At 73.1% G+C, this 56,942-nt stretch carries 51 protein-coding genes and 1 pseudogene (1 of these 52 running past the window's edge); 33 read left to right on the forward strand and 19 right to left on the reverse strand.

Annotation, left to right across the window (positions count from 1 at the left end; genetic code table 11):
* On the reverse strand, window positions 1-179 hold a 179-nt coding region (locus ACFWU6_RS07880; protein WP_383979452.1), incomplete at its 3' end, for a class I tRNA ligase family protein.
* 625 nt (window positions 180-804) lie between these two features.
* Here ACFWU6_RS07880 and ACFWU6_RS07885 point away from each other — a divergent pair.
* The 5 genes from ACFWU6_RS07885 to ACFWU6_RS07905 all read left to right on the forward strand — a co-directional run bounded on the left by ACFWU6_RS07885 (window position 805) and on the right by ACFWU6_RS07905 (window position 5,467).
* Window positions 805-1,491 (forward strand): TraR/DksA family transcriptional regulator, encoded by a 687-nt coding sequence (locus tag ACFWU6_RS07885; RefSeq protein ID WP_383979303.1) that lies wholly within the window; start codon window positions 805-807, stop codon window positions 1,489-1,491.
* A 184-nt stretch (window positions 1,492-1,675) separates the two neighbouring features.
* A complete protein-coding gene (gene lspA / locus ACFWU6_RS07890) occupies window positions 1,676-2,236 on the forward strand; it encodes a signal peptidase II (RefSeq protein WP_383809659.1) in 561 nt (186 codons plus the stop codon).
* 52 nt (window positions 2,237-2,288) lie between these two features.
* Window positions 2,289-3,230: an RluA family pseudouridine synthase gene (locus ACFWU6_RS07895; RefSeq protein ID WP_383809656.1), complete on the forward strand. Its 942-nt coding sequence runs from the start codon at window positions 2,289-2,291 to the stop codon at window positions 3,228-3,230.
* A gap of 38 nt (window positions 3,231-3,268) precedes the next feature.
* Window positions 3,269-3,697 carry a GNAT family N-acetyltransferase gene (locus ACFWU6_RS07900; RefSeq protein ID WP_383979455.1) on the forward strand — a complete coding sequence of 143 codons (429 nt, stop codon included), beginning with the start codon at window positions 3,269-3,271 and terminating at the stop codon, window positions 3,695-3,697.
* Window positions 3,698-3,874: 177 nt separating this feature from the next.
* Entirely contained in the window at window positions 3,875-5,467 is a 1,593-nt protein-coding gene (locus tag ACFWU6_RS07905) for a Na+/H+ antiporter (RefSeq protein ID WP_383809653.1), read from the forward strand.
* Between the two features lie 62 nt (window positions 5,468-5,529).
* Here ACFWU6_RS07905 and ACFWU6_RS07910 read toward each other — a convergent pair whose 3' ends face one another.
* The gene (locus tag ACFWU6_RS07910) at window positions 5,530-6,603 is read right to left on the reverse strand and encodes a mechanosensitive ion channel family protein (protein WP_383809665.1); all 1,074 of its coding nucleotides are present in this window, start codon (window positions 6,601-6,603) and stop codon (window positions 5,530-5,532) included.
* Window positions 6,604-6,659: 56 nt separating this feature from the next.
* Between ACFWU6_RS07910 and ACFWU6_RS07915 the strand changes: the two genes are divergently transcribed.
* Window positions 6,660-7,229 carry a dienelactone hydrolase family protein gene (locus tag ACFWU6_RS07915; protein WP_383809650.1) on the forward strand — a complete coding sequence of 190 codons (570 nt, stop codon included), beginning with the start codon at window positions 6,660-6,662 and terminating at the stop codon, window positions 7,227-7,229.
* A gap of 101 nt (window positions 7,230-7,330) precedes the next feature.
* Here ACFWU6_RS07915 and ACFWU6_RS07920 read toward each other — a convergent pair whose 3' ends face one another.
* The 4 genes from ACFWU6_RS07920 to ACFWU6_RS07935 all read right to left on the reverse strand — a co-directional run bounded on the left by ACFWU6_RS07920 (window position 7,331) and on the right by ACFWU6_RS07935 (window position 12,016).
* On the reverse strand, window positions 7,331-9,004 hold the full coding sequence (locus ACFWU6_RS07920) for an alkaline phosphatase D family protein (protein ID WP_383979306.1): 1,674 nt from the start codon (window positions 9,002-9,004) through the stop codon (window positions 7,331-7,333).
* A gap of 98 nt (window positions 9,005-9,102) precedes the next feature.
* Window positions 9,103-9,897, reverse strand: coding sequence for a DsbA family protein (locus ACFWU6_RS07925; RefSeq protein ID WP_383809644.1), 795 nt, complete (start codon window positions 9,895-9,897; stop codon window positions 9,103-9,105).
* Between the two features lie 44 nt (window positions 9,898-9,941).
* The gene (locus ACFWU6_RS07930; protein ID WP_383809641.1) at window positions 9,942-10,631 is read right to left on the reverse strand and encodes a hypothetical protein; all 690 of its coding nucleotides are present in this window, start codon (window positions 10,629-10,631) and stop codon (window positions 9,942-9,944) included.
* 59 nt (window positions 10,632-10,690) lie between these two features.
* Window positions 10,691-12,016, reverse strand: a complete 1,326-nt coding sequence (locus ACFWU6_RS07935; protein WP_383979309.1) for a DUF2252 domain-containing protein — start codon at window positions 12,014-12,016, stop codon at window positions 10,691-10,693.
* A 170-nt stretch (window positions 12,017-12,186) separates the two neighbouring features.
* On the opposite strand from ACFWU6_RS07935, the gene dnaE reads away from it, so the two are divergent.
* A complete protein-coding gene (gene dnaE, locus ACFWU6_RS07940) occupies window positions 12,187-15,729 on the forward strand; it encodes a DNA polymerase III subunit alpha (RefSeq protein WP_383809635.1) in 3,543 nt (1,180 codons plus the stop codon).
* 74 nt (window positions 15,730-15,803) lie between these two features.
* Here the strand turns inward: dnaE and ACFWU6_RS07945 are convergent, their stop codons facing one another.
* Window positions 15,804-15,971: a hypothetical protein gene (locus ACFWU6_RS07945; RefSeq protein WP_383809632.1), complete on the reverse strand. Its 168-nt coding sequence runs from the start codon at window positions 15,969-15,971 to the stop codon at window positions 15,804-15,806.
* 211 nt (window positions 15,972-16,182) lie between these two features.
* Here ACFWU6_RS07945 and ACFWU6_RS07950 point away from each other — a divergent pair, with 211 nt between their 5' ends.
* Genes ACFWU6_RS07950 through ACFWU6_RS07965 form a run of 4 tightly spaced genes read left to right on the forward strand, consistent with a single transcriptional unit; the run spans window position 16,183 to window position 20,063 of the window.
* Window positions 16,183-17,505 carry an NYN domain-containing protein gene (locus ACFWU6_RS07950; RefSeq protein WP_383809629.1) on the forward strand — a complete coding sequence of 441 codons (1,323 nt, stop codon included), beginning with the start codon at window positions 16,183-16,185 and terminating at the stop codon, window positions 17,503-17,505.
* 11 nt (window positions 17,506-17,516) lie between these two features.
* Window positions 17,517-18,566, forward strand: coding sequence for an ABC transporter ATP-binding protein (locus ACFWU6_RS07955; protein ID WP_383809626.1), 1,050 nt, complete (start codon window positions 17,517-17,519; stop codon window positions 18,564-18,566).
* Window positions 18,563-19,375: an ABC transporter permease gene (locus tag ACFWU6_RS07960; RefSeq protein ID WP_383809623.1), complete on the forward strand. Its 813-nt coding sequence runs from the start codon at window positions 18,563-18,565 to the stop codon at window positions 19,373-19,375. The genes ACFWU6_RS07955 and ACFWU6_RS07960 overlap by 4 nt, the downstream gene beginning before the upstream one ends.
* A gap of 34 nt (window positions 19,376-19,409) precedes the next feature.
* On the forward strand, window positions 19,410-20,063 hold the full coding sequence (locus tag ACFWU6_RS07965; protein ID WP_383809620.1) for a hypothetical protein: 654 nt from the start codon (window positions 19,410-19,412) through the stop codon (window positions 20,061-20,063).
* Between the two features lie 33 nt (window positions 20,064-20,096).
* Here the strand turns inward: ACFWU6_RS07965 and ybaK are convergent, their stop codons facing one another.
* Complete coding sequence (gene ybaK / locus ACFWU6_RS07970) at window positions 20,097-20,588, reverse strand: Cys-tRNA(Pro) deacylase (RefSeq protein ID WP_383979311.1); 492 nt, start codon at window positions 20,586-20,588, stop codon at window positions 20,097-20,099.
* A gap of 15 nt (window positions 20,589-20,603) precedes the next feature.
* Window positions 20,604-21,341, reverse strand: a complete 738-nt coding sequence (locus ACFWU6_RS07975; RefSeq protein ID WP_383979314.1) for an LON peptidase substrate-binding domain-containing protein — start codon at window positions 21,339-21,341, stop codon at window positions 20,604-20,606.
* Window positions 21,342-21,476: 135 nt separating this feature from the next.
* Between ACFWU6_RS07975 and hisD the strand changes: the two genes are divergently transcribed.
* The 8 genes from hisD to hisF are packed head-to-tail and all read left to right on the forward strand — an operon-like array spanning window position 21,477 to window position 27,235.
* On the forward strand, window positions 21,477-22,826 hold the full coding sequence (hisD, locus tag ACFWU6_RS07980) for a histidinol dehydrogenase (RefSeq protein WP_383979317.1): 1,350 nt from the start codon (window positions 21,477-21,479) through the stop codon (window positions 22,824-22,826).
* Window positions 22,823-23,938 (forward strand): histidinol-phosphate transaminase, encoded by a 1,116-nt coding sequence (locus ACFWU6_RS07985; RefSeq protein ID WP_383809608.1) that lies wholly within the window; start codon window positions 22,823-22,825, stop codon window positions 23,936-23,938. The genes hisD and ACFWU6_RS07985 overlap by 4 nt, the downstream gene beginning before the upstream one ends.
* Window positions 23,935-24,528, forward strand: a complete 594-nt coding sequence (gene hisB / locus ACFWU6_RS07990) for an imidazoleglycerol-phosphate dehydratase HisB (protein ID WP_150520026.1) — start codon at window positions 23,935-23,937, stop codon at window positions 24,526-24,528. Before ACFWU6_RS07985 ends, hisB begins: the two co-directional genes overlap by 4 nt.
* Window positions 24,529-24,530: 2 nt before the next feature.
* Window positions 24,531-24,698, forward strand: a complete 168-nt coding sequence (locus tag ACFWU6_RS07995) for a hypothetical protein (RefSeq protein ID WP_383809603.1) — start codon at window positions 24,531-24,533, stop codon at window positions 24,696-24,698.
* Entirely contained in the window at window positions 24,695-25,363 is a 669-nt protein-coding gene (hisH, locus tag ACFWU6_RS08000; RefSeq protein WP_383979320.1) for an imidazole glycerol phosphate synthase subunit HisH, read from the forward strand. Before ACFWU6_RS07995 ends, hisH begins: the two co-directional genes overlap by 4 nt.
* Window positions 25,363-26,091 (forward strand): bifunctional 1-(5-phosphoribosyl)-5-((5-phosphoribosylamino)methylideneamino)imidazole-4-carboxamide isomerase/phosphoribosylanthranilate isomerase PriA, encoded by a 729-nt coding sequence (priA, locus tag ACFWU6_RS08005; protein WP_383809597.1) that lies wholly within the window; start codon window positions 25,363-25,365, stop codon window positions 26,089-26,091. Before hisH ends, priA begins: the two co-directional genes overlap by 1 nt.
* Window positions 26,088-26,483 carry a RidA family protein gene (locus tag ACFWU6_RS08010; RefSeq protein WP_383809594.1) on the forward strand — a complete coding sequence of 132 codons (396 nt, stop codon included), beginning with the start codon at window positions 26,088-26,090 and terminating at the stop codon, window positions 26,481-26,483. Before priA ends, ACFWU6_RS08010 begins: the two co-directional genes overlap by 4 nt.
* Window positions 26,480-27,235: an imidazole glycerol phosphate synthase subunit HisF gene (gene hisF, locus ACFWU6_RS08015; RefSeq protein ID WP_383809591.1), complete on the forward strand. Its 756-nt coding sequence runs from the start codon at window positions 26,480-26,482 to the stop codon at window positions 27,233-27,235. Before ACFWU6_RS08010 ends, hisF begins: the two co-directional genes overlap by 4 nt.
* A gap of 583 nt (window positions 27,236-27,818) precedes the next feature.
* Here the strand turns inward: hisF and ACFWU6_RS08020 are convergent.
* Window positions 27,819-28,451, reverse strand: a complete 633-nt coding sequence (locus ACFWU6_RS08020; RefSeq protein ID WP_383812138.1) for a TIGR03085 family metal-binding protein — start codon at window positions 28,449-28,451, stop codon at window positions 27,819-27,821.
* Between the two features lie 92 nt (window positions 28,452-28,543).
* Between ACFWU6_RS08020 and hisI the strand changes: the two genes are divergently transcribed.
* The 11 genes from hisI (at window position 28,544) to lgt (ending at window position 37,706) form a co-directional block, all read left to right on the forward strand.
* The gene (gene hisI, locus ACFWU6_RS08025) at window positions 28,544-28,921 is read left to right on the forward strand and encodes a phosphoribosyl-AMP cyclohydrolase (RefSeq protein WP_383812136.1); all 378 of its coding nucleotides are present in this window, start codon (window positions 28,544-28,546) and stop codon (window positions 28,919-28,921) included.
* Window positions 28,922-28,932: 11 nt separating this feature from the next.
* Window positions 28,933-30,423 (forward strand): anthranilate synthase component I, encoded by a 1,491-nt coding sequence (locus ACFWU6_RS08030; RefSeq protein WP_383812134.1) that lies wholly within the window; start codon window positions 28,933-28,935, stop codon window positions 30,421-30,423.
* 14 nt (window positions 30,424-30,437) lie between these two features.
* Window positions 30,438-31,121, forward strand: a complete 684-nt coding sequence (locus tag ACFWU6_RS08035) for a TIGR02234 family membrane protein (protein WP_383812132.1) — start codon at window positions 30,438-30,440, stop codon at window positions 31,119-31,121.
* A gap of 79 nt (window positions 31,122-31,200) precedes the next feature.
* Window positions 31,201-31,452 carry an HGxxPAAW family protein gene (locus tag ACFWU6_RS08040; RefSeq protein WP_383812130.1) on the forward strand — a complete coding sequence of 84 codons (252 nt, stop codon included), beginning with the start codon at window positions 31,201-31,203 and terminating at the stop codon, window positions 31,450-31,452.
* Window positions 31,453-31,523: 71 nt separating this feature from the next.
* Window positions 31,524-32,036 carry a DUF2752 domain-containing protein gene (locus ACFWU6_RS08045; protein ID WP_383979323.1) on the forward strand — a complete coding sequence of 171 codons (513 nt, stop codon included), beginning with the start codon at window positions 31,524-31,526 and terminating at the stop codon, window positions 32,034-32,036.
* A gap of 172 nt (window positions 32,037-32,208) precedes the next feature.
* Window positions 32,209-33,018, forward strand: a complete 810-nt coding sequence (gene trpC / locus ACFWU6_RS08050) for an indole-3-glycerol phosphate synthase TrpC (RefSeq protein ID WP_383812126.1) — start codon at window positions 32,209-32,211, stop codon at window positions 33,016-33,018.
* Window positions 33,019-33,026: 8 nt separating this feature from the next.
* A complete protein-coding gene (gene trpM, locus ACFWU6_RS08055) occupies window positions 33,027-33,239 on the forward strand; it encodes a tryptophan biosynthesis modulator TrpM (RefSeq protein WP_383979326.1) in 213 nt (70 codons plus the stop codon).
* Window positions 33,240-33,424: 185 nt separating this feature from the next.
* Complete coding sequence (gene trpB, locus ACFWU6_RS08060) at window positions 33,425-34,696, forward strand: tryptophan synthase subunit beta (protein ID WP_383812122.1); 1,272 nt, start codon at window positions 33,425-33,427, stop codon at window positions 34,694-34,696.
* On the forward strand, window positions 34,693-35,532 hold the full coding sequence (gene trpA / locus ACFWU6_RS08065) for a tryptophan synthase subunit alpha (protein ID WP_383812120.1): 840 nt from the start codon (window positions 34,693-34,695) through the stop codon (window positions 35,530-35,532). The genes trpB and trpA overlap by 4 nt, the downstream gene beginning before the upstream one ends.
* Before the next feature lie 95 nt (window positions 35,533-35,627).
* Window positions 35,628-36,545 (forward strand): DsbA family protein, encoded by a 918-nt coding sequence (locus ACFWU6_RS08070; RefSeq protein WP_383812118.1) that lies wholly within the window; start codon window positions 35,628-35,630, stop codon window positions 36,543-36,545.
* 87 nt (window positions 36,546-36,632) lie between these two features.
* The gene (gene lgt, locus ACFWU6_RS08075) at window positions 36,633-37,706 is read left to right on the forward strand and encodes a prolipoprotein diacylglyceryl transferase (RefSeq protein ID WP_383812116.1); all 1,074 of its coding nucleotides are present in this window, start codon (window positions 36,633-36,635) and stop codon (window positions 37,704-37,706) included.
* Between the two features lie 321 nt (window positions 37,707-38,027).
* On the opposite strand, the gene ACFWU6_RS08080 is transcribed toward lgt, so the two are convergent.
* From ACFWU6_RS08080 to ACFWU6_RS08120, 9 genes and pseudogenes are all read right to left on the reverse strand, one after another.
* Window positions 38,028-38,843 carry a Crp/Fnr family transcriptional regulator gene (locus ACFWU6_RS08080; protein WP_383812114.1) on the reverse strand — a complete coding sequence of 272 codons (816 nt, stop codon included), beginning with the start codon at window positions 38,841-38,843 and terminating at the stop codon, window positions 38,028-38,030.
* Entirely contained in the window at window positions 38,840-39,157 is a 318-nt protein-coding gene (locus ACFWU6_RS08085) for a hypothetical protein (protein ID WP_383812112.1), read from the reverse strand. Before ACFWU6_RS08085 ends, ACFWU6_RS08080 begins: the two co-directional genes overlap by 4 nt.
* A 786-nt stretch (window positions 39,158-39,943) precedes the next feature.
* Window positions 39,944-40,759 (reverse strand): HpcH/HpaI aldolase/citrate lyase family protein, encoded by an 816-nt coding sequence (locus tag ACFWU6_RS08090; protein ID WP_383979329.1) that lies wholly within the window; start codon window positions 40,757-40,759, stop codon window positions 39,944-39,946.
* Window positions 40,756-41,946: pseudogene (locus ACFWU6_RS08095) on the reverse strand (CaiB/BaiF CoA transferase family protein); the annotation flags it as partial. The pseudogene ACFWU6_RS08095 and the gene ACFWU6_RS08090, both read right to left, overlap by 4 nt.
* Before the next feature lie 620 nt (window positions 41,947-42,566).
* Window positions 42,567-43,562, reverse strand: coding sequence for a ribokinase (rbsK, locus tag ACFWU6_RS08100; protein ID WP_383979332.1), 996 nt, complete (start codon window positions 43,560-43,562; stop codon window positions 42,567-42,569).
* Window positions 43,559-44,998 carry an ADP-ribosylglycohydrolase family protein gene (locus ACFWU6_RS08105; RefSeq protein ID WP_383979334.1) on the reverse strand — a complete coding sequence of 480 codons (1,440 nt, stop codon included), beginning with the start codon at window positions 44,996-44,998 and terminating at the stop codon, window positions 43,559-43,561. Before ACFWU6_RS08105 ends, rbsK begins: the two co-directional genes overlap by 4 nt.
* A gap of 695 nt (window positions 44,999-45,693) precedes the next feature.
* Complete coding sequence (locus tag ACFWU6_RS08110) at window positions 45,694-46,839, reverse strand: ADP-ribosylglycohydrolase family protein (RefSeq protein WP_383810791.1); 1,146 nt, start codon at window positions 46,837-46,839, stop codon at window positions 45,694-45,696.
* A 7-nt stretch (window positions 46,840-46,846) separates the two neighbouring features.
* Window positions 46,847-48,181, reverse strand: coding sequence for an ADP-ribosylglycohydrolase family protein (locus tag ACFWU6_RS08115; protein ID WP_383979458.1), 1,335 nt, complete (start codon window positions 48,179-48,181; stop codon window positions 46,847-46,849).
* Between the two features lie 467 nt (window positions 48,182-48,648).
* Window positions 48,649-49,635: an ADP-ribosylglycohydrolase family protein gene (locus ACFWU6_RS08120; protein ID WP_383979337.1), complete on the reverse strand. Its 987-nt coding sequence runs from the start codon at window positions 49,633-49,635 to the stop codon at window positions 48,649-48,651.
* Between the two features lie 269 nt (window positions 49,636-49,904).
* Here ACFWU6_RS08120 and ACFWU6_RS08125 point away from each other — a divergent pair, with 269 nt between their 5' ends.
* From ACFWU6_RS08125 to ACFWU6_RS08135, 3 genes are all read left to right on the forward strand, one after another.
* Complete coding sequence (locus ACFWU6_RS08125) at window positions 49,905-50,636, forward strand: VIT1/CCC1 transporter family protein (protein ID WP_383810797.1); 732 nt, start codon at window positions 49,905-49,907, stop codon at window positions 50,634-50,636.
* A gap of 373 nt (window positions 50,637-51,009) precedes the next feature.
* Complete coding sequence (gltB, locus tag ACFWU6_RS08130; protein WP_383810829.1) at window positions 51,010-55,557, forward strand: glutamate synthase large subunit; 4,548 nt, start codon at window positions 51,010-51,012, stop codon at window positions 55,555-55,557.
* Window positions 55,550-56,942: the 5' portion of a glutamate synthase subunit beta gene (locus ACFWU6_RS08135; RefSeq protein WP_383810799.1), read on the forward strand. Its footprint extends 68 nt past the window's final position; the window shows 1,393 of its 1,461 coding nt (coding positions 1-1,393); its start codon is at window positions 55,550-55,552; its stop codon lies off the right edge, out of view. The genes gltB and ACFWU6_RS08135 overlap by 8 nt, the downstream gene beginning before the upstream one ends.

Below are 56,942 nucleotides of genomic sequence, written 5' to 3' on the forward strand. Positions count from 1 at the left end.
CCGGGCATGCCGTTCGCGGTGGGCGGGCCCTCGTAGAAGACCCACTCGGGACGGCCCTCGGACTGCTCCAGCGTCTTGGCGAAGGTCTTGCTCTCGCGCCAGAAGTCCAGGACGGCGTGTTCGAGGGCGGGCAGGTCGACCTGGGCGGGAACCGGGCGGTACTGCGGCGGTGTGGTCATGAGGCTGAACTCTTCCTCCGGCGGGATGTCACGTCCGTCCGGAGGGACGAGAGCCATGGCTGCTGCTCCCGCGGTACCACCCTCCTTGGCCCCCGGACGGATCCGGCGGCCCCCTCATTGGGGTGCGAAGCCGGTTCTACTCGCGCGGCGCGGGGCCGTGGGCTCCGTACGCACTTTCTTCCGGCGGCTCAGGGGTGATCCTTCGCATCGCGCTCGCCCCCGGGCTCTCACCGTCCCCGGGTCGCTCCTGGCTGCGTCCGACGCTACTCGTCCCCGTCCATGCCTCTCGCTGGGCCCAGTGTACGGGCCGGGGGCGCGGTCGGCCGACCGGTTTGCGGGGGCGCGCCCGGCGGACGCCGGAGCGGCGCGCGGGGGATGCCGGAGCGGGCGCCGGACGGGGCGCGCCGGCGCGTGCCGGGCGGTCGCCGGTGTGACCCGGACGGGCTGACGCGCCGGTCCGGGATCCGGTGGGGCGCGAGGGACGGATTACCGGGCTCCGGGATGGGCACAACGGATGCAGGTTGGCCACGATGGGAGCGTGCCCCGTTGCCGCGGGGCCGGAGTCGATTTATCGTTCCGGCACGATTCGCGAGCAATGATCACAGTATGTGAAGGGGCCGCGGCCATGGTGGCGAAGAAGTCCGCCGGGAGTACTGCGAAGAGGGCCGCCGGCACGACAGCGGCGGCCGAGGACGAGGCTCCGGCCGAGAAGGTGACCGCTGCCCGCACGACGGGTGCCGTCGAGAGGCGCAAGGCCACGGCCAAGAAGGCCGCGGCCGAGGGGGCGGCGCATGCCGCGAAGAAGACGGGAGTCCGCAAAGTGGTTGCCAAGAAGAGCACCGGTACGGCGAGGAAGACGGCTGCGGCCGCCACCAGCGGGTTGCCCAAGGCCACGGTCACGGCGGTCACCGCGCCGGGCGAGCTCGCCGTGCGGGCCGGGGAGGACCCGTGGACGCAGGCGGAGGTCGACGACGCCCGCAGCGGCCTCATGTCCGAGGTGCTGCGGCTGCGCGCCGAACTGGACGCCTCCGAGGCGGCCATCTCCGGCCTGATGCGGGACTCCGGCGACGGCGCGGGCGACGACCAGGCCGACACCGGCACGAAGAACATCACCCGGGAGTCGGAGCTGGCGCTCGCGGCGAACGCCACCTCGATGCTGGAGCAGACCGAGCGGGCCCTGGAGCGGCTGGAGGCCGGCACCTACGGCCTCTGCGAGAACTGCGGCCGCCCGATCGGCAAGGCGAGGATGCAGGCCTTCCCGCGGGCCACGCTGTGCGTGGACTGCAAGCAGAAGCAGGAGCGGCGGCACTAGCCAGGCCGCCGCTCCCGGCCGGCGGGCGCCCGCTCCGGTGGGCGGGAGGGGGGCGGGGGCGCCGGGAGCGGGCGGTGGGAGGGCGGTCGGCGGGTGCCCTGACGTAGTCTCGTGTCCGTCAGGGTCCAGGAACCTGGCAGGGCTGTCGTCGGCAACCCGGTTCGAGCTAGTTCGAGGGACTCACGTGGCAGAGGCGGAGCGCATCATCGGTACGCCGGAGGTCGGGGACGACTCCCAGCCTGAGTCCGCCGAGCCCAGGGGGCACCGGCGGATCGTGGCACTGCTCGTGGTGGCGGTGCTCGCCTACGTGCTGGACCTCGGCAGCAAGCTGCTGGTCGTCGCGAAGCTGGAGCACCAGCCGCCGATCGAGATCGTCGGCGAGCTGCTGAAGTTCGAGGCGGTCCGCAACCCGGGTGCCGCGTTCGGCTTCGGCGAGGCCTTCACGATCCTCTTCACCTGCATCGCGGCCGCCGTGATCGTCGTGATCGTGCGGCTGGCCCGCAAGCTCTACAGCCTGCCGTGGGCCATCGCGCTGGGGCTGCTGCTCGGCGGTGCGCTGGGCAATCTGACCGACCGGATCTTCCGCGCCCCGGGTGTGTTCCGCGGCGCGGTCGTCGACTTCATCGCGCCGGCCCACTTCGCGGTCTTCAACCTCGCCGACTCGGCGATCGTGTGCGGCGGCATCCTGATCGTGCTCCTGTCGTTCAAGGGCCTGGACCCGGACGGCACCGTCCACAAGGACTGACCGGGGGCCGCTCGCGGGAGGCCACGTCTGCCGAGTCCTGCATACTCGACGGGTGAGTACGATTCCCGAGATCCGCACCCTGCCCGTTCCCGATGGCCTAGAGGGCGAGCGCGTCGACGCCGCCATCGCCCGTATGTTCGGATTTTCCCGGACGAAGGCGGCCGAACTCGCGGCCGCGGGGAAGGTGTCGGTCGACGGCAGTGTCGTCGGGAAGTCCGAGCGCGTGCACGGCGGCGCCTGGCTCGAAGTCGAGATGCCCGCCCCGCCGCGGCCCGTCGAGGTCATCGCCGAGCCCGTCCCCGGCATGGAGATCGTCCATGACGACGACGACATCGTCGTCATCATGAAGCCGGTGGGCGTCGCCGCCCACCCCAGCCCCGGCTGGACCGGCACCACCGTCATCGGCGGCCTCGCCGCGGCCGGCTACCGCATCTCCACCTCCGGCGCGGCCGAGCGCCAGGGCATCGTGCACCGCCTCGACGTCGGCACCTCCGGCCTGATGGCGGTCGCGAAGTCGGAGCGCGCCTACACCTCGCTCAAGAACCAGTTCCGCGAGCGGATCGTCGACAAGCGCTACCACGCGCTCGTGCAGGGCCACCCGGACCCGATGAGCGGCACGATCGACGCCCCGATCGGCCGCCACCCCACCGCGGACTACAAGTGGGCCGTGACCCAGGAGGGCAAGCCCTCCGTCACCCACTACGACCTGATCGAGGCCTTCCGGGCCGCCTCGCTGCTCGACATCAAGCTGGAGACGGGGCGCACGCACCAGATCCGCGTGCACATGGCCGCGCACCGCCACCCCTGCGTCGGCGACCTCACCTACGGCGCCGACCCGACCGTCGCCAAGCGGCTGGGGCTCACCCGGCAGTGGCTGCACGCGGTGCGGCTCGGCTTCGAGCACCCGTCGGACGGCCGGTGGGTCGAGTTCGCGAGCACCTACCCGGCGGACCTGCAGCACGCGCTGGACGTGATCCGGGCGGAGAGCGAGTGACCGCCTTCGCGGTCCGCGTGGCCTCGGGCGAGGCCGACATGGCGGCGTGCTTCGCCGTGCGGACCGAGGTGTTCGTGGTCGAGCAGGCCGTGCCGCCGTCGATCGAGTACGACGCGTACGACGCGGACGCGGTGCACGTCCTGGCCGTGGGGCCGGACGGAGCGCCGCTGGGCACGGGCCGACTGCTGCACGGCGCCGCGGCGCTGGCCAAGACCGGGTCCCAGGAGGTCGGCTCGCTGGGACGGCTCGCCGTGACCGCGGCCGCGCGGGGACTGGGCGTGGGCGTCGCGCTGGTCCGCGCCATCGAGGCGGAGGCGGCCGGGCGGGGCCTGACGGCCGTCGACCTGGGCGCGCAGACGCACGCGCTGGGCTTCTACGAGCGGCTCGGGTACACGGCGTACGGGCCGGAGTTCCAGGACGCGGGCATCCCGCACCGCGCCATGCGGCGCCCCCTCGCGGGAAGCTGACCCCACCTCCCGCCACCCGCCCGCCGTACGGCACCCGCGGCCGGGGCGCTGTGACCGTGCCCCGCCGGTCCGGCTGAGCTCGGGGGGCCGGGGCTCCGGGGGCCGGGCGGAGTGCCGACACGGGGCGTCGGGTCCCCGCCGCCCCCGTCGAGCGCGGCGGCCTGGCAGGGTGGGGGAGTGGATCAGCTCGCCCTGTTGTTCGTACTGCTGCTCGGTGCCGTGGTGACGGTGCCGCTCGGAGACCGGCTCGGGCTACCCGCGCCCGTCCTCATGACCCTCGGCGGCGTCGTCCTCGCCCTGGTGCCGGCCGTGCCGAACGTCGACATCCCGCCCGACTACATCCTCCCGCTGGTGCTGCCGCCGCTCCTGTACGCGTCCGTCCAGCGCACCTCCTGGCGCCAGTTCGCCGCCAACGTCCGGCCCATCCTGCTGCTGGCCGTGGCCCTGGTGTTCGTCACGACCGCCGCCGTCGCCGCCGTCGCCCACACCGTCGTGCCCGGGCTGCCCATCGCCGCAGCCGTGGCGCTCGGCGCGCTCGTCGCCCCGCCCGACCCGGTCGCCGCGACCGCGGTGGCCGGCTCGCTCGGGCTGCCCCGCCGCATGGTGTCCATCCTGGAGGGCGAGGGCCTGTTCAACGACGTGACGGCCATCGTGCTCTACCACGTGGCCATCGCCGCGGCCGTCAGCGGCAGCTTCTCCTGGCCGGACGCGCTCGGCGAGTTCGTCCTGTCCGCCGTCGTCGCGCTGGCCGTCGGGCTCGCCTTCGGCTGGATCACCAACCGGCTGATGGGGAAGCTCGGCGACGCCACCCTGCAGATCGGGCTGACCCTGCTGGTGCCGTTCGTCTCGTACGTGGTGGCGGAGGAGCTCCAGGGCTCGGGGGTGCTGGCGGTCCTGACGACGGCCCTGTTCCTGGCCGAGTACGCCTCCGACGCCGACGACGTGCTGGGCCGGCTCGCCGGGCACACCTTCTGGGAAGTCGTCGACATGCTCGTCACCGGGGTGGCGTTCGGGCTGATCGGCCTGGAGCTGCACAACGTGTTCGGCACGGCGCAGGGGCAGCTCGGCGAGATGGCCGGCTGGGCGGCGGTCGTGGTCGCGGTGGTCGTGGGCGTACGGCTGGTGTGGCTGCTGCCGGCCGGCTGGGTCGCCCAGAAGCTGCACAAGCGCCGGGACTACGACGAGGAGATCCCGGTGAGCTGGCGGGAGAGCGTGGTCATGTGGTGGGCCGGGATGCGGGGGGTGGCCTCGGTCGCCCTGGCCCTCGCGATCCCCCTGGAGACCGACGCGGGCGAGCCGTTCCCCGGACGGGACGAGATCGTCTTCATCGCCTTCGCGGTGATCATGACGACCCTGGTGCTGCAGGGCCTCACCCTTCCGTGGCTGGTGCGGCGGCTGGGGGTGGAGGCCGACTCCGACGCGGACCGGGACGCCGAGCGGGTGCTGGCGGTCCGCGCCGCCAAGGCCGCCAAACGGCGGCTCAAGGAGATCCAGGAGGTGGAGGAGCTGCCGGAGGACCTGGTGGAGACGCTGTACCGGCGGGCGTACGACGTCGGGGCCCGCATCAGCCCCGACATGGTCGACGAGGAGCGCCGGGAGGCGTACGCGCAGCGGGTGGAGCGGATCCGGCACGTCCAGCGGATCCAGCGGGAGATGATGTCGGCCGCCCGGCACGAGGTGCTGGCGGCGCGCAGCGAGCCGGGCTCGGACCCGGAGATCGTGGACCGGGTCCTGAGGCACCTGGACGTGCGCAGCCTGCGGAGCCCCTGACGGGCGGGGGCCGAAGGCCCGGTCCGGTCCGGAGCCCGGCCGGGCCGGGCGCCGCCGCCGGCTCAGGGGTGGGGCGTGGGAGGGATGGCCGCGCGGAAGCCCGGAGCGGCCGCCGCTTCGGACGTCACGATGCGGGGCAGGGCGTACGGGTGGTGGGCGACCAGCCAGCTGATCATGCGTTCGCGGACCTCGCAGCGCACGGTCCAGACGTCGTCGGCGTTCTTCGCCGTGACCACCGCGCGGACCTGGACCGTGTTGGGGGTGGTGTCGGTCACCGCCAGGCCGCTGCTGCGCCCGTCCCACTCGGGGATCTCCTTCAGCAGCTCCTGCAGGTACTCCCGCATCCGTTCGACCGGTGCGCTGTGGTCGAGGTGCCAGAAGACCGTCCCGGTCATCTCCGCGCCGCCGCGCGACCAGTTCTCGTACGGCTTGCTCGTGAAGTACGAGACCGGCATCGTGATCCGGCGCTCGTCCCAGGTGCGGACGGTGAGGAAGGTCAGGGTGATCTCCTCGACCGTGCCCCATTCCTTGTCGACGACCACCGTGTCGCCGATGCGCACGGTGTCGCCGAAGGCGATCTGCAGGCCGGCGAAGAGGTTGCCCAGCGAGGACTGGGCGGCGATGCCCGCCACGATGCCGAGCACGCCCGCCGAGGCCAGCATCGACGCGCCGAACGTCCGCATCGGGGGGAAGGTCAGCAGCATCGCCGCGAGCGCCACCACGACCACGACCGCCGTGACCACGCGCTGGATCAGCGTGACCTGGGTGCGCACCCGGCGGACCCGCGCGGCGTCCTGGGCCACCGAGGCGTAGCGCGCGTACGAGGCGTCGACCACGGCCGTCGCGATGCGGACGGCCAGCCAGGCCGCGGAGGCGATCGTCACCAGGGTGAGGGCGCGGCCGATGTAGAACGCGTACTCGGGGAGGAGCCCCGCCGACCGGTAGGACCCTCTGAGCAGCGCGGTGCACAGCACCAGCTGGAAGGGGATGCGGCAGCGCCTCAGCAGACCCCACAGCGGGGTCTCCGGGTGCCGGGCGTCGATCCGGCGCAGCAACAGGTCGAGCAGCCACCCCGCCAGCAGGGTGAGCAGCAGCGAACCGCCGATGACGATCAGTGGGCGTATCACGGGCTCCATCTCCATAGGGGGAAACGTAACCGGAGGGCTCCTGCGGAAACTGGCACGATGGAGTCATGAACATCATGCTCTTCCACTCGACGTACGGGCTGCGGCCCGCGGTGCACGCGGCAGCCGACCGGCTGCGCGCGGCCGGGCACCAGGTCCAGGTACCGGACCTCTTCGAGGGACGTACCTCCGACACCGTCGAGGCGGGCATGGCGCTGCGGGACGAGATCGGCCGTGACGAGCTGCTCAGGCGCGCGGTGCTGGCCTCCGCGCCCTTCTCCGACCAGGGCCTGGTCTACGCGGGCCTCTCCTTCGGCGGCTCCATCGCCCAACACCTGGCGCTGGCCGACGAGAAGGCGCGCGGGCTGCTGCTCCTGCACGGGACGGCCGACCTGGAGGACGACGCCTCGGTGGACGGGCTGCCCGTGCAGCTGCACATCGCGGACCCCGACCCGTTCGAACCGCACGACTGGCTGACCGCCTGGTACCTGCGGATGCAGCGGGCCGGGGCCGACGTGGAGGTCCACAGCTACCCGGGCGCCGGGCACCTGTTCACCGACCCGGAGCTGGACGACTACGACGCGGAGGCGGCCGAGCAGGCGTGGAAGGCCGCACTCGGCTTCCTCGACACCCTGTAGGCGCACGCCGCGCGGCCCCCGTCCCCGGGGCCGCGCGGCGTGCGGGACGGAAAGGGGCGCCCGGCCGGACCGGACGCCCCTTCCGTACGGCCGGCCGGGCGTCAGCGCACCGGCCGGTCCACCCGCTCCACCTGCTGGGTGCCGTTCCGGGTCCGGTACGAGCGCGACCAGGCGGCGGTGGCGTCCTGCCGCCGCTTGTCGGAGACGACGTAGTAGTCCATCTGCGAGCGCTCCGCCGTCACGTCCAGCACGCCGTAGCCGTGTGCGTCCATGTCCAGCCACTTCACGTGCCAGTTGGCGGCCTTGACGGCCGACTCGGCGACCAGTGAGGCGGTGTCGGCCGGGACGTGGAGGATGTCGTCCAGGTTGTCGGAGGTGACCGAGGTGACCACGAACTCGGTCGCCGCCGTCCCCGAGCCCGGGTAGGTCGCCATGTTCACCGGAACCTCGTTCGCCCACGCCATGTGGATGTCGCCGGTCAGGAACACCGTGTTCTTGATCCCCCGGTCCTTGAGGTGGCCCAGGAGCTCCTTGCGGTCGTCTGTGTAGCCGTCCCACTGGTCCACGTTGACCGCGAGGCCGCCCTCGGGCAGGCCGAGCAGCTTGGCGAGCGGCTTCAGCAGGTGGGCGGGGAGCGAGCCGAAGGCGACCGGCGAGATCATCACCGAGGTGCCGACCAGCTTCCAGGTCGCGTCGGAGCCGGCCAGGCCCGCCTTGAGCCAGTCCAGCTGGGCCCGCCCGGTGAGCGTGCGCTCCGGGTCGTCCACCCCGCCGCTGCCGACCTTGACCTGCTCCGAGCGGAAGGAGCGCAGGTCCAGCAGGTGCAGGTCGGCGAGGGTGCCGAAGCGCAGCCTGCGGTAGACGGTGCCGGCGATGGAGGCGCGTACCGGCATCCACTCGAAGTACGCCTGCTTGGCGGCTGCCGCGCGGCCCGCCCACTCGCCCTCGGTTCCCGGGGTGTGGTTCTGTGCGCCCCCCGCCCAGGCGTCGTTGGCGAACTCGTGGTCGTCCCATATGGCGACGACCGGGTGCGCGTGGTGCAGCGCCTGGAGGTCGGGGTCGGTCTTGTACCTGCCGTGCCGGGTGCGGTAGTCGGCGAGGGTGACGATCTCGTGCCGGGGCTCGTGCGGGCGCACGACGTACTTGCCCTCCGGGTAGCCCCCCGAGGCGTACTCGTAGACGTAGTCCCCCAGGTGCAGCACCGCGTGCAGGTCGCCGCGGGCGGCCAGGTGCCGGTAGGCCGAGAAGTAGCCGGACTCCCAGTTCGCGCAGGAGACCACGCCGAAGCGCACCCCGTCGGTCGTCGTTCCGGCGGCGGGCGTGGTCAGCGTCCGGCCGGTCGGGGAGACGGCGGAGCCGACGGTGAAGCGGTACCAGTACGGGGTCTGCGGGCTCAGGCCGCGCACGTCCACCTTGACCGTGTGGTCGGTGGCGGCGGAGGCGGTGACGGTCCCGGCGGCGACGATCCGGGAGAAGGCCTTGTCCGAGGCCACCTGCCAGTCCACCTGGACGGCCGGGCCCAGGCCGGAGCCGGGCACCGCCTCGGCGGTCGGGGTGACGCGGGTCCAGAGCAGGACCCCGTCGGGCAGCGGATCGCCGGAGGCGACGCCGTGCAGGAACGCGGGAGCGCTCTGGGCGGCCTGGGCGGCGGAGGCGCCCAGCGCGGTGATCGGGGCCAGCGCGGCCGTGGCGGCCGCGGCCAGGACCACCGTGCGCCGGCGTGGAGTGGGGACACCCGTGGATGAGGGTGCGGAGGAAGGGAGATGACTGGTCACGGATGATCATGTTACTGGCGGGTATGACCCTCCGTACATCCCCCGGGACGCAACGGGCGGGCGAACTCCAGGAGTTCGCCCGCCCGTCGTGGCCTGAATCAGCCGGCGACGGCCTTGTCGATCGCCTGCGTGAACGCCTCCGACGTGGCCGGAGTCTCGATCTTCTTGCCGTCCATCTTCAGCGTCGGGGTCCCCGTGACACCGGACTTGTTGAAGGATTTGGCCATTTCCAGTGCCCACCGGTCGTACGTGCCGTCCTCGACGGCCTTCTTGAACTCGGCGTTGCCCTTGAGCGCCGGGACCGTGTCCGCGACCTTCAGCAGGTAGTCGTCCTTGGCGAAGCTGTCTACGGTCTCCTCGGGGTGCAGCTCCTTGGAGTAGAGCGCCGCCTTGTAGTCGAGGAAGGCCTGCGGGCCGACGTTCAGCGCCGCGCCCAGGGCGCTCAGCGCGTTCTTCGAACCCTCGCCCTTGACGGCGTTGTCGATGAAGGTGGCGCCGAAGAACCGGAGCTTGTACTTGCCGGCGTCGACGTCCTTCTTGACCTGCTCGCCGACCGCCTGCTCGAACGAGGCGCACGCCGGGCAGCGGGAGTCCTCGTAGAGCTCCAGGGTCTTCTTCGCGTCGGCCTTGCCGACGACGACCGTGGTGCCGTTCTCGCCCTCGGTGTTCTTCGGCTGGACCAGCTCGGCCTCGGCGGCCTTCTCCCAGTAGCCGGGCTGGTTGGCCTGGACGGCCCAGTAGCCGATGCCGCCGGCGAGGGCCAGGACGGCCAGGACCGTGCCGGCCACGGTCAGCTGGCGGCGCACCTTGTCCTTCTTCGCCTGCGCCTCGCGCTCGGCGCGCAGCCGCTCGCGGGCCGCTGCCTTGTTCGCCTGGCTGTTGCGTGAACTCATGGTGGTCTCCTGGGACGTGACGTGATGGGGGTGCCGTACGTGCGTCAGGCGCGGGCGAGCGCGCCGAGCACGGGAGGACCCCGCCGTCCCACGGAGTGCACGGGGAAGCGGGTACGGGCCCGCGCGCCCGGCAGCACCGGCCGGGGCACCCGGCGCGGCGGACCGGCGGCCGCCGCGACCGGCGCCGCCGCCAGCCGCAGCGGCCGGAACGCGAAGGCGCCCATTGCCCGCAGCAGCTGGGCCAGCGCCCGCTCACCGCCGTGCAGCCAGCCGGCCGCGACCAGCCCGACGCCGACGTGGGCGCCCAGCAGCAGCCAGGGCGTCCAGGGCCCGGGCGCGGCCAGCAGCGCGGCCGGGTCGGCGGCGGGCCCGGCCACCTCGGCGAGCGGTCCGCCCACCGGTGTGCCGCCGCACAGGTCGTCCAGGCCCAGCGCCCGCAGCGGGCCGGAGACCGGCCCGCCCGCAGGGCCGTAGCACAGGTGCTGTCCGGCGGTGAAGACGGTGTCGGCGGCCAGCTCCAGGGGCACCAGCAGGCCGGCGATCGGGCCGAAGGCCCGCGCGCGGCCCGCCAGCGCGTACGCGATCACGAAGACGGTGGCGAAGGCCCCCGCCAGCAGCGAGGGCGGCAGCGGCACCCGGGACATCAGGACGTGCGAGCCGGCCGAGAGCAGCACGACGAGCGCACTGAACAGCCCGGCCCGCAGCCCCCTCGGTCCCGTCCCTGATATGTCCATCGCCGCGAGTGTGCCACGAGTCCCTGTGGGGACGGCCCACGGGGCCCGGACCGCGGGGTCTACGGCATGATCCGGCCGTTGCGGAACAGGTCCACGAAGATCTGGTGGTCCGCCCGGGCCCGGGCGCCGTAGGTGTGGGCGAAGTCGACGAGCAGCTCCGCGAAGCCCTCCTCGTCGGCCGCGATGGCCGCGTCGATGGCCCGCTCGGTGGAGAAGGGGACCAGGGAGTGGCCGCTCTCCGCCGCGTCGGCCGCGCCGTGCATGGTGGCCGTGGCCCGGCCCAGGTCCGCGACGACGGCGGCGATCTCCTCCGGATCGTCCAGGTCCGACCAGTCCAGGTCCACGGCGTACGGGGAGACCTCCGCCACCAGCTGCCCGGCGCCGTCCAGCTCCGTCCAGCCCAGCCACGGGTCGGCGTGCGCCTGCAGCGCCCGCTGGGAGATCACCGTGCGGTGGCCCTCGTGCCGGAAGTACTCCCGCACCGCCCGGTCGGTGATGTGGCGGGACACGGCCGGTGTCTGCGCCTGCTTGAGGTAGATCACGACGTCGTTCTCCAGGGCGTCGCTGTGCCCTTCCAGCAGGATGTTGTACGAGGGCAGCCCGGCCGAGCCGATGCCGACGCCGCGGCGGCCCACCACGTCCTTGACCCGGTAGGAGTCCGGCCGCACGAGGGACTCGTCGGGCAGGGTCTCCAAGTACCCGTCGAAGGCGTCCAGCACCTTGTAGCGGGTGGCCGCGTCCAGCTCGACGGTGCCCGGGCCGGGCGCGAAGCGGCGCTCGAACTCGCGGATCTCGGTCATCGAGTCCAGCAGCGCGAAGCGGGTGCGCGACCGGGCCGCGCGCAGGGCCCCCAGCAGCGGGCCGTCGGCGGTGTCCAGGGTGAAGGAGGGGACCTCCTCGTACTTGGCCCCGGCGGCCAGGCGGTGGACGCGCTCGCGGTAGGCGGCGGCGTAGGTCCGCACCAGTGCGCTGATCTGGCCGTCGCTGAGCGCCTTGGTGTAGCCGATCAGCGCCACGGAGGCCGCGAACCGCTTCAGGTCCCAGGTGAAGGGGCCCACGTAGGCCTCGTCGAAGTCGTTGACGTTGAAGACCAGCCGGCCGTTGGAGTCCATGTACGTGCCGAAGTTCTCCGCGTGGAGATCACCGTGGATCCACACCCGGCCCGTCCGCTCGTCCAGGTACGGGCCGCCGTGCCGGTCGGCCTCCAGGTCCGCGTAGAAGAGGCAGGCGGTGCCCCGGTAGAAGGCGAAGGCCGAGGCCGCCATCTTCCGGAATTTGACCTGGAAGGCGGCCGGGTCGGCGGCGAGGAGCTCGCCGAACGCGGTGGCGAACACCTCGAGTATCTGCTCGGCGCGCTGCTCTTCGGTCGTCTCGGGAACCGCCATGGCGGATGCCTCCTGGTGGCGCTGGGTGGATCACGTTGTGGATCTTGATGGCCGGACGGTGTCCTTGTTCGTGCAACGCATGACCGTACCGGTCGGTGCCCGGAATGTGTCAGCGGGGAGACGTAGACTTCGAGGCTGCCCCCCTCACTCCCGGCCGGAGGACTCCCACTGTGACCAAGCCGCCGTTCACGCACCTGCACGTCCACACCCAGTACTCCCTGCTGGACGGTGCCGCGCGGCTGAAGGACATGTTCAACGCGTGCAACGAGATGGGCATGTCGCACATCGCCATGTCCGACCACGGCAACCTGCACGGCGCCTACGACTTCTTCCACACCGCGAAGAAGGCCGGGATCACGCCGATCATCGGCATCGAGGCGTACGTCGCCCCCGAGTCCCGGCGCAACAAGCGGCGCATCCAGTGGGGCCAGCCGCACCAGAAGCGCGACGACGTCTCCGGCTCCGGCGGCTACACGCACAAGACGATCTGGGCGGCGAACGCCACCGGCCTGAACAACCTCTTCCGGCTGTCCTCCGACGCGTACGCCGAGGGCTGGCTCACCAAGTGGCCCCGCATGGACAAGGAGACCATCAGCCAGTGGTCCGAGGGGCTCATCGCCTCCACCGGCTGCCCCTCCGGCGAGGTCCAGACCCGGCTGCGCCTCGGCCAGTTCGACGAGGCCCTCAAGGCGGCCTCCGAGTACCAGGACATCTTCGGCAAGGGCCGGTACTTCCTGGAGCTGATGGACCACGGCATCGAGATCGAGCGCCGGGTCCGCGACGGGCTGCTGGAGATCGGCCGGAAGCTCGGCATCCCGCCGCTGGTCACCAACGACTCGCACTACACCTACGCCAGCGAGGCCGGCGCCCACGACGCGCTGCTGTGCATCCAGACCGGCAAGAACCTCTCCGACCCGGACCGCTTCCGCTTCGACGGCACCGGCTACTACCTGAAGTCCACGGAGGAGATGTACGCCATCGACTCCTCGGACGCCTGGCAGGAGGGCTGCGCCAACACCCGCCTCGTCGCGGAGCAGGTCGACACCGAGGGCATGTTCCAGTTCCGGAACCTCATGCCGAAGTTCGACATCCCGGACGGCTACACCGAGGTCACCTGGTTCCGCGAGGAGACCATGCGCGGCATGGAGCGCCGCTACCCGGGGGGCATCCCCGAGGACCGGATGAAGCAGGCCGAGTACGAGATGGACACAATCATCTCGATGGGCTTCCCCGGCTACTTCCTCGTGGTCGCCGACTTCATCATGTGGGCCAAGAACCAGGGCATCGCGGTGGGCCCGGGCCGCGGCTCCGCGGCCGGCTCGATCGTCGCGTACGCCATGGGCATCACCGACCTCGACCCGATCACCCACGGCCTGATCTTCGAGCGCTTCCTGAACCCCGAGCGCGTCTCCATGCCCGATGTCGACATCGACTTCGACGAGCGCAGGCGCGTCGAGGTGATCCGGTACGTGACCGAGAAGTACGGCGCCGACAAGGTCGCCATGATCGGCACCTACGGCACGATCAAGGCCAAGAACGCCATCAAGGACTCCGCGCGCGTCCTGGGCTACCCCTACGCCATGGGCGACCGCCTCACCAAGGCCATGCCCGCCGACGTCCTCGGCAAGGGCATCCCGCTCTCCGGCATCCTCGACCCGACGCACCCCCGCTACGGCGAGGCCGGCGAGATCCGCGGGATGTACGAGAACGAGCCGGACGTGAAGAAGGTCATCGACACCGCCCGCGGCGTGGAGGGCCTGGTCCGCCAGATGGGCGTGCACGCGGCCGGCGTGATCATGTCCAGCGAGACCATCACCGACCACGTGCCCGTCTGGGTGCGGCACTCCGACGGCGTCACCATCACCCAGTGGGACTACCCGAGCTGCGAATCGCTCGGCCTGCTGAAGATGGACTTCCTCGGCCTGCGCAACCTCACGATCATGGACGACGCCGTCAAGATGGTGAAGGCCAACAAGGGGATCGACATCGATCTCCTCGGCCTCCCGCTCGACGACCCCAAGACCTTCGAACTGCTCGGCCGCGGCGACACCCTCGGCGTCTTCCAGTTCGACGGCGGGCCCATGCGCTCCCTGCTGCGCCTGATGAAGCCCGACAACTTCGAGGACATCTCCGCCGTCTCGGCCCTGTACCGGCCGGGCCCGATGGGCATGAACTCGCACACGAACTACGCCCTGCGCAAGAACAAGCAGCAGGAGATCACCCCGATCCACCCGGAGCTGGAGGGCCCCCTCGAAGAGGTCCTCGCGGTCACCTACGGCCTGATCGTCTACCAGGAGCAGGTCCAGAAGGCCGCCCAGATCATCGCCGGGTACTCGCTCGGCGAGGCAGACATCCTGCGCCGCGTGATGGGCAAGAAGAAGCCCGACGAGCTGGCGAAGAACTTCGTCATCTTCGAGGCGGGCGCCAAGAAGAAGGGCTTCAGCGACCAGGCGATCAAGGCCCTGTGGGACGTCCTGGTCCCCTTCGCCGGCTACGCCTTCAACAAGGCCCACTCCGCCGCGTACGGCCTGGTCTCCTACTGGACCGCCTACCTCAAGGCGAACTTCCCGGCCGAGTACATGGCCGGCCTGCTCACCTCGGTCAAGGACGACAAGGACAAGTCCGCGATCTACCTGAACGAGTGCCGGCGCATGGGCATCAAGGTCCTGCCGCCGAACGTGAACGAGTCCGAGCCGAACTTCGCCGCCCAGGGCGACGACGTGATCCTCTTCGGCCTCACCGCCGTCCGCAACGTCGGCTCCAACGTCGTGGAGTCGATCATCAAGAGCCGCAAGGCCAAGGGGAAGTTCTCCTCCTTCCCCGACTTCCTGGACAAGGTCGAGGCCGTCGTCTGCAACAAGCGGACCGTCGAGTCGCTGATCAAGGCCGGCGCCTTCGACGAGATGGGCCACACCCGCAAGGGCCTCGTCGCCCACCACGAGTCGATGATCGACAACGTGGTGGCGGTCAAGCGCAAGGAGGCCGAGGGGCAGTTCGACCTGTTCGGCGCGATGGGCGACGAGAGCGCCGGGGACGAGCCGGGCTTCGGCCTCGACGTGGAGTTCTCCGACGTCGAGTGGGAGAAGTCCTACCTGCTCGCCCAGGAGCGCGAGATGCTCGGCCTCTACGTCTCCGACCACCCGCTCTTCGGCCTGGAGCACGTGCTGTCCGACAAGACGGACGCCGGCATCTCCCAGCTCACCGGCGGCGAGCACTCCGACGGCGCGGTCGTCACCATCGGCGGCATCATCTCCGGCCTGCAGCGCAAGATGACCAAGCAGGGCAACGCCTGGGCCATCGCCACCGTCGAGGACCTGGCCGGCTCCATCGAGTGCATGTTCTTCCCCGCGACCTACCAGCTCGTCTCCACCCAGCTGGTCGAGGACACGGTCGTCTTCGTCAAGGGCCGCCTCGACAAGCGCGAGGACGTCCCGCGCCTGGTCGCCATGGAGATGATGGTCCCCGACATCTCCTCGGCCGGGACCAACGCACCCGTCGTCCTCACCATCCCGACCGTCAAGGTCACCCCGCCGATGGTGACCCGGCTGGGCGAGATCCTGCGCCACCACCACGGCAACACCGAGGTGCGGATCAAGCTCCAGGGCCCGCGCTCGACCACGGTCCTGCGCCTCGACAAGCACCGGGTCAAGCCCGACCCGGCGCTCTTCGGCGACCTCAAGGTCCTGCTCGGCCCGTCCTGCCTGGCCGGCTAGGCGACGGCCGCCCCCGCGCACGGAAGGGCCCGCCCGGCGATGGGCGGGCCCTTCCGTCAGCGGACGCACGGGCGTCAGTTGTGGCCGAACTTCTTCTGCTTGCTCTTGTGGGCCATGTCCATCGGACTCGGCGCCTGCGACATCGACTCGGACGAGGACTCCGCCGAGCCCTTCGACTGCTCCGGCGCGGACGAGCGGGCCTGCTGTTTCGACGGCTGCTTCTGGTTCTTGTTCTTGGCCATGGTGGAGCCTCCGTGAGGGTCTAGGGGCCAGGACCGCCTTCACACTCACACAGCGCCCGAAACCGCGCATTTTGGATCATTACTGCGTGTAGCCGACCGGCACTTCCGGGCCACCCGGGAGATCCGCCACGCCGATGATCGAGTTCCGGCCGTCAACACCCTTGCGGTCGGGCAGACTCGGGGAATATCCAGAGGACCCCCACGGAAGAGGGTGGAACGCGTGGACCGCTGCGTCGTCCTGGTGGACGCCGGCTATCTGCTGGGCGCCGCCGCGAGCCTTCTCGCAGGGGAGCCCTCACGCTCCCGCATCACCGTCGACCATGCCGCCCTCATCCAGGGACTGCGCGAGCGGGCCCAGGCCGACACGGAGCAGCCCCTGCTGCGGATCTACTGGTTCGACGGAGCGCCCGACCGGGTGCCGCAGCCCGAACACCGGCGGCTGCGCGTCATGCCCCGGGTCACCGTCCGCCTCGGCGCCCTGACCCGCAGCGACGGCCGCTGGGCCCAGAAGGGCGTCGACGCTGCCATGCACGCCGAGCTCACCGAGCTCGCCCGCAACCGCGCCTGCTCCGACGTGGTCCTGGTCACCGGCGACGGCGACCTGCTCCCCGGGCTGATGTCCGCCAAGGAGCACGGCGTCGCCGTCCACCTCTGGGCCGTCCAGGCCGCCGACGGCGACTACAACCAGTCCGAGGACCTCGTCGCCGAAGCCGACGAACGCCGCGTCCTCGACCGGGCCTGGATCACCCGGGCCGTCCGGCCCAAGGACCTCAGCGGCCTGTGCTCCCCGCCGCCCGCCCCGCGCCCCGACATCGCCGCCATCCTCTCCGCCCCGCTGCCCGAGGCCGCCCTCGCCGAGGCCGCCCGCAACGGCACCGCTCCCGCGGCGCCGCGGGAACAGGACGGCGCACCGGCCCCGGCGCCCGTCACCGCCGGCGGCAGGACCGTCCCCACCCCCAAGGACCTCGCCGGCTCGCTGCGGGCACCCGGCCCGCAGGCCGGACACGGGAACGGCGGCGGCCAGCCCCCGGCCGGCAGCGCCCTGCGCTGGTCGTCCGACAAGGGCTGGATCGACCGCGGCGGCCCCCTCGGCGAACCGGCCGAGACCGCCTCGCTGCCCACCCTCGCCCAGCTCACCTCCGCCGAGCAGCGCTGGGCGGACCGCGAGGAGGACATCACCACCGTCGGCGGCGACCCGTTCGAGGTGGGACAGGTGTTCGCCCGCCGCTGGATGGAACGCCTCCCGGACACCGCGCACCTCCAGAAACTGGCCACGATGTACCCCCGCGTCCCGCACCGGATCGACGGGGAGCTGCTGCGCTACGCCGCCCGGTTCGGGCTGCTCGCGCACAAGGACGACCAGATCGACGAGCACGACCGGTACGCCATCCGAGCCGGTTTCTGGCGGGAGATCGACGTCCGCGCGGCCGCCGAGCACGTCGCCGCCGTACCGGCCGCGCCGCCCGGAGCGGGCCCCTCCGACACCGTGGGCCCCGGCGACCCCGGCGGCCGAGCAGGGCCGGGAACCCCGTAGGCTGCTCCCTCGTGAGTACGGGCACAGCACAGGCGGAACCCCGCGGGAAGCGCGGCGCGGCAGCAGCCGCGGAAGCGGCCTCCGACGTGGTCTGCGCGGTGCGTGACCTGGTCAAGACGTACCCCGCGGTCCGCGGCCGGCGCGGGGCGCCGGCCCTGCCCGAGACCCGCGCCAACGACGGCGTCTCCCTCGAGGTGCGCCGCGGCGAGATCTTCGGCCTGCTCGGCCCCAACGGCGCCGGCAAGTCCACCCTGGTCCGCCAGCTCACCGGGCTGATGCGGCCCGACTCCGGCGCCGTCACCCTGCTCGGCCACGACCTCGTACGCCACCCCGGACGGGCGGCCCGGCTGCTCGCCTACCTCGGGCAGGAGTCCACCGCCCTGGACGAGCTCACGGTGGCGCTCGCCGCCGAGACCACCGGCCGGCTGCGCGGACTCGACGTCCGGGCGGCGCGGACCGCGCGCGACGCCGTACTGGAGGAACTCGGGCTGACCGGGATCGCCGGGCGGCCGCTCAAGAAGCTCTCCGGCGGACAGCGCCGCCTCGCCTGCTTCGCCGCCGCGCTGGTCGGCGAGCGGCCCGTCCTCGTCCTCGACGAGCCCACCACCGGCATGGACCCGGTCGCCCGGCGGGCGGTGTGGGCCGCCGTGGACCGGCGGCGCGCTCAGCACGGCGCCACCGTCCTGCTCGTCACCCACAACGTCATCGAGGCCGAGACCGTCCTCGACCGGGTCGCCGTCATCGACCAGGGCCGGGTCATCGCCTGCGACACCCCGGCCGGCCTCAAGGCCGAGGTCTCCGGAGAGGTCCGGCTGGAACTGGTGTGGCGCTCCGCGCCGCCGCTGGAGGTGCCGGAGGTGGCGGCGCTCGCCCCGCGGGCCGCCGAGTCCGGACGGCGGTGGGTGCTCAGGCTCGCGCCGGAGGAGGCGCGGGGCGCGGTGGCCGCCGTCACCGGGGGGCCGGCCTTCGCCGCCCTCGACGATTTCACGTTGGCGACGCCGAGCCTGGAGGACGTCTACCTGGCGCTGGGCGGGCGGATGAAGGGTCTGGTCAAGTCGTGACTGCCGTTGCCGAGGACGCCGTCCCCGCCTCCCTCCCCGTCCCCGCGGCCGCCCCCGCCGAGCTCGCGCCGAAGGCACGGTTCTTCCCCGCGCTGGCCGCCGTGTACCGGGCGCAGCTGTCCCGGGCGCGCGTGGCGCGCATCCCGCTGCTGTTCGTGGCCACCTTCCAGTCCGTCGGGATCATGATCCTGATGCGGGGCGTGGTGGACGGCGGCTCCGAGGCGCGGGCCGTCGTGGCCGGCTCCTCCGTGCTCGTGGTGGCCTTCGTCGCACTGAACCTGCTCGCCCAGTACTTCGGACAGCTGCGGGCGGGCGGCGGGCTCGACCACTACGCCACCCTTCCGGTGCCGCCCGCCTCCGTGGTGCTGGGAGCGGCCGCCGCGTACGCCTCCTTCACCCTGCCGGGGACGCTCGTCACCGCCGTCTTCGGATGCGTGCTCTTCGGGCTGCCGATGGGCGGCCTGTGGATCCTGGCCGCCGTGGTGCCGCTGGCCGGAGCCGCGCTCGCCGGGCTCGGGGCGGCCCTGGGACTGCTGGCCCCGCGTCAGGAACTGGCCACGCTGGCCGGGCAGCTCGGCATGTCCGCGGCCCTCCTGCTGGGGGTCCTGCCGCCGGAGCGGATGCCCGAGCCGATCGTGTGGGCGCGGGACCTGCTGCCGTCCACGTACGGGGTCGAGGCCTTCGCCCGTACCTTCGAGGCGGACCCGGACTGGGCCGCGGTCCTCTTCGACCTGGGGGTCTGCGCCGCCGTCGGCGTGCTGTCACTGGCCGTCGCCACCTGGGCGTACCGCCGGGCGGCGGTCCGCTGACGCCGGTACCGGGCACACCTGGCACGATGTGGGAGTGACCGAAGCCGTGACTCCGCCGTCTCCTCTCGACCCCGCGCAGCCCCCTCCCGGGAAGCCGGGCGACACCGCCGCGGGCATCACCCCGGCGGACGTCCGCGACGGGGCCGCCGTCGCGATGGCGGTCGCCGTGGCCGGGGTCCTCCTCGGACTGCTCTGGGCGTGGCTGGCGCCGCGGGCCCAGTACGTCTCCAACGGGGAGGCGGTGTTCCTGCGGAACTCCGAGAGCGAGGCGCGGATCGGGGCCGACGGCACCTACTTCCTGCTGGCCGCGGGGCTCGGCGTGCTGAGCGCGGTCGGCACCTTCCTGTGGCGCCGGGCCGGCGGCGTGCCGCTGGTGCTCGGCCTCGCGATCGGGTCCGGCTTCGCCGCCCTGGCGGGCTGGCGGCTCGGACTGTGGCTGGGACCGTCCTCGGACCTGGCGGCCGCGGCCCGCGCGGCCGGCAAGGGCGTTCCGTTCGACGCGCCGCTGCAACTGCTGGCGCACGGGGCACTGCTGGTGTGGCCGATGACGGCCGTACTGGTCCACCTCGGGCTGACGGCGCTGTGGTCCCCGCGCGACCCGGACCCGCTGCCGGAGTGGCTGCCGTCCGCCTACCCGGCGCCGCACGTCCACGCCGATCCGGCCGCACCGGAGGCCCCGCGGGGCTGAGCGGCCGGGCTGCGCGCCCGCGCCTGCGACGGATCAGGGGCGGGCGATCGGGGCCAGCGTGGCGTGCGTCAGGGCGGCCAGGTCCGCGGGGGACAGCTCGACCTCCAGACCCCGGCGGCCCGCCGAGACGCAGAGCGTGGCGAGAGCGGAGGCGGAGGCGTCCAGCACGGTGCGCAGCGGCTTGCGCTGGCCCAGCGGAGAGATGCCGCCCCGCACGTAGCCCGTCGTACGCTCCGCCAGCGCCGGGTCGGCCATCGCCGCCCGCTTGCCGCCGACCGCGCTCGCCAGCGCCTTGAGGTCCAGCGAGCCCGAGACCGGGACCACCGCCACCGTCAGGGCCCCGTCCACCTCCGCGACCAGCGTCTTGAAGACCTGGTCCCGCGAAACGCCCATCGCCTCGGCGGCCTCCTCGCCGTACGAGGGGTGCGCCGGGTCGTGTGCGTACGCGTGGGTGGCGAAGGAGACCCCCGCCGCCGTCAGCGCCGCGATCGCCGGCGTGCCCGCGGCGGCCTTCCGCTTCGCCATCGGATCTCCTCCGCCTCAGTTCGGGCTGGTCGGCGTACGGGTCAGGTCCACTGCCGGGAGCGACGGGAGGTGGCGGATCACCGCCGTCTCGGCGCGCAGCAGCTTCAGCTCCTCCGCCAGCCGCGTCGCCGTGTCCGGGGCCTGGAGCAGCCGCTGCTTGGCCGGGATGTCCAGCACCGCCGCCGCAGCGACCAGGTAGGACACCACCGACGGCTCGTCGGGGAGCTCCACGCCCGTCAGGGACCGCTCGCGGGCACCCGCGAGGCGCTTCTGGTAGGCGCGGAAGGCCCGCAGGACCCCCTCGGCCAGCGCGCCCGCGCCCTCGCCCGCGTCCTCCGGGAGCTCTTCCAGCTCCGCCGTCAGGAAGGGGCCCGAGGCGTCCACGGACACCAGGCGGACCCGGTTCGTGCCGGTCGCCAGGACCTCGAAGCTGCCGTCCTCGCGCTCGCGTATCGTCGCCGCGTCCGCGATGCAGCCCACCCGGTGGAAGGCCTGGATCGGGTCCGTGCCGAAGCCCGCGGACGGCCCCCGCTCGGGCAGGGCCGTCTGGTCCGGGAGCCCGGGCGCGGTGGGCGCCACCTCCCGGCCGTCGCGGATCGCGACGACCGCGAACCGGCGCGGCTCGTCCTCGGCCGTCTTCAGCAGGTCGCGCATCATGGCGCGATAGCGCTCCTCGAAGATGTTCAGCGGGAGGACGAGTCCCGGGAACAGCACCGAGTTCAGCGGGAAGAGGGGCAGGCGAACGGTGGTCACGAGGCACAGGGTAATGGCCGGTGACCCACACCCGTCACCCCCGCCTCGGCCGCCGGGGCGCCGTGACACGGGGGGCGTGTATCAGCCAGTGATACGGGCGAACGGTGCCGCTGGGCGGTCTGAGAGAATTGGGGCGTGATCTCTCGTATCGACCTGCGCGGTGACGCCCTCCCCGAGGGCGGCGCCCTGCGCGACCTGCTGCCCCGTGCCGAGTTCGACGTGGAAGCCGCCCTGGAGAAGGTGCGGCCCATCTGCGAGGACGTCCATCATCGCGGCACGGCGGCGCTCATCGAGTACGCGCAGAAGTTCGACGGGGTCGAACTCACGCAGGTCCGGGTGCCCGCGGAGGCCATCGAGGCCGCCCTGGAGCAGTTGGACCCGGCCGTCCGCGCCGCCCTGGAGGAGTCGATCCGGCGCGCCCGGATCGTCCACCGCGCCCAGCGCCGCACCGGGCACACCACCCAGGTGGTCCCCGGCGGCACCGTGACCGAGAAGTGGATTCCGGTGGAGCGCGTGGGGCTGTACGCCCCGGGCGGCCGCTCGGTGTACCCGTCCTCCGTCGTGATGAACGTCGTCCCGGCCCAGGAGGCGGGCGTCGAGTCGATCGCGCTCGCGTCCCCGCCGCAGCGGGCCGCCTACGACGGAGACCCCTTCGGGGGGCTGCCGCACCCGACGATCCTCGCCGCGTGCGCGCTGCTCGGCGTGGACGAGGTCTACGCCGTCGGCGGCGCGGTCGCCGTCGCGATGTTCGCGTACGGCACCACCGGACCGGACGGCTGCCCGCCCGTGAACATGGTCACCGGCCCCGGCAACATCTGGGTCGCCGCCGCCAAGCGCTACTTCACCGGGAGGATCGGCATCGACACCGAGGCCGGCCCCACCGAGATCGCGGTCCTCGCGGACTCCACGGCCGACCCGGTGCACGTGGCCGCCGACCTGATCAGCCAGGCCGAGCACGACCCGCTCGCCGCGGCGGTCCTGGTCACGGACTCCGAGGAGCTCGCGACCGCGGTCGAGAAGGAACTGGAGCCCCAGGTCGCCGCCTCCAAGCACGTCGAGGACCGGATCAAGCCGGCGCTCGCGGGCCGCCAGTCCGCGATCGTGCTCGTCGACAGCCTGGACGACGGCCTCAAGGTCGTCGACGCGTACGGCGCCGAGCACCTGGAGATCCAGACCGCCGACGCCGCCGCCCGGGCCGCCCGCGTCCGCAACGCCGGCGCGATCTTCGTCGGACCCTGGTCCCCGGTCTCCCTCGGCGACTACTGCGCCGGATCGAACCACGTGCTGCCCACCGCCGGCTGCGCCTGCCACTCCTCCGGCCTGTCCGTGCAGTCGTTCCTGCGCGGCGTCCACATCGTCGACTACACGCGCGACGCCCTCGCCGAGGTCACCCACCACGTGGTGGCGCTGGCCGAGGCCGAGGACCTGCCCGCGCACGGCGCCGCCCTCAAGGCGCGCTTCGGCTGGAAGGTGCCCCAGCAGTGACCGCGGACATCGGCATCGACGACCTCCCCATCCGGGACGAGCTGCGCGGCAAGAGCCCGTACGGCGCCCCGCAGCTCGACGTACCCGTCCAGCTCAACACCAACGAGAACCCGTACGAGCTCCCCGAGGAACTCGTGGCGCGGATCGCCGAACGCGTGGCCGACGCCGCCCGCACCCTCAACCGCTACCCCGACCGGGACGCGGTCGAGCTGCGCACCCGCCTCGCCGAGTACCTCACCCGCACGGCCAAGCACCCCGTCGCCCGCGAGAACGTCTGGGCCGCCAACGGCTCCAACGAGGTCATCCAGCAGCTGCTGCAGACCTTCGGCGGCCCCGGGCGCACCGCGATCGGCTTCGAACCCTCCTACTCGATGCACGCGCTCATCGCGCGCGGCACCGGCACGGGATGGATCTCCGGCCCGCGCCGGGACGACTTCACCATCGACGTCGAGGCCGCCGAACGGGCCCTCGCCGAGCACGCCCCCGACGTGGTCTTCATCACCTCGCCCAACAACCCCACCGGCACCGCCGTCGGGGCGGAGACCGTCCTGGCCCTCTACGAGGCCGCCCAGGCCGCCAAGCCGTGCCTGGTCGTCGTGGACGAGGCGTACGTGGAGTTCAGCCACCGGGACTCCCTGCTGCCCCTCATCGAGGGCCGGCCCCACCTCGTGGTCTCCCGGACCATGTCCAAGGCCTTCGGCGCCGCCGGCCTGCGCCTGGGCTACCTGGCCGCTCACCCCGCCGTCGTGGACGCCGTCCAGCTGGTGCGCCTGCCGTACCACCTCTCGGCCGTCACCCAGGCGACCGCGCTGGCCGCACTGGAGCACACCGACACCCTGCTCGGCTACGTCGAGCAGCTCAAGGCCGAACGGGACCGCCTCGTCACCGAGCTGCTGGCCATCGGCTGCGAGGTCACCGAGTCCGACGCGAACTTCATCCAGTTCGGCAGGTTCGAGGACTCCCACACCGCATGGCGCAAGATCCTCGACCGGGGCGTCCTGGTCCGGGACAACGGCGTACCCGGATGGCTGCGGGTCACCGCCGGCACCCCGGCAGAGAACGACGCGTTCCTGGAAGCGGTTCGCGCACTGAAGAAGGAGCAGCACGCATGAGCCGCATCGGACGGGTCGAACGGACCACGAAGGAGACCTCCGTCGTCGTCGAGATAAACCTCGACGGCACCGGCAAGGTCGACGTCTCGACGGGCGTGGGCTTCTACGACCACATGCTCGACCAGCTCGGCCGCCACGGCCTCTTCGACCTCACCGTCAAGACCGAGGGCGACCTGCACATCGACAGCCACCACACCATCGAGGACAGCGCCCTCGCCCTCGGCGCCGCCTTCCGGCAGGCCCTCGGCGACAAGGTCGGCATCTACCGCTTCGGCAACTGCACCGTGCCGCTCGACGAGTCCCTCGCCCAGGTGACCGTCGACCTGTCCGGCCGCCCCTACCTCGTGCACACCGAGCCCGAGAACATGGCGCCGATGATCGGTGCGTACGACACCACGATGACCCGGCACATCTTCGAGTCCTTCGTCGCGCAGGCCCAGATCGCCCTGCACATCCACGTCCCGTACGGCCGCAACGCCCACCACATCGTGGAGTGCCAGTTCAAGGCCCTCGCGCGCGCCCTGCGCTACGCCGCGGAGTTCGACCCGCGCGCGGCCGGCATCCTGCCCTCCACGAAGGGCGCCCTCTAGCCGTGAACGGCCTCAACACCATCCTGATCGTCCTCGGCCTCTTCCTGGCCGGCGGCGTGTACTCCTTCCAGAAGCAGAAGATGCCCCTGTCGGTCATCGTCCTGCTCGCCATCAGCTCCGCGATGTGCCTCGCCGCCGGAGTCCTGCGGATCCAAGGAATCTGGGAATGAGCGCAGACACCCCCTCCCGTACGGCCCGGCCCACGAAGAAGGTCGTCGTCTTCGACTACGGCTTCGGGAACGTCCGCTCCGCGGAGCGGGCCCTCGCCCACGTCGGCGCGGACGTCGAGATCACCCGCGACTACGACCGGGCGATGGACGCCGACGGGCTCCTCGTCCCCGGCGTCGGCGCCTTCTCGGCCTGCATGCGGGGACTGAAGGACGCCCGCGGCGACTGGATCATCGGCCGCCGCCTCTCCGGCGGGCGCCCGGTCATGGGCATCTGCGTCGGCATGCAGATCCTCTTCGAGCGCGGCATCGAGCACGGCGTCGAGACCGAGGGCCTCGACGAGTGGCCCGGCACGGTCGGCCCGCTCAAGGCCCCGATCGTCCCCCACATGGGCTGGAACACCGTGGACGCCCCGGAGGACAGCCAGGCCTTCGCCGGCCTGAACGCCGACGCCCGCTTCTACTTCGTGCACTCCTACGCGGCGCGCGACTGGAGCCTGGAGGTCACCAACCCGGCCATCCGCGCCCCCCGCGTCACCTGGGCCACCCACGGCGAGCGCTTCGTCGCGGCGGTGGAGAACGGGGCCCTGTGGGCCACGCAGTTCCACCCCGAGAAGTCCGGCGACGCCGGGGCCCAGCTCCTCACCAACTGGATCGAGACCCTCTGATGCAGAAGACGCTTGAGCTCCTCCCCGCGGTCGACGTCCGCGACGGACAGGCCGTCCGCCTCGTCCACGGGGTGTCCGGCAGCGAGACCTCCTACGGCTCCCCGCTGGAGGCGGCCCTCGCCTGGCAGGCCGCCGGCGCCCAATGGCTGCACCTGGTCGACCTGGACGCAGCCTTCGGCACCGGTGACAACCGCGCCCTGGTCGCCGAGATCACCGGCGCCATGGACATCAAGGTCGAGCTGTCCGGCGGCATCCGCGACGACGCCTCGCTCGCCGCGGCCCTCGCCACCGGCTGCACCCGCGTCAACCTCGGCACCGCGGCCCTGGAGACCCCCGAGTGGGCCGCCAAGGCCATCGCCGACCACGGCGACCGGATCGCCGTCGGCCTCGACGTGCGCGGCACCACCCTCAAGGGTCGGGGCTGGACCAGCGAGGGCGGCGACCTCTACGAGACCCTCGCCCGCCTCGACTCCGAGGGCTGCGCCCGCTACGTCGTCACCGACATCGGCAAGGACGGCACGCTCACCGGCCCCAACCTGGAGCTGCTGGGGAACGTCTGCGCCGCCACCGACCGGCCCGTCGTGGCCTCCGGCGGCATCTCCTCCCTGGACGACCTGCGGGCGCTCTCCGAGCTGGTCCCGCGGGGTGTCGAGGGCGCGATCGTCGGCAAGGCCCTGTACGCCAAGGCCTTCACCCTGGAAGAAGCCCTGAAGGTGGTCTCCGCATGAGCTCCGACGCCGTACGCCGCATCTCCTCCGGCGGCCCCTACGAGGACGTCATCGGCTACTCCCGGGCCGTTGCGCTCCCCAACGGCCTCGTCCTCGTCTCCGGCTGCACCGCGGCCGACGGCGGCGGCCCGTACGACCAGGCGGTCGGCGCCTTCGGGGCCGCCTTCAAGGCACTGGCCCAGGCCGGGCTCGGCCCCGAGCACGTGGTCCGCACCCGCATGTACATCACGCACGCCCGTGACGTGGACGACGTCGGCCGCGCCCACAAGGAGCTGTTCGACGCCGTCCGCCCCGCCTCCTCCATGATCATCGTCTCCGGGTTCGTCGACCCGGGCATGGTCGTCGAGGTGGAGGTCGAGGCGTTCGGCCCGGTCGAGGGGGCGTCCGCATGACGCTCGCCGTACGGGTGATCCCCTGCCTGGACGTGGACAACGGCCGGGTGGTCAAGGGCGTCAACTTCCAGAACCTGCGCGACGCGGGCGACCCCGTGGAGATGGCCAAGCTGTACGACGCCGAGGGCGCGGACGAGCTGACCTTCCTCGACATCACCGCGTCCTCCGGGAACCGGGAGACCACGTACGACGTGGTGCGCCGCACCGCCGAGCAGGTCTTCATCCCGCTGACCGTGGGCGGCGGCGTCCGCACCGCGGACGACGTGGACAGGCTGCTGCGGGCCGGCGCGGACAAGGTCGGCGTGAACACCGCCGCCATCGCCCGCCCCGAGCTCATCCAGGAGATCGCCGAGCGGTTCGGCCGTCAGGTGCTCGTCCTGTCCGTGGACGCGCGGCGCACGGCCTCCGGCTCCTTCGAGGTCACCACGCACGGCGGCCGCCGGGGCACCGGCATCGACGCGGTGGAGTGGGCGCACCGGGCGGCCGAGCTGGGCGCGGGGGAGATCCTGCTGAACTCGATGGACGCGGACGGCACGAAGGACGGCTACGACACCGAGATGATCGCGGCCGTGCGCAAGCACGTCACGGTCCCGGTGATCGCCTCGGGCGGCGCGGGCACGCTGGCGCACTTCCCGCCGGCGATCGCGGCGGGCGCGGACGCCGTGCTGGCGGCGTCCGTGTTCCACTTCGGCGACCTGCGCATCTCGGAGGTCAAGTCGACCCTCCGCGAGGCGGGCCACCCGGTCCGCTGACCCTCCGCTGCGTTTGCCCTGCGGTGTGCCTTGGGGGCCGGGGGTGCGGTTGCCCGGGGGTGCGCCTGGGGGGCCGGGGGGTGCGGCCGGTGGGGGGTGTCTCCTCGGCTTGCGGAGTGCGGCGGGGTCGGATCGGTGTCGGGGTGGTGGATCCGCGTCGCCTGCGGGGACACCCCCCACCGTCCGCACCCCCCGGCCGGGCGGGGGTTCCCGGGCGGTACCCGGGCCGGGGCCGTGGGGCGGGGACGCCGTGGGGGCTCCCCGCAGGCGACGCGGATCCACCGCCGCGGTCCCCTCCCGGCGCCGCTCGTGTCCGCAAGCCGAGGAGAGCCCCGACGGCGGCACCGCCCCACCCGAAGCCCCCGTCCGGCTTCCCGGGACCGTTCAGGGACACCGCCTGAGCCGAGCCCTCCGTGTCGGCGCTGGCCCGGTCGAAGCCCCGGTCCGGTTGCCCGGGACCGTTCAGGCACCCCGCCGGGTCTCCACGGCCCCGTGTCGGCGGCGGTCCGGCCGCAGTTTCCGGCCGGCCGGGGCCGCCGCTCAGGCGTGCCGGCGGATTCGGGGGCCCCGGCAGGCGGGCGCGTCAGATGCCCAGGGTGGCCGTCGTCAGTTCGGCCACCGCCGACTTCTCGCCGTCCAGGGTCACCGCGGCAGCGTCCTGGCGGCCGAAGCAGAACAGCGTCAGCTCTCCCGGCTCGCCGGTCACCGTCACCACCGGCGCGCCCCTGCGCGCCACCGCCGTCCGGCCGTCCGGCCGCCGCAGTACCAGGCCCACCGGCGAGCGCCGCCCCGTCAGGCGGGCCAGCTTCTCCAGCCGGGACCACAGCGAGTCCGAGAACACCGGGTCCAGCTCCCGCGGCGACCAGTCCGGCTGCGCGCGCCGGACGTCCTCCGCGTGCACGTAGAACTCCACCGCGTTGGCCGCCTCGTCGATCTGCTTCAGCGCGTACACGGAGAACTTCGGTGGCCCGGTCCGGATCAGCCGGACGAGCTCCTCGTACGGCTTCGCCGTGTACTCGTCCATCGCCTTGTCCAGCCGTGCCTTCAGCACGTTCAGCAGCAGCCCGCCCGCCGCGTCCGGCCGCCGCTCCCGGACCACGACGTGCGCGGCCAGCTCCCGGCACGTCCAGCCGTCGCACAGCGTCGGCGCCTCCGGTCCCGCCGCCTCCAACAGGTCCGCCAGGAGCAGTCGTTCGCGCTTCGCATGGGTAGACATGCGGGCCAGCCTACGGCCGGAACCCGCCCCGTGCCCGCCCATCAGGCGGACGGAGATCCATCAACGGTCCCGCCGCCCGGCACAATGGCCGCATGAGTACGTCCCCCCGCCCCGACACCCTCGACCCCGCCATCGCCGCGCGCCTCAAGCGCTCCGCCGACGGCCTGGTACCGGCCATCGCCCAGCAGTACGACACCGGAGAGGTGCTCATGCTCGGCTGGATGGACGACGAGGCCCTGCACCGCACCCTGACCACCGGCCGCTGCACGTACTGGTCCCGCAGCCGGCAGGAGTACTGGGTGAAGGGGGACACTTCCGGCCACTTCCAGCACGTGAAGTCCGTCGCCCTCGACTGCGACGCCGACACCGTGCTCGTCAAGGTCGACCAGGTCGGGGCCGCCTGCCACACCGGCGCCCGCACCTGCTTCGACGCCGACGTCCTCCCGATCGCCGCAGCCGAGAACAGGTAGGTTTGCCCGCCATGGATCTTGAGACGTTCCGCAAGCTCGCGGCCGACCGCCGCGTCATCCCCGTGAGCCGCAAGCTGCTGGCCGACGGGGACACCCCCGTCGGGCTCTACCGCAAGCTCGCCGCCGAACGCCCGGGAACCTTCCTGCTGGAGTCCGCCGAGAACGGCCGCTCCTGGTCCCGCTACTCCTTCGTCGGCGTGCGCAGCGACTCCACGCTGACCGTGCGCGACGGCCAGGCCCACTGGATCGGCACGCCGCCCGTCGGCGTGCCGACCGGCGGAGACCCGCTCGACGCCCTGCGCGCCACCGTGGAGACCCTGCACACCCCGCGCGACCTCGCCGGAGGGATGCCGCCCTTCACCGGCGGCATGGTCGGCTACCTCGGCTACGACATCGTGCGCCGGCTGGAGCGGATCGGCGAGCACACCGCGGACGACCTCGAACTGCCCGAGCTGACCATGCTGCTCACCTCCGACCTGGCGGTCCTGGACCACTGGGACGGCACCGTCCAGCTCATCGCGAACGCCATCAACCACAACGACCTGGAGTCGGGGGTCGACGAGGCGTACGCCGACGCCGTGGCCCGCCTCGACGCCATGGAGGCCGACCTCGCCCGGCCCGCGCCCTACACGCCCACCCCGCTGCCGGTGTCCGAGCTCCCGGAGTTCTCCGCGCTGTGGGGCGGCGAGAAGTACCAGGACGCCGTCGAGGACATCAAGGAGCGCATCCGCTCCGGCGAGGCCTTCCAGGTGGTGCCCTCGCAGCGGTTCGAGACCCCCTGCCGGGCCTCCGCGCTGGACGTCTACCGGGTGCTGCGGGCCACCAACCCGTCCCCGTACATGTACCTCTTCCGCTTCGAGAACGGCTTCGACGTGGTCGGCTCCAGCCCCGAGGCGCTGGTCAAGGTCGAGGACGGCCGGGCCATGGTCCACCCCATCGCGGGCACCCGGCACCGCGGGGCCACGCCGCAGGAGGACCACGACCTCGCCGAGGAGCTGATGGCCGACCCCAAGGAGCGCGCCGAGCACCTCATGCTCGTCGACCTCGGGCGCAACGACCTGGGCCGGGTCTGCGAGCCGGGCTCCGTCGAGGTCGTCGACTTCATGTCCGTCGAGCGGTACTCGCACGTCATGCACATCGTCTCCACGGTCACCGGCCGGGTCGCCGAGGGGAAGACCGCCTTCGACGTGCTCACCGCCTGCTTCCCGGCCGGCACCCTCTCGGGCGCGCCCAAGCCCCGCGCCATGCAGATCATCGAGGAGCTGGAGCCCTCCCGCCGCGGCCTGTACGGCGGCTGCGTCGGCTACCTGGACTTCGCCGGGGACTCCGACACGGCCATCGCCATCCGCACGGCGCTGCTGCGCGACGGGACCGCGTACGTCCAGGCGGGCGCGGGGGTCGTGGCCGACTCGGTGCCCGAGCTGGAGGACCAGGAGTGCCGGAACAAGGCCGCCGCCGTGCTGCGCGCGGTGGGAGCGGCGAACCGCCTCCACGGCGCCTGAGGGCGTAGGGGATAGTGGGGTGCGTGAGTGCCGTACCCCCGCCCCGAAACGATGCCGCCGCCGACAGGCCGGAACCGGACACCCCGGAACCCGGTGCCCCGGAGGCCGGCGGCGCCCCCGGCGGCCGCCGCAGCGTGGCCGTCGCGCTGCTGCTCGGCGCGCTCGGCGCCACCGTCGTCCTGCTGGCCTCCGGCCGGACCTGGGCCCGCGGCACGGCCGCCCTCGGCGCCGACGCGCTGCCGCTCAGCGCGGACGGGCGGGCCGTCACCGGCCTCCCCGCGGCGCTGGCGATCGTGGGCCTCGCGGCGCTGGTGGCCGTCTTCGCCGTGCGCGGCAGGAGCCGGCTCCTGGTCTCCGCACTGCTGGCGCTCAGCGGCCTGGGGGCGGCCCTGTCGGCCGTCTTCGGCGCCGACGGCCGGCAGGCCCTGGACGCGGAGGCGGCCCGTACGACCGCGGACACCGCCGCGCAGGTGGCCGGGCTCACCCACACGGCGTGGCCGTACGTCACGGCCGCCGGCGCGGTCCTGATCCTGGCCGCCGGACTGCTGGCCCTGCGCTTCGGCCGGAGCTGGCCCTCGATGGGCGGCCGCTACGAGCGCGACGGAAGCCCCCGCACCCCGAAGGCCGCGCCGGTCGACCCGGACCGGCCGGAGGACCTGTGGAAGGCTCTGGACCGCGGCGAGGACCCGACCCGCTGAACGAACCCCCCGCCCGGTGCGGGACAATGGCACCGAGCGTCCGACACAGCACGTGCGACAGAGCAACGAGGAGCAACTCATGGCGGGCAATAGCCACGGACACACCCCGGCCGCCTGGACCGGTGTAATGATCGCCTTCATCGGTTTCTGCATCTCCGGCGCATTCATGGTGCTGGCGAACCCGCTCGGCTTCTGGGCCGGCCTCGTCGTCGTCGCGCTCGGCGGTGTCGTGGGCCTGGGCATGAAGGCCGCGGGGATGGGCGCGCCCAAGGTCGCCCACCGCGACCTCGCCGAGCTCATCGCCGCGGACAAGGCTCCGGCCAAGGTCTGAGGAACGGCGCTCGTCGGAAGGCGCGGCCCCGCCGGGCTGCGCCTTCCGCCGTGACCGGAGAGAATCAGCGGGTGGACGCCCCCCGCACCCCCGAAGCCGCGCCGCCGCCCGCGGCGCCCGTACCGCCCGCGCCCGCGCCGCCGCTGCCGGGCGGGCCGGTGCGTCCGGCGCCCTCCGGACGGGCCTCACGGGCCCGGCGGGCGGCCGCTCCGGTGCTCACCCTCGCGGCGGCCGTCTCGGCCTTCGAGTACGTGGGGGCCGTCGACCCCAACGAGCCCGGCCACTATCCGGTCTGCCCGCTGTTCCGGCTGACCGGCATCCTGTGCCCCGGCTGCGGCGGCCTGCGCAGCGCGCACGCGTTCGCCCACGGCGATCTGGCCGCGGCCCTCGGGGCGAATGCCCTCGCCGTCGTCGGCTACGTCTTCTTCGCGGGGTTCACCGCTCTGTGGCTGGTTCGCGCCGTCCGCGGCGGTCCTGCCCCGAGCCCGGCCCTGAAGCCGGTGTACTGGTGGGGCATCGGCCTGCTGGCCCTGGCCTTCGCCGTCGTCCGGAACCTGCCCTTCGGCTCCGCGCTGGCGCCCTGATGTCCGTACGCGGGCCGTATGAAGCCCGGATTCCGAATGTCCAGTTACTGGGACGCGGTCAACCGGGTGCGGGGGGTCAGGCCTCCTGCGGATACCATTTGAGTGCTGACCTTGCAGTTGTACGTGTCTGCAAGGCGGCCGACCGTCATCGACCCGGAAGGGGGCCGCTCGCGTGAGTGTGCTCGACGAGATCATCGAAGGGGTCCGCGAAGACCTTGCCGAACGGCAGGCCCGCGTGAGCCTCGACGAGCTCAAGGAGCGTGCCGCCAAGGCGCCCCAGGCCAAGGACGGCGTCGCCGCTCTGCGCGGCGACAGCGTCAAGGTGATCTGCGAGGTCAAGCGCTCCAGCCCCTCCAAGGGCGCGCTGGCCGCTATCGCCGATCCGGCAGGGCTCGCCGCCGACTACGAGGCGGGCGGTGCGGCGGTCATCTCCGTCCTCACCGAGCAGCGCCGCTTCGGCGGCTCCCTGGCCGACCTGGAGGCCGTCCGCGCCCGCGTGGACATCCCGATCCTGCGCAAGGACTTCATCGTCACGGCGTACCAGCTCTGGGAGGCCCGCGCCTACGGCGCCGACCTCGTGCTGCTGATCGTCGCGGCCCTGGACCAGGAAGCCCTCGTCTCCCTCATCGAGCGGGCCGAGTCCATCGGTCTCACCCCGCTCGTCGAGGTCCACGACGAGGAGGAAGTGGAGCGCGCGGTCGCCGCCGGCGCCAAGATCATCGGCGTCAACGCCCGCAACCTCAAGGACCTCAAGGTCGACCGCTCCACCTTCGAGCGCGTCGTCCAGGAGATCCCGGCCCACATCGTCAAGATCGCCGAATCCGGCATCCGCGGGCCGCACGACCTGATCGCCTACGCCAACGAGGGCGCCGACGCCGTCCTGGTGGGGGAGTCCCTGGTGACCGGCCGCGACCCGAAGTCGGCCGTGGCCGACCTCGTCGCCGCAGGCGCCCACCCCGCCCTGCGCCACGGGCGGAGCTGACCCGTCCCATGACCCGCGACCGCCCCTCCGTCCGCACCCGACCCGGCCGTCGCGGCCCGGTCGGCGTGCAGACGGCGCACGCGCCGCTGGCGCGCGGCTGCCGCCCCCGCGGCTGCCGCGCCCCGGCCCGGCGCGTGCACGGGCGGCGGGTCCGCTACGTGATCGGCTCCGAGCCCGGCCAGGTCAACGGCATGCGATGGCGCCTCGGAAGCGCGCCGTAACGGCACATGCGCACGGCCGACGCCGCGCGCATCCGCCGCGGACCGTCGCCCCGGGCCGCCGGCCCCGGGCACGGGCCGCTCCGCAGCGTATTCAGGCACGCCGAAAGGTGTGTGTGCCACGGGCGGACGGCGCAATACGGTGAAGAGCACTTCCGCCGCATCTCGCACCCGTAGGAGCACTGGACATGTCCAGCGAGTTCTTCATTCCGGACCCGGAGGGTCACGTCCCCAACGCCGAGGGTTACTTCGGTGACTTCGGCGGCAAGTTCATCCCGGAGGCGCTCGTCGCCGCCGTGGACGAGGTCGCCGTCGAGTACGAGAAGGCCAAGGGCGACCCGGCCTTCGCGGCCGAGCTCAACTCGCTCATGGTCGACTACACCGGCCGGCCGAGCGCGCTCACCGAGGTGCCCCGCTTCGCCGGGCACGCGGGCGACGCGCGGATCTTCCTCAAGCGCGAGGACCTGAACCACACCGGCTCGCACAAGATCAACAACGTGCTGGGCCAGGCACTGCTCACCAAGCGCATGGGCAAGACCCGCGTCATCGCCGAGACCGGCGCCGGGCAGCACGGCGTGGCCACCGCCACCGCCTGCGCCCTCTTCGGCCTCGACTGCACCATCTACATGGGCGAGGTCGACACCCGGCGCCAGGCGCTCAACGTCGCCCGGATGCGCATGCTGGGCGCCGAGGTCATCGCGGTGAAGTCCGGCTCCCGGACCCTGAAGGACGCCATCAACGAGGCGTTCCGCGACTGGGTCGCCAATGTGGACCGGACCCACTACCTCTTCGGCACGGTCGCCGGCCCCCACCCGTTCCCCGCCATGGTGCGCGACTTCCACCGGGTCATCGGGGTCGAGGCCCGGCGCCAGATCCTGGAGCGCGCCGGACGGCTGCCCGACGCCGTCGCGGCCTGTGTCGGCGGCGGCTCCAACGCCATCGGCCTCTTCCACGCCTTCATCCCCGACGCGGACGTCCGCCTGGTCGGCTTCGAGCCCGCCGGGCACGGGGTCGAGACCGGCGAGCACGCGGCCACGCTGACCGCGGGCGAGCCCGGCATCCTGCACGGCTCCCGGTCCTACGTCCTGCAGGACGAGGAGGGCCAGATCACCGAGCCGTACTCCATCTCGGCCGGCCTGGACTACCCGGGCATCGGCCCGGAGCACTCCTACCTGAAGGACTCCGGCCGCGCCGAGTACCGCGCGGTCACCGACGACGCCGCGATGCAGGCCCTGCGGCTGCTCTCCCGCACGGAGGGCATCATCCCGGCCATCGAGTCGGCGCACGCCCTGGCCGGCGCCCTGGAACTGGGCAGGGAGCTGGGCAAGGACGGCCTGATCGTGGTCAACCTGTCCGGCCGCGGCGACAAGGACATGGACACCGCCGCCCGCTACTTCGGCCTGTACGACACCGACGGGGAAGTCGCCGAGAACGAGTTCTCCGAAGGGGACGACAAGTGAACGCCACCACCCCGGCCGGGACGGGAACCGGCACCATCGACCTGCTGAGCGCGACCCTCGCCAAGGCGAAGGCCGAGGACCGGGCCGCCCTGGTCGCCTACCTCCCCGCGGGCTTCCCGACGGTCGACGGCGGCATCGAGGCGGTCAAGGCCGTCATCGCGGGCGGCGCCGACATCGTCGAGATCGGGCTCCCGCACAGCGACCCGGTCCTGGACGGCCCGGTCATCCAGACCGCCGACGACATCGCCCTGCGCGGCGGAGTGAAGATCGCGGACGTGATGCGGACCGTACGGGAGGCCCACGAGGCCACCGGCGCCCCGATCCTGGTGATGACGTACTGGAACCCCGTCGACCGCTACGGCGTCGAGCGGTTCACGGCGGAGCTGGCCGCGGCGGGCGGCGCCGGCTGCATCCTGCCCGACCTGCCGGTCCAGGAGTCCGCGCTGTGGCGCGAGCACGCGGAGAAGCACGGTCTGGCGACCGTCTTCGTCGTGGCTCCGAGCAGCAAGGACGCCCGCCTGGCCACCATCACGGCGGCCGGGTCCGGCTTCGTCTACGCCGCCTCCCTGATGGGAGTCACCGGCACCCGCGAATCGGTCGGCAACCAGGCCCAGGACCTGGTGTCCCGGACCCGCGCCACCACCGATCTGCCGGTCTGCGTGGGGCTGGGCGTCTCCAACGCCGCCCAGGCCGAGGAGGTCGCCGGATTCGCCGACGGCGTGATCGTCGGCTCGGCGTTCGTGAAGCTGCTGCTGGACGCGCCGGACCTGCCGGCCGGTCTGGCCGCGGTGCAGGCGCTTGCGGGCGAGCTTGCGGAAGGCGTACGCAGGTCCTGACGCCGAGCGGGTACCGAGACGGGTTCCGTAGCCCGATCGGGTGGATGTGGCAGCGGGGAGGCACGCGAGTGCCTCCCCGCTTCGTTTGGCCGCACGTGAGCGAGAAGAACGACGGTGCGAACCGCGATGCGACGAAACGATCGGCCCGGGAGCGACTCCAGGAGGAGCGCCAGCGGGAGAAGGCCAGGGACAGGCGGCGGCGGACCCTCGTCGTGTCGGCGGCGGTGGTCGGCGTACTGGGCCTGGCCGCCGTCGTCGGCCTGATCGCGGCCAACACCGGCAAGAGCGGCGGGGACAAGGCGGGCCCGGTGGTCGCCCCCTCCGGGGCCACCGGCAAGGACGCGCTCGCCATCCAGACGGGCAAGGACGGGGCCCCGTCCACACTCACCGTGTGGGAGGACTTCCGCTGTCCCGCGTGCAAGGCCTTCGAGGACGCCTACCGCGAGACGGTCCACGACCTGGAGGCCAAGGGCCTGCTCAAGGTCGACTACCACATCGTCACGCTCATCGACGGGAACATGGGCGGCAGCGGCTCCCTGAAGGCGGCCAACGCGGCGGCCTGCGCCCAGGACGCCGGCAAGTTCCCCGCCTACCACGACCTGCTCTTCCAGAACCAGCCGCAGGAGGTCGACGACGCCTTCGGCAAGAACGCCAAGCTGCTGGAACTGGCCGGCAAGGTCGAGGGACTGGACACCCCCGCCTTCCGGTCCTGCGTCGAGGACGGCACCCACAACAGCTGGGTCGGCAAGTCGCAGGACGCCTTCCGGGCAGGGAAGTTCCGGGGCACGCCGACCGTGCTCCTCGACGGCAAGGACATCTTCGCCGACCAGGGCGACCCGCTGACCCCGCAGAAGCTGAAGGAGAAGGTGGAGGCCGCGGGCAAGGGAACGGGCAAGGCCTCGCCTTCGCCCGCGCCGACCCCCGGGTCCGGCTCCGTGTCCGGCGGCGGCGCGAAGGCCTCGCCGTCGGCCACCGCCTCCCGGAACCGGCCGAGCGCCCCCTCGGAGAACTGAGCGGCTTCCGGGCCGTGTGTGGATTCGGTTTCGGCTTGCCGGGTGGTTGCGGTCCGCACCACCCGGCAGGGTAGCGTCAGGTCTGCCATGAACATTGCTTACATCCCCAGCCCGTCGACCGGCGTGATCCACCTCGGACCGATCCCGCTGCGCGGCTACGCGTTCTGCATCATCATCGGCGTCTTCGTCGCCGTCTGGCTCGGCAACAAGCGGTGGGTCGCCCGGGGCGGCAAGCCGGGGACCGTCGCCGACATCGCCGTGTGGGCGGTGCCGTTCGGCCTGGTCGGCGGGCGCCTCTACCACGTGATCACCGACTACCAGCTCTACTTCGGCGAGGGCCGCAACTGGGTCGACGCTTTCAAGATCTGGGAGGGCGGCCTCGGCATCTGGGGTGCGATCGCGCTCGGCGGGGTGGGTGCCTGGATCGGCTGCCGGCTGCGCGGCATCCCGCTGCCGGCCTGGGCGGACGCCCTGGCCCCCGGGATCGCGCTGGCGCAGGCCTGCGGCCGCTGGGGCAACTGGTTCAACCAGGAGCTGTACGGCCGGGCCACCGACCTGCCGTGGGCGGTGGAGATCAGCGAGGGCCCGAACCGGGACGCCGGCACCTACCACCCGACCTTCCTGTACGAGTCGCTGTGGTGCGTCGGTGTCGCCGTGCTGGTGATCTGGGCGGACCGCCGCTTCCGACTCGGCCACGGCCGGGCGTTCGCGCTGTACGTGGCCTCGTACTGCGTGGGCCGCGGCTGGATCGAGTACATGCGCGTCGACGAGGCGCACCACATCCTGGGCCTGCGGCTGAACGTCTGGACGTCGATCGTCGTCTTCGTGCTCGCCGTGGTGTACCTGGTGCTGTCGGCGAAGCGGCGGCCGGGGCGCGAGGAAGTCGTCGAACCCGACGCCGGTGTCGCGGTCTCCGCCAAGGACGCCGAAGCGGACTCGGACGCCACCGACGCGAGCCCGGCGGGGGGTACGCCGAAGCCTGAGGACACCCCGGTGCAAGACGCGGAACCGGAGTCCTCCGTGCTGACCAAGGCCGAAGCCAAGACGACGCCGAAGGCCGACGCGCCGGGCGAGCCGAAGGGCGGCGTCGCGGCGAACCTGTCCAAGACCGCCCCGGCCGACCCGGTCGTGGACGAGACCCCGGAGGCGGGGAAGGTCTGACCGGAACGTTCGAGGAGGGGTGTCGCGTACGCTGCGGCGCCCCTCTTCGCATGTCGTCGTCCACGTGAGAGACGCGGTTGCCTCCTCTACCGCGACCGCTGTCGGAAACGGGTAAAGAAGGCACCGGACTTTCCGGTTCGCCACGTCGGCCTTCGGTGAATGACGCGTCATTGCATAGCCGATTTTCGGCCACTCGGTCTGACGTGAAGATGGAATGCGCGGCTATTGGAGCTCGCGTTGACAGGAAAGGTGGCCGGACGGCAACCAAAGGTGCCGACCGGGAAGGTTTCCCGATCGGCACCTGTAATGCGATATCTGAGGCTAGTACTGGGAGGACTCGCCGGTCACCCTCGGGGTGGGGACCCTGACCCTGCCCATGTCGGCGAGAGCCGCCTCCGACGGGAACTGGAACGTCCGGTATCCGGTCACCACGAGGTCCTGCTTTCTCAGGACCCGCAGGGCCTGGTCGAGGGTGCCGGTGCTCACGGACAACGCGTCCGCCAGGTCGGACTGGGTCGGTCCGGCGATCATCCTGCCGAACTCCCGGCATGGGACGGCGCAGGAGCGCAGTAGGTGGACGAAGAGCCCCGCCAGGCGTTCCTCGGGACGCAGGCCGGGACGGTTGTAGACCCGCGCGGTCTCCTTGATCCGGTCGCCGACGGATGCGGCGACGGCCATGGCGATCACCGCGTTGTGGCGGGCCATCAACCGCATCCGATCCATGGTGATGGTCAGGGTCAGGGTTCGGTGGAGGCACCTCGTGGTCGGTGGGATCAGGGTGTCGTCGCAGATCTCCATGTCGCCCAACACGGCGCCGGCGCCGAGGATGCGCACCGTCGTCGTGTCGCCGTACGAGGTCTCCTCGGCCACGCAGCCGCTGAGCACGATGTGGACCATCGAGCCGTTCGAGCCGCGCAGGAGGTCTTGGCGGTCGTAGGAGCGCCGCTGCAGCAGGGTCACCATCTCGTCAACGTGCGACTCCGGCAGGCGCCGCATGAAGGTGTTGTGCTGCAGCATCGCGGCGACGGAACGGTGTTCGGGCAGGAAGCGGGCACGGCCGGTCTGCTCGTGCACCGCGTACACGTGGCTGCCGATGAGCATCGGTTTCTCGATGACCTCGCGCCAACGGGCCGTCATCGGGAACCTGCGATTTCCTGTGCAGGCGGCGGCGTCGCCGCGCCGGCGGGAGAGGCGGGGGTCGGCGCGGCCGGCGAAGCCGGGGCGGGGGCCGGGACCCCGGGCGTCGGCGGGGCCGGCGTCCGCGTGCCGGGTGCCCCGGCATCCGGCCGGAGCGCACTGAACAGCGGAGGGAAGGTGGGCACGAGGAAGGTGATCGCCACGATGACGGCGACGATGCGCGCGGGGGTCGAGGAAAGCTTCTTGATCGCGTAGCCGGTCAGCAGGGCGACGATCGCGACCATGGCCACCGAGGCGAGAAGAAAGGCGTTCACGGGCTATTCCGATCTGGCGGAGTTCAGGTGGAGTGGAGGGCTCAGCTTTTGGAGTTTGTGTGGAGAGTGCACGCAGATTGGTGGTCTGCTGATCGGCCGATTGGTGGTCCGCTGATCGGGTGGCTCTCGCAATCGAGAGCATATATCACGGGCGGGTGAGAGCTGTAGCTTCGAACCCCTCACTGGTTGTCACGGCCGGAGACCGGCGAAATGCGTTACGGACCGGTAATTACGCGGCTTTGGGGAAAAGGCCGAACGCATGAGCTGGTCACCAGTTGTGTGCGGGAACGGAAAAAACACCCAGCTTTGGGGAATGTTGACGACGCCGCCCTAGTTGAATGTGTCAGAGCTGGCGTCAGAGTCTTGGAGGGCTCAGCGCGGCTTGGTCGGGTGGGGGCCCGCGTCGGGTGGTGCCGTGCGGGTCTCCCCCGGCCCCTTGAGCAGGAGGAACGGATCAGGATGAAGCGATTCGACTCCTGATGGGCGGCGCCGAGGGCGCCGCCCATCAGTGTTTTACGGGAGGATCATGTGCGCAGCCCGGAGGGGTAAGGGGTCGCCTCGCCCGCAAGCCGTGATGACGGTGCAGTAACGGTACAGCCACTCTCAGACACCGCCGAGACCGCTGTATCCGGAGCAGCCCGCCTCGCCGGCCCTTCGGAGCACGATGAGGGCGAAGGCCCGCCGGTACGGGGGGTGACGGGCGACGGTGCGGCGCCGCGGTGTGGCATAGATCACCCACCCGCCCTCCAGTCTCGGCCTGACGGCCGGACGCGCGAGCGGCAAGGCTCAACGCGCAGCAGCCCGGTGCGACAGCGCCAGGGTGCGGTGCGCCGCGGCCACCACGGCCGGGTCCACGAAGCGGCCGTCGGGCAGGGCCAGTGCGCCCGGGGTGGCCCGGGCGGCGCTGAGGACCTCGTGCGCGGCGACGACCTCCTCGGGCGCCGGGACGTACGCCCGTTCGATCACTGGCAGCTGACGGGGGTGGATCGCCGCCCGGCCGAGGAAGCCCAGGGACCGGCCGCGGGCGCAGGAGGCGGCCAGGGCCTCCAGGTCCCGGATGTCCGGGAACACGGACTGGGCGGGAGGCGCCAGCCCCGCGGCCCGGGCCGCCACCACCACCCGGGAGCGGCACCAGTCCAGACCCGCCTCCGCGCTGACGGCGAGATCGGCCCGCAAATCCGCCTCGCCCAGGGACAGCCCGCGCAGGGCGGGGTGGGCGCGGGCGATCTCGTACGCGTGCTCCACGCTCAGCGCGGATTCCAGCAGCGCGTGGAGACCGACGCCGCCGGTGCGCTCGGCGACGGCCGTGACCTGCCCCGGGGCGCTGATCTTGGGCAGTCGCAGCCCGGCCAGGCCGTGCAGGCCCGCCAGCGCGGCGAGGTCGGCGCCGCCCCACGGGGAGTCGAGGGCGTTGACGCGCACGTGGACGGGGAGCGGGGGCCGCTCGCCGAGCAGTTCCGCCGTCGCGGCCCGCGCGTACTCCTTCCGGGAGGCAGGCACGGCGTCCTCCAGGTCCACGATGACCGCGTCCGCGCCGCAGGCCAGGGCCTTGGCCACCACCTCGGGGCGGTCGCCCGGTGCGTAGAGCCAGGTCAGGATCACAGGACCCCCTCGGTCCGCAGGGCGTCGATCTCGGCCCCGCTCAGGCCGAGTTCGGCGAGGACCTCGTCGGTGTCCGCGCCGTGGGGGCGGCCCGCCCAGCGGATTCCGCCGGGGGTCCCGGAGAGCCGGAAGAGCACGTTCTGCATCCGGATCGGGCCGAGCTCGGGGTCCTCGACCTCGGTGACCGTGTCCAGGGCCGCGAACTGCGGATCGGCCATGACGTCCCGCACGTCGTAGACCGGGGCCACCGCGGCCTGGGCGTCCTCGAAGGCGGCCACGACCTCGTCCGCCTTGTGGCGGGCGATCCAGCCGCCCACGGCCTCGTCGAGCACGGGCGCGTGGGCGGCCCGGCCGGAACCGGTCGCGAACCACGGCTCGGCGATCAGCTCGGGCCGGCCGACCAGGCGCACCACCCGCTCCGCGATGGACTGGGCGGAGGTGGAGACCGCCAGCCAGCGCCCGTCGAGGCTCCGGTAGGTGTTGCGGGGGGCGTTGTTCGTGGAGCGGTTGCCGGTGCGTCGCTGGACGTAGCCGAGCTGGTCGTACCAGAGCGGGTGCGGGCCCAGCACGGTGAGGATCGGCTCGATGATGGCCAGGTCCACGACCTGGCCCCGCCCGGTCCGGTCGCGTCCGGCGAGCGCGGTCATGACGGCGTACGCGGTGGTCAGGGCGGCGATCGAGTCCGCGAGGCCGAAGGGCGGCAGGGTCGGCGGCCCGTCCGGCTCCCCGGTGATCGCGGCGAAGCCGCTCATCGCCTCGGCGAGGGTGCCGAAGCCGGGACGGTGGGCGTACGGGCCCTGCTGGCCGAAGGCCGTGACGCGGGCCAGGACCAGGCGCGGGTTGACCGCCGACAGCTCCGGCCAGCCCAGGCCCCACTTCTCCAGGGTGCCGGGGCGGAAGTTCTCGACGATCACGTCGGCGGTGGCGGCCAGGCGCAGCAGGGTGTCCCGGCCGCCGGGGGTGGACAGGTCGAGGGTCATCGTCCGCTTGTTCCGGCCCAGCAGCTTCCACCACAGGCCGACACCGTCCTTGGCGGGGCCGTGGCCCCGGGAGGGGTCCGGGCGGCCGGGGTGCTCCACCTTGACCACCTCGGCGCCGAAGTCGCCGAGCAGGGTCGCGGCCAGGGGGCCGGCGAAGAGGGTGGCGAGATCGAGGACGCGCAGCCCCTGGAGGGGCCCGGGCCCGGGGGCCGGTCCGGGTCCGGGTCCGGGCCCTGGCTCTGGTCCGGGCCCTGGCCCTTGTCCGGGCCCTGGCTCTTGTCCGGGCCCTGGCTCTGGTCCGGGCCCTGGCTCTGGTCCGGGCCCTGGCTCTGGTCCGGGCCCTGGCTCTGGTCCGGGCCCTGGCTCTGGTCCGGGCCCTGGCCCTTGTCCGGGCCCTGGCCTTGGTCCGGGCCCTGGCCTTGGTCCGGGCCCTGGCCTTGGTCCGGGCCCTGGCCTTGGTCCGGGCCCTGGCCTTGGTCCGGGCCCCGGCCCTTGTCCGGGCCCCGGTCCGGGTCCGGGGCCGGTAGCTGTGCCCGCGCTGCCCGCGCTGCCCGCGCTGCCCGCGCTGGCAGCGCCGACCGTGTCAGCCGCGCTGGCCACGCCGGCCGCGTCGCCCGCGTCGCCCGCGCCACCTGCGTAGGCCGCACCAGTCGCGTCGGCCGTGTCGCCTGCGATGGTCGCGTCGGCAGGGCGGCCCGGGTTGTCGCCCGGGTCGCCTGGACCGGTCGCGTCGATCACCTCGGCCGGGCCGACCGGGCTGGCCGGGCCGACCGGGCTGGCCGCGCTGCCCGCCGAGGCCGGGCCGGGCGGCGCGGCGGCGGTGGGGGTCATGAGGCGGCCCCGCGTTCGTCCGCGCCCGCCCCGGTGCCGGCCCCTGCGGGGGGTGCGGAACCGGCGCCGGGCCGGGCCGCGGTCGCGGTCCCGCCCGCGTCGGCCGCGGCGAAGGCGTCCGTCTCTCCGCGGGTGGGCATCGAGTCCTGAGCCCCCGGCCGCTGGACCGAGAGCGCCGCCGCCGCCGAGGCCCAGCGCAGGGCCTCCGGCATCGCACGGCCCTCGCCGAGCGCCACGGCGAGGGCGCCGACGAAGGTGTCCCCGGCGGCGGTGGTGTCCACCGCCCGTACCGGCGTGGCCGGCACGGCCAGCGGTTCCCGGCCGCGAGCGGCCCACAGCACGCCGGCCGCCCCCAGGGTGACGACCACCTCCGGCACCTCGTGCAGCAGCGCCGCGGCGGCCTGGCGGGGGTCGGTGAGGCCGGTGAGGGCGGCCGCCTCGTGCTCGTTGGGGACCAGGAGGTCGGTGGCGGCGAGGAGTTCGGCCGGCAGCGGCCGGGCCGGTGCCGGGGTGAGGACCGTACGGACGCCGTGTGCGCGGGCGGCCCGGGCACCGGCGAGGACGGCCTCCAGGGGGAGTTCGAGCTGGAGGAGGAGCGTGTCCGAGGCGGCGATCCGGCTGTCGTCGCCCGCCTCCAGGCCGGTGACGCGGGCATTGGCGCCCGGGATCACGACAATGCTGTTGCCGCCCTCGTCGTCCACGGTGATGTGGGCGGTGCCGCTGGCACCCTCCACCGTGCGCAGGGCCGCCGTCTCGACCCCGGCCGAGGCGAGCGCGGAGCGCAGCCGTACGCCGAACTCGTCGGCCCCGACCGCCCCGATCATCACCACCTCTCCGCCGAGGCGGGCGGCGGCCACGGCCTGGTTGGCCCCCTTGCCGCCGGGGACGGTGCGGAAGGCGCTGCCGGTCACGGTCTCCCCCGTGCGGGGGGCCTTGGGGACGTAGGCGACGAGGTCCATGTTCGTACTGCCGAGCACGGCGATGGCCGTCATGAGCGTGCTGCCTCCTGTGCGGTGAGGTGGGCGAGGGTGTCGAAACCGGCTCCGTCGAAGCCGGGGACGCTGGTGGCGAGGCGGTTCCTGAGCGGGGCGGTCCAGCGCTCGGGGAGGGCGTCCGGCGAGCCGGCGAGGAGCCCGGCGAGGGCGCCGGCGGTGGCCCCGTTGGAGTCGGTGTCCCAGCCGCCCGACACGGCGCCGCAGACGGAGCGGGTGAAGTCCCCGTCGGCGTGGGTGAGGGCGGCGGCGATCAGGGCGGTGTTGGGGACGGCGTGGACCCAGTGGTAGTGGCCGTAGCGGGCGTGCAGGGCGTCGACGACGCGGTCGAAGCCGGCCGCGGCCCCGGCGGCGGCGGCCGCTGCGGCGATCCCGAAGCGGACGGCTTCGGCGAGGCGCGAGCGCGGTGGTACGGCGGCCAGCCCGGCCCGCAGCGCTCGGTGCACGTCCGCGCCGCCGCCGGCGGCCTCGGCGGTGGCGGCGGCGACGAGGAGGGCGGCGTAGACGCCGTTGCCGGTGTGGGTCAAGGCGGCGTCCCGGTACGCCTGGGCCGCGGCGGCGGCCGGGTCGCCCGGATTGGTCCAGCCGTGGACGTCGGCGCGGATGAGGGCGCCGATCCACTCCCGGAAGGGGTTGTGGTGGGTGGCGGTGGCGGGGGGCTCCAGCCCGAGGAGCAGATTGCGGTAGGCGGCGCGCTCGGCGGTGAAGGTCCGCCCCGCGGGCAGTTCGTCGAGCCAGAGGCGGGCGACGTCGGCGGTGGTGAAGCGCTTGCCGCACCGCTGGAGCAACAGCAGGTTCAGCAGGGGGTAGTTGAGATCGTCGTCCTCCGGCATGCCGTCGATGTTCTCAGCGAGGGAGGTGGGGGCGGAGCGGCGGTTCCACGGGTGGGCGGCCAGCAGCTCCGCGGGGACTCCGCGGGCGGTGAACCAGTCGTCGAGCGGCCAGTTGCCGGCGGCGCGGGCCAAGGCCCGGATGCCGGCCAGGGGCAGCTTCTCGACGGGCTTGCCGAGGAGGCACCCGGCGGCCCGCCCCAACCAGGCGGCTTCCAGCCGGGTCCGGAGTACCGGATCGGGGGCTCCGCGGGCCGGGTCCGGCGGGAGGCCGGGCCGCGGCCCGCGCTCGGGAGCGCGCCCGTGGTGCGGCTCCGGCCGGGGGCGGGGTGCCGGGGTGGCGTCGCGGGCGGCGTCGGGGGCGGGGCCGGGGGCGGGGGAGCCGTGCCGTGGAGCCCGCTCGCCCCCGTCCGGTGCGGCGCCGCGGAGGTCCCGACCCGGCGGGACGGCCCCGGCCGGGCCTGCGGCGGCGTGCGGCCCGGGCCGGCAGGCCGCGCTGATCGCCTCCCAGGACTGCGGCTCGTTCGCGCGGGAGGGGGCCGGGAGCGCCGCCAGCTCGTCGAGGAGCCGGGAGGCCAGGGCGCGCAGTTCCGGCGGCGCCGGCACGTCGCGGGCTCCGGCCCGCTCCGGAGCTTCGCGACCGCCCGCGGCCCGCCAGGTCCGCCGGACGGCGTCCGCGTCCCGGCCGTCCTCGGCGGCCTGCCGGAGCTCGTGCCCGACGAGGTCCTCGGGCTGCGCCCAGGTGAGCCGTACGGGCCGTCCGGCGGGCGGGGCGGCGGGCTGCGTCCCGGCCGGCTCGTGCCGGACGCCGCCGGGGGGTGCGGGGGCTCCGCCGGGGGCCGCGTGTGGGGTGTGCCGCTCGGCCGGCTCGTGCCGGGCGCCGCCGGGGGGTGCCGGGGCCCGGCCGGGGGCCGCGTGTGGGGTGGGCGGTCCGGGCGCCGGGTCTGGAGCGGGCTCCGTTCCCGGGTCGCCGGGGGTTGCCGTGGCCCTGCCGGGGGCCGCGTGCGGTCCGGCTGCCGATTCTGGTGCGGGCTCTGGTTCCGGGGTGTCGGGGCGTGCGGGGGCTCCGCCGGGGGCCGTGTGCGGGGTGTTCCGTCCGTGCGCCGGGCCCGTCGGGGTGTGGACCCCGGCGCCCGGACGGGTGGTTGTGGGGGTTGGGTCGGGCCGCGTCCGGGGGCCGCCGGGGGGTGCGGGGTCCGGGCGGGTGGCCGGGGGTGCGGTCGGGCGGGTCGGGCGGGTTTCCGTGCGCGGTTCGGCGGCCGCGGGGGGCGGGGTGGGTTCCGGGGGCCGTGCGCGGGCGGTCACCGGGAGGTCGCGAGGGCGGTGAAGGCCGCCTCGTGGGCCCGGCGGCGGGAGCGGTCCAGCGCGAAGACCTCCCGGGCCACCTCCGCCAGCGCCGCGGCCGGGGCGTGCAGGTCGAGGCGGCTCGCTTCGGCGACCTGCTTGGCCCAGGCCTCGGGGACCGCCGCCTCGCCGCCCAGGGCTCCCGCGATCGCCCCCGCCATCGTGGCGATGGAGTCGCAGTCGCGGCCGTAGTTGACGGCGCCGAGGACCGAGGCCTCGTACGCTCCGTCCGCGATCAGCAGCATGCCGAGGGCGACCGGCAGTTCCTCGATGGAGTGCAGCCGGGACGGGCGCCGCGCCCCCAGCGACGGCGCGCGGTAGTCCGGGCCGACCGAGTCGTAGGGGGCCACGGCGGTCCGGAGCGGGACCAGTGCCGACTCGAAGTCCCGGTGGCGGCGCGCCACCTCGCAGACCGCCTCGACGGCCGCGCGGGTGCCGTCCTTGGCCAGGGCGAGGGCGGTGTCCACCACCGAGGCGGCGGTGGCGCCCGGGACGCAGGCGGCCGCCACCGCCGCGGCGAACACGCCCGCCGCCTCCCGCCCGTACGAGGACTGGTGCGCCCCGGCGACGTCCAGCGCCTCCGCGTACGCGCCCGCCGGGTTGCCCGCGTTGACGATGCCCACCGGCGCCATGTACATCGCCGCCCCGCAGTTGACGATGTTGCCGCTGCCCGCCTCGCGCGGGTCCACATGTGCGTAGTGCAGCCGGGCCACGATCCACTTCTCGGCGAGGAAGATCCGCTGCAAGGGCAGGGCCTCCGCTTCGAGTTCGGGGATCCACCGGGGGTTCCCCATCAGATCGGGGACCAGGTGGTCGGCGATCGAGTAGGCGTCGAGGTGGTCCCGTACGGCCTCGTAGACCCGCACCAGCGCGTGCGTCATCAAGGTGTCGTCGGTGACGTGGCCGTCGCCCTTGTGGTACGGGGCGATGGGCCGGGCCGTGCGCCAGTCGTCGTGCCACGGGCCGACGATGCCGTGCACGCGGCCGCCGTGCCGTTCCACGATCTGGTCCGGGGTCCAGCCCTCCACCGGGCCGCCGAGCGCGTCGCCGACGGCTGCTCCGACGAGGGCTCCGCGGGCCCGGTCCTCCAACGTGAGCGTCATGTCCGAATCATCCCTTGGGTGAGGTGAGTTCCGTGCCCGCCAGCAGCGCGGCGAGTTCGACGAGGTCGGTGCCGGCGAGGCGGGGGAGGGCGCAGCCGGAGAGGGTCCGGCAGGCCTCGCGCCAGGCGGCGGGGATCGAGTCGCCGCCGCCGAGCGCTCCGGTGAGCGCGCCGGCGAGGGCGGGGGCGGAGTCCGCGACGCGGGACAGGCAGGCGGCGGAGGGCACGGCCTCGGCCACCCTGCCGCGGGCGGCGGTCGCGAGGGCGAGGGCCACGGGGACGGTCTCGGCCGCGGCGATGCCGTAGCTGTAGACGTGGTCCACGATCTCGTGTTCGAGGACGGGGACGATGGAGAAGGCGCCGCCGTCGCCGCGGGTACGGGCGAGCTCGACGGCGTGGCGGGCGTTGCGGCCGATCTCGGTGGCCTCGGGGAGCTGGGCGAGCGCGGCCTCGACGGCGGCGTCGACGTCGCCTCCCGCGAGGGCGGTGGCGATGGCGGCGGCCATCGCGCGGGCGCCGTGGACGCCGTCGCCGTCCTGGGTGTAGCGCGCGTCGAACTCCGCCAGGTCCGCGGCGGCGGCCGGGGAGCCGGGGTGGACGGCGCCGAGGACGCAGGCGCGGATGCAGGCGGCGTCGTCGAAGTAGTGCGGGTTGTCGTGGCCGGTGGCGGGGGGCCGCAGCCCGGCGGCGAGGTTGCCGAGCCCGGCGCGCACGGAGATCCGGGCGCGGAGGGGGAGGACGGCGGATTCCACCTCGGGGGCGCGTTCGGCCGCGGCGGCGACCTCGGAGGCGAGGGCGTTCCAGGCGAGGTCGATGGCGGCGCGCATGCGGCGGGACCGGGAGAGGTCGCTGAGCAGGACGCCGGCGGCGGTGAGCACGGACTCGGCGGCGAAGGCCGCCCACTCGGCGTCGTCGCTCGGGCCCAGGCGCAGGGGCTCCGGGGGCTGGTTGAGGGCGATGGGGACGGGGAGGGTGGTGGTGGCGTTCTGCTCGGCGAAGGTGTCGAGCTCGCGGGTGAGACGGCGGGTCCACTCGGGCATGCGGCTGGCCCGGTGCCGGGCGGCGGGCCAGCCGGCCGCGTCGCCTGCGGCGAGCCCGAGGAGGAGCCCTTCGATGCGGCGGGGGTCGGGGGCGAGGTCCCCTGCGAGGTCCCCTGCGGGGTGCTCGGCGGTACGGACTCCCGCGCGGGGGGCTGGCGTGGGAGGGCTCGGCGGGGTTTCGGTGTCCGGTCCGGGCAGGGTGGGGGTGGCGCGCGGCGGGGCGGGCGGGTCCCCGACGACCGGCGCCTCCGGGGCGGGCGCGGCTCCGAGGTCCGCAGCCTGGTCCCCGGCCGTGCGGGGCATGTCCGCGGTCGGGGCCGCGGTGTCGGTCCGGGTGGCCGGGTTCGTGCGGGGCGGGGTCGGGGTGGCGGAGGTGCCCGGGCCTGCGGGTCGCGGTGGGGTGGTGGCGGAGGGGTTCGTGCACGGCGGTGGGGTGGTGACGGGCGGGTCCGTGCGTGGCGGCGGGGGTGGGATGGGCCGGGCGGCGGCCGTTCCGCCGATCGGGGGCAGGTCCCCGATCCCGGGGCGCCGGCCCGGTGGCGCCGGGGCGCGGAGTGCGGGCTGCGGGAGCGGGGCGTCGGCCGGTCCGGCGTCGAGCGGGTCCGCGTCGGTCGGTCCGGCGTTGAGCGGGCCCGCGGCGAGTCCGGTGTCGGCCGGGCCCGCGCCGTCCGGTCCGGGCTCGGCCCGGTCCGCGGGCGGGCGTTCCGCCGGGGGCGGCGCGGCAGGCGGCGGAGGCGGGGTCTGGGGGTCCGGGGTGTAGGGGGGCGGGGTCATCTGGGGCCCTCGTATTCGGGGGTGAGGAGGTCCGCGATGTCCAGGACGTGGTAGCCCCGCATCGAGGGCAGACAGCTGCCGCGCACCGGGCCGATGGCCGACGCCCAGGCGGCGGGGATCGCCGCGGCGCCCGACATCGCGCCGGCCAGGGCGCCGGCCACCGCCGCCGTGGTGTCCGCGTCGCGGCCCATGTTCACCGCGGTGAGCACGGAGGACGGGAAGTCGCCCCGGCACGCCGCGAACGCCCCGAAGGCCAGTCCCACCGCCTCCGGCGCCAGGTCCGTCCACGGGTAGCCGCCGATGACGACCGCCGAGCGGACCGCCCGTTCACCGCGCGGCGCCGCCGTCACCGCCCGCCGCAGGGAGCGGGCCGTCCAGGAGTCGGAGGGGATGACCGACAGCGCCGCCGAGATCACGGAGGCCGGTGAGCCGCCCGCCATGGCCGCGGCGACGCCCGCCGCGATCGCCTGCCCGCCGTAGATGCCCTCGCCGTCGTGGCTCACGCACCCGTCGATCGCGACGAGCCGCGCGGCCTCCGCCGGCCTGCCCGCCGCGAAGACCCCGAAGGGGGCCGCCCGCATCGCCAGGCCGTCCGACCAGGCGTGGCGGTGCTGGGCGGAGATGGGGGCCGCGAGCCCCCGGCGGAGGTTCTCCAGCGTGCCGCGCTCCGAGAAGCCCGCGCCGCGGAAGGGGCCCTCGTCCAGGTCCGCGATCCAGTGGTGCCAGGCCCGCTCCACGTGGGAGACCGTCAGGGCCGTGCCGTGCCGGGCCAGCAGGAGCCCGGAGAAGATCGCGTATTCGGTGTCGTCCGTACCCGCCGGGTCGTCCGACACGAAACCCTCGATGCGGCCCCACTTCGCCCGGATCTCTGACGGCTTCATGTTCTCCGCGGGGGCGCCCAGCGCGTCACCCACCGCGAGTCCCAGAAGAGCGCCCCTGGCCCGTTCGAGGAGGACCTGCGGATTGCATGCAATCAGCTCCATGGCGCGCCTCTCCACTTGATGGGACTCATGATGAGCCCTTGGGGGATTTGTGCCATGGCATGTGGTTTGTCGCTCGCCGCGAAACACCCCGCGACGGCTCCCGTCACCCGGTCGCCGATCTGCAAAACCGCAGGTAAGTACGGCCTTCCTTGCTGGCGGGCGCCGAAAATCGTGCGTAGTTTCGAGGTGTTTAGGGGGAGTGGGTGTCCGCGCGTCGACCGCGAGGCCGTTCGGCATGCCCCCGCACGCAAAAGGGGAGAGAACGCACCATGTCCATCATCGACGTCGAAGCGCCGCTGCACACCGCCCACCGCGACAACCACACCCACCGCGACGTCAACGGCGGATGGCTGCGCCCGGCGGTCTTCGGTGCCATGGACGGGCTCGTGTCGAACCTCGCCCTGATGACCGGTGTGGCCGGCGGCGCCGTCGCCCCGCACACCATCGTGATCACCGGCCTGGCGGGTCTGGCGGCCGGCGCCTTCTCGATGGCGGCCGGCGAGTACACCTCCGTCGCCTCGCAGCGCGAGCTGGTCCTCGCGGAGCTCGACATAGAGCGGCAGCAGCTGCGCAAGCACCCGGTCGACGAGATGGAGGAGCTGGCGGAGCTCTACGTCTCCCGCGGCGTCGAGCCCTCCCTCGCCCGCGAGGTCGCCATGCAGCTGTCCCGCGACCCCGAGCAGGCGCTGGAGATCCACGCCCGCGAGGAGCTCGGGATCGACCCGGACGACCTGCCGTCGCCCCTCGTCGCCGCGGTCTCCTCCTTCGGCTCCTTCGCGCTGGGCGCCCTGCTGCCGCTGCTGCCGTACCTCCTCGGCTCCGTGTCCCTGTGGCCGGCGGTGCTGCTGGCCCTGGCGGGACTCTTCGGCTGCGGCGCGGTGGTCTCGCGGGTCACCGCCCGGTCCTGGTGGTACAGCGGCCTGCGCCAGCTCGTCCTGGGTGGCGCGGCGGCGGGTGTGACGTACATCCTGGGAACCTGGATCGGTGGGGCCGTAGGCTGACCGCGCAGAGAGTGAGACACTATGCAGTACGCAACATAAGTAGTCGGTTACTCGGCGGTTTCGATCCTGTGGCCGCCGGGAATCACTTCCAGGCGCCGGGCAACGATGCCCCCTCGCGTCGGGACCTTCGGCCCGCGATCACCACCTGATCGACCCGCCGGGGTCCCCTCTTTCTGCCTCGCGCAGTGTCCGCATGCTGGAATGACGTATCCGCTTCTCGGGATTGTCGTCATCATGTAATCTGCACGAAATTTCGCAGAGGGCCAACGTCGTCCCTCGGCTATGCACATATGCCACGACGACGACGGGAGAGCCGATGCGTTCCGCATCCACGCACTCCGCGACCGGCTCCAGCACCAACGCCTGGTCGCCCATGGACGGTCGCCCCGCCCAGCAGGGCATGTACGACCCGCGCAACGAGCACGACGCCTGCGGCGTCGGCTTCGTGGCCAACCTCACCGGCGAGGCCGGCCACACGCTGGTCGAGCAGGCGCTGACCGTATTGCGGAACCTCGAGCACCGCGGCGCGACGGGCTCCGAGCCCGACTCGGGCGACGGCGCCGGAATCCTCTGCCAGGTGCCGGACGCGTTCCTGCGCGAGGTGGCCGGCTTCGAGCTCCCCGAGGCCGGCGCGTACGCCGTCGGCATCGCCTTCCTGCCCGCCGACGACTCCGCACAGGCCGTCGCGCAGATCGAGGCCATCGCCGCCGAGGAGGACCTCACGGTCCTCGGCTGGCGCGAGGTCCCGGTCACCCCGGACCTGCTCGGCAACGGCGCCCGCGCCACCATGCCGGCCTTCTCGCAGCTCTTCGTGAGCAACGGGAGTACCGGCATCGAGCTGGACCGCAAGGCCTTCGTGCTGCGCAAGCGCGCCGAGCGCGAAGCCGGGGTCTACTTCCCGTCGCTGTCCGCGCGCACCATCGTCTACAAGGGCATGCTGACCACCGGCCAGCTGGAGCCCTTCTTCCCGGACCTCTCCGACCGCCGCTTCGCGTCGACGCTCGCCCTGGTCCACTCCCGGTTCTCGACGAACACCTTCCCGTCCTGGCCGCTCGCCCACCCGTACCGCTTCGTCGCGCACAACGGCGAGATCAACACGGTCAAGGGCAACCGGAACTGGATGAAGGCCCGCGAGTCCCAGCTGGCCTCCGGGGTCTTCGGCGAGGGCGCGCTGGACCGGATCTTCCCGATCTGCACCCCGGACGCCTCCGACTCCGCCTCCTTCGACGAGGTCCTGGAGCTGCTCCACCTCGGCGGGCGCTCCCTGCCGCACAGCGTGCTGATGATGATCCCGGAGGCGTGGGAGAACCACACCTCCATGGACCCGGCGCTGCGCGCGTTCTACAAGTACCACTCCACGCAGATGGAGCCGTGGGACGGCCCGGCCTGCGTCACCTTCACCGACGGCACCCAGGTCGGCGCGGTCCTCGACCGCAACGGCCTGCGCCCCGGCCGCTACTGGGTCACCGACGACGGCCTCGTCGTCCTCGGCTCCGAGGTCGGCGTGCTCGACATCGACCCGGCCAAGGTCGTCCGCAAGGGCCGCCTGCAGCCCGGCAAGATGTTCCTCGTCGACACCGCCCAGCACCGGATCATCGAGGACTCCGAGATCAAGGCCGAGCTGGCCGGCGCCGCTCCGTACGCCGAATGGCTGGAGACCGGCGAGATCGAGCTGACGGACCTGCCCGAGCGCGAGCACATCGTGCACACCCACGCCTCGGTCACCCGCCGCCAGCAGACCTTCGGCTACACCGAGGAAGAGCTGCGCGTCATCCTCGCGCCGATGGCCCGCACCGGCGGCGAGCCCCTGGGCTCCATGGGCACGGACTCCCCGATCGCGGCCCTGTCCGAGCGCCCCCGACTGCTCTTCGACTACTTCACGCAGCTCTTCGCGCAGGTCACCAACCCGCCGCTGGACGCCATCCGCGAGGAGCTCGTCACCTCGCTGCTGTCCTCGCTGGGCCCGCAGGGCAACCTGCTGGAGCCGACCGCCGCGTCCTGCCGCAGCGTCACCCTGCCCTTCCCGGTGATCGACAACGACGAGCTGGCCAAGCTCATACACGTCAACGCCGATGGCGACATGCCGGGCATGAAGGCCGCGACGCTCTCCGGCCTCTACCGGGTCTCCGGCGGCGGCGACGCGCTCGCCGCCCGCCTGGACGAGATCCGGGGCGAGGTCGACGCGGCCATCGCGAACGGCGCGCACCTGATCGTCCTGTCGGACCGCCACTCGGACGCCGAGCACGCGCCGATCCCGTCGCTGCTCCTCACCTCCGCGGTGCACCACCACCTCATCGCCACCAAGCAGCGCACCCGCGTGGGCCTGCTGGTCGAGGCCGGCGACGTCCGCGAGGTCCACCACGTCGCGCTGCTGATCGGCTACGGCGCGGCCGCCGTCAACCCGTACCTCGCCATGGAGTCCGTCGAGGACCTGCTGCGCGCGGGTACCTTCCTGACCGGCCTGGAGCCGGAGCAGGCCATCAAGAACCTGATCTACGCGCTGGGCAAGGGCGTCCTGAAGGTCATGTCCAAGATGGGCATCTCCACCGTCGCCTCCTACCGCGGCGCCCAGGTCTTCGAGGCCGTGGGCCTGAACGAGGAGTTCGTCGGCGCGTACTTCGCCGGCACCGCCACCAAGATCGGCGGCGCCGGCCTGGACGTCATCGCCAAGGAGGTGGCCGCGCGCCACGCCAAGGCCTACCCGGCCTCCGGCATCGCGGCCACGCACCGCGCGCTGGAGATCGGCGGCGAGTACCAGTGGCGCCGCGAGGGCGAGCCGCACCTGTTCGACCCCGAGACGGTCTTCCGCCTCCAGCACGCCACCCGCAACCGCCGCTACGACATCTTCAAGCAGTACACGGACCGGGTGAACGAGCAGTCCGAGCGCCTGATGACGCTGCGCGGGCTCTTCGGGTTCAAGACCGACGGGGCGGGAGCCCGCCCGCCGATCTCCGTCGACGAGGTCGAGTCGGTCGCCGACATCGTCAAGCGCTTCTCCACCGGCGCCATGTCGTACGGCTCCATCTCGGGCGAGGCCCACGAGACCCTCGCCATCGCCATGAACCAGCTGGGCGGCAAGTCCAACACCGGTGAGGGCGGCGAGGACCCGGACCGCCTCTACGACCCGGCGCGCCGCTCCGCCATCAAGCAGGTCGCCTCCGGCCGCTTCGGTGTGACGAGCGAGTACCTGGTCAACGCGGACGACATCCAGATCAAGATGGCGCAGGGCGCCAAGCCCGGCGAGGGCGGCCAGCTGCCCGGCCACAAGGTCTACCCGTGGGTCGCCAAGACCCGGCACTCCACCCCGGGCGTCGGCCTGATCTCCCCGCCGCCGCACCACGACATCTACTCCATCGAGGACCTGGCCCAGCTGATCCACGACCTCAAGAACGCCAACCCGGCCGCCCGCATCCACGTGAAGCTGGTCTCCGAGGTCGGCGTGGGCACGGTCGCCGCGGGCGTCTCCAAGGCGCACGCGGACGTCGTCCTGATCTCCGGCCACGACGGCGGCACGGGCGCCTCGCCGCTCACCTCGCTGAAGCACGCGGGCGGACCCTGGGAGCTCGGCCTCGCCGAGACCCAGCAGACGCTGCTGCTCAACGGACTGCGCGACCGCATCGTCGTCCAGACGGACGGCCAGCTCAAGACCGGCCGCGACGTGGTCATCGCCGCGCTGCTCGGCGCCGAGGAGTTCGGTTTCGCCACCGCGCCGCTCGTCGTCTCCGGCTGCGTCATGATGCGGGTCTGCCACCTGGACACCTGTCCGGTCGGCATCGCCACGCAGAACCCGGTCCTGCGCGAGCGCTTCTCGGGCAAGCCCGAGTTCGTCGTCAACTTCTTCGAGTTCATCGCCGAGGAGGTCCGCGAGATCCTCGCCGAGCTGGGCTTCCGCACGATCGAAGAGGCCGTCGGCCACGCCGAACTCCTCGACACCACCAAGGCCGTCACGCACTGGAAGGCCCAGGGCCTCGACCTGGAGCCGCTCTTCTACGTGCCCGAACTGCCCGAGGGCGCGGTCCGCCACGCCCTGATCGAGCAGGACCACGGTCTGGAGAAGGCCCTGGACAACGAGCTGATCAAGCTCTCGGCCGACGCGCTGAACGCCGCCTCGGCCGAGGAGGCCCAGCCGGTCCGCGCCCGGGTCGCGATCCGCAACATCAACCGGACCGTCGGCACCATGCTCGGCCACGAGGTCACCAAGCGGTTCGGCGGTGCGGGCCTGCCCGACGACACCATCGACCTCACCTTCACCGGGTCGGCCGGCCAGTCCTTCGGCGCCTTCGTGCCGAAGGGCATCACCCTCCGCCTCGAGGGCGACGCCAACGACTACGTGGGCAAGGGCCTCTCGGGCGGCCGGATCGTGGTCCGCCCGGACCGCGGCGCCGACCACCTCGCCGAGTACTCGACCATCGCCGGCAACACCATCGGCTACGGCGCGACCGGCGGCGAGATGTTCCTGCGCGGCCGCACCGGCGAGCGCTTCTGCGTCCGCAACTCCGGTGCGCTGGTCGTCTCGGAGGGCGTGGGCGACCACGGCTGCGAGTACATGACCGGCGGCCGGGCGGTCGTCCTGGGCGAGACGGGCCGCAACTTCGCGGCCGGCATGTCGGGCGGCGTCGCGTACGTCATCGACCTCGACCCGGACAACGTCAACCTCGGCAACGCGGACGCCGTCGAGACCGTCCTGTCCGACACGGACAAGCAGTGGCTGCACGATGTCGTGCGCCGCCACGAGGAGGAGACCGGCTCCACCGTCGCCGCGAAGCTCCTCGCCGACTGGTCCGTCGCGGCGGACCGCTTCAGCAAGATCATCCCGACCACGTACAAGGCAGTGCTCGCCGCCAAGGACGCCGCTGAGCTGGCCGGACTCTCGGAGACCGAGACCACCGAGAAGATGATGGAGGCGGCGACCCATGGCTGACCCGAAGGGCTTCCTCACCACGACCCGCGAGACCGCCTGCACCCGTCCCGTCGCGGAGCGGCTGAAGGACTGGAACGAGGTCTACGTCCCGGGCTCGCTGCTCCCGATCATCAGCAAGCAGGCCGGCCGCTGCATGGACTGCGGCATCCCCTTCTGCCACAACGGCTGTCCGCTCGGGAACCTGATCCCCGAGTGGAACGACTTCGCCTACCGCGAGGACTGGACCGCGGCGTCGGAGCGGCTGCACGCGACGAACAACTTCCCGGAGTTCACCGGCCGCCTGTGCCCGGCTCCCTGCGAGTCGGCCTGCGTCCTGGGCATCAACCAGCCCGCGGTCACCATCAAGAACGTCGAAGTCTCGATCATCGACAAGGCCTGGGACAACGGCGGCGTCACCCCGCAGCCCCCGGAGCGCCTCTCGGGCAAGACCGTCGCCGTCATCGGCTCGGGCCCCGCGGGGCTCGCCGCCGCCCAGCAGCTGACGCGGGCCGGACACACGGTCGCCGTGTACGAGCGCGCCGACCGCGTCGGCGGCCTGCTCCGCTACGGCATCCCCGAGTTCAAGATGGAGAAGGTGCACATCAACCGCCGCATCGAGCAGATGCGCGCGGAGGGCACCAAGTTCCGTACCGGTGTGGAGATCGGCCGCGACCTGGACGCTACGCAGCTGCGCCGGCGCTACGACGCGGTCGTCATCGCGGCCGGCGCGACCGTCTCCCGCGACCTGCCGGTCCCGGGCCGCGAGCTGAACGGCATCCACTTCGCGATGGAGTACCTGCCGCTCGCCAACAAGGTCCAGGAGGGCGACTTCATGGCGCCCCCCATCACCGCCGAGGGCAAGCACGTCGTGGTCATCGGCGGCGGCGACACCGGCGCGGACTGCGTGGGCACCGCCCACCGCCAGGGCGCGGCCTCGGTCACGCAGCTGGAGATCATGCCGCGCCCCTCGGAGGACCGGACCGCCGGCCAGCCGTGGCCGACGTTCCCGATGCTGTACAAGGTCACCTCGGCCCACGAGGAGGGCGGCGAGCGGGTCTACTCCGTCTCCACCACCCACTTCGAGGGCGACGAGGACGGCAACGTCCAGTCGCTGCACCTCACCGAGGTGGAGTTCGTCGACGGCAAGCTCACCTCGAAGCCCGGCACCGAGCGCGTCCTCCCGGCGCAGCTGGTCACCCTGGCGATGGGCTTCACCGGCACGGACCAGGAGAACGGGCTGGTCCAGCAGTTCGGCCTGGCACTGGACGCGCGCGGCAACATCGAGCGCGACGCCTCCTACGCGACCAACGTCGACGGCGTCTTCGTCGCCGGCGACGCCGGCCGCGGCCAGTCGCTCATCGTCTGGGCCATCGCGGAGGGCCGCTCGGCCGCCCGCGGTGTGGACC

The organism is Streptomyces sp. NPDC058674 (assembly GCF_042716505.1).
Taxonomy (GTDB): Bacteria; Actinomycetota; Actinomycetes; order Streptomycetales; family Streptomycetaceae; genus Streptomyces.

Bases quoted from the DNA above. Each gene is read 5' to 3' on its own strand.
- ACFWU6_RS07885 (WP_383979303.1), top strand. From the start codon at position 805: ATGGTGGCGAAGAAGTCCGCCGGGAGTACTGCGAAGAGGGCCGCCGGC.
- ACFWU6_RS07900 (WP_383979455.1), top strand. From the start codon at position 3,269: ATGGCGGCGTGCTTCGCCGTGCGGACCGAGGTGTTCGTGGTCGAGCAG.
- ACFWU6_RS07910 (WP_383809665.1), bottom strand. From the start codon at position 6,603: ATGGAGCCCGTGATACGCCCACTGATCGTCATCGGCGGTTCGCTGCTG.
- ACFWU6_RS07915 (WP_383809650.1), top strand. From the start codon at position 6,660: ATGAACATCATGCTCTTCCACTCGACGTACGGGCTGCGGCCCGCGGTG.
- ACFWU6_RS07925 (WP_383809644.1), bottom strand. From the start codon at position 9,897: ATGAGTTCACGCAACAGCCAGGCGAACAAGGCAGCGGCCCGCGAGCGG.
- ACFWU6_RS07930 (WP_383809641.1), bottom strand. From the start codon at position 10,631: ATGGACATATCAGGGACGGGACCGAGGGGGCTGCGGGCCGGGCTGTTC.
- ACFWU6_RS07935 (WP_383979309.1), bottom strand. From the start codon at position 12,016: ATGGCGGTTCCCGAGACGACCGAAGAGCAGCGCGCCGAGCAGATACTC.
- ACFWU6_RS07945 (WP_383809632.1), bottom strand. From the start codon at position 15,971: ATGGCCAAGAACAAGAACCAGAAGCAGCCGTCGAAACAGCAGGCCCGC.
- ybaK (WP_383979311.1), bottom strand. From the start codon at position 20,588: ATGGCGAAGCGGAAGGCCGCCGCGGGCACGCCGGCGATCGCGGCGCTG.
- hisB (WP_150520026.1), top strand. From the start codon at position 23,935: ATGAGCCGCATCGGACGGGTCGAACGGACCACGAAGGAGACCTCCGTC.
- hisH (WP_383979320.1), top strand. From the start codon at position 24,695: ATGAGCGCAGACACCCCCTCCCGTACGGCCCGGCCCACGAAGAAGGTC.
- priA (WP_383809597.1), top strand. From the start codon at position 25,363: ATGCAGAAGACGCTTGAGCTCCTCCCCGCGGTCGACGTCCGCGACGGA.
- ACFWU6_RS08010 (WP_383809594.1), top strand. From the start codon at position 26,088: ATGAGCTCCGACGCCGTACGCCGCATCTCCTCCGGCGGCCCCTACGAG.
- hisF (WP_383809591.1), top strand. From the start codon at position 26,480: ATGACGCTCGCCGTACGGGTGATCCCCTGCCTGGACGTGGACAACGGC.
- ACFWU6_RS08020 (WP_383812138.1), bottom strand. From the start codon at position 28,451: ATGTCTACCCATGCGAAGCGCGAACGACTGCTCCTGGCGGACCTGTTG.
- hisI (WP_383812136.1), top strand. From the start codon at position 28,544: ATGAGTACGTCCCCCCGCCCCGACACCCTCGACCCCGCCATCGCCGCG.
- ACFWU6_RS08030 (WP_383812134.1), top strand. From the start codon at position 28,933: ATGGATCTTGAGACGTTCCGCAAGCTCGCGGCCGACCGCCGCGTCATC.
- ACFWU6_RS08040 (WP_383812130.1), top strand. From the start codon at position 31,201: ATGGCGGGCAATAGCCACGGACACACCCCGGCCGCCTGGACCGGTGTA.
- trpM (WP_383979326.1), top strand. From the start codon at position 33,027: ATGACCCGCGACCGCCCCTCCGTCCGCACCCGACCCGGCCGTCGCGGC.
- trpB (WP_383812122.1), top strand. From the start codon at position 33,425: ATGTCCAGCGAGTTCTTCATTCCGGACCCGGAGGGTCACGTCCCCAAC.
- lgt (WP_383812116.1), top strand. From the start codon at position 36,633: ATGAACATTGCTTACATCCCCAGCCCGTCGACCGGCGTGATCCACCTC.
- ACFWU6_RS08080 (WP_383812114.1), bottom strand. From the start codon at position 38,843: ATGACGGCCCGTTGGCGCGAGGTCATCGAGAAACCGATGCTCATCGGC.
- rbsK (WP_383979332.1), bottom strand. From the start codon at position 43,562: ATGACGGCCATCGCCGTGCTCGGCAGTACGAACATGGACCTCGTCGCC.
- ACFWU6_RS08110 (WP_383810791.1), bottom strand. From the start codon at position 46,839: ATGACGCTCACGTTGGAGGACCGGGCCCGCGGAGCCCTCGTCGGAGCA.
- ACFWU6_RS08115 (WP_383979458.1), bottom strand. From the start codon at position 48,181: ATGCCCCGCACGGCCGGGGACCAGGCTGCGGACCTCGGAGCCGCGCCC.
- ACFWU6_RS08120 (WP_383979337.1), bottom strand. From the start codon at position 49,635: ATGGAGCTGATTGCATGCAATCCGCAGGTCCTCCTCGAACGGGCCAGG.
- ACFWU6_RS08125 (WP_383810797.1), top strand. From the start codon at position 49,905: ATGTCCATCATCGACGTCGAAGCGCCGCTGCACACCGCCCACCGCGAC.
- gltB (WP_383810829.1), top strand. From the start codon at position 51,010: ATGGACGGTCGCCCCGCCCAGCAGGGCATGTACGACCCGCGCAACGAG.